We start from the raw sequence: 47,201 nt of genomic DNA, 5'->3' as shown, positions 1-47,201 counted from the left end.
CACCGCGAAGAAGATCGTCATCGACGAGAGCGGCGTCGTCCCGACCGTCTGATCATCGTTCGTCCGGGGCGCCCGAGCGCCCCGGACGGGTGTCCACGTGCGTCACGGCGCTCCTGTGGCTGGCGGACGCGCCAGGCTGTCCAGGGCTGCCGAAGTGAGCTGCCCTGAGTTTCGTAGTGTCCGGTGATCTTGTTTCAAGCGGACCGCGGGGTTCGCTCGTGGCCCGGCCAGAAGGCTTCCTCGTACTTGGCGAGCGGTACGAAGGGTCCTGAACCTTTGTGCGTGGACCGGCTCCCGCATACCGGAAGCATGCGGGCGGGTGCCACATGAGCGGGAGGTGCGGGACCGGACTCAGCTGACGGCGGCCTCGTTGAGCTTGCCCTCTTGTAGGAGACCTGGACGTAGTCGAACACCGCGACGCTGCTCGACCCATGGCCGAAGCCGACAGGCCCAGGTCGACGCCGTCGAGGTGGGACCACCGTCAGGCTGTGCGGGCGGAACTTGAACTCGACCTTGTCGTCTCCGGGGACGGTGCGGGCGAAGATGCCCGCAGAGCGGGCGGAACGGGTGCTGTGGACTTCGAGCTTTCCGACATCACGGGAGGAGCTGACCGGGCCCGCTGACCCAGATCCGGTTATGGCTGGGTTTCTGCCGTCCCTCCCAGTGTTCGCAGGGTTTCGAGAATGGTGCGGACGCCGAAACCGGTTGCTCCATGCGGGACCTCTCCGTACGGCGGCTCGTTGTTCCAGGCCGGCGCCGCGATGTCCAGATGGGCCCAGCGGGTGCCCGGGGACAGGAAGTCGGAGAGGTAGAGGGCGGCCTGGACGGTATCGCCATGCCGGTGCGAGCAGTTGACGCGGTCGGCGACGGCAGAGCGCAGATGGCGGCGCTCGTGGGCGAGCAGCGGCAGCCGCCACAGGGACTCCCCGGCCCGCCCGGCAGCCCGGCCCACGAGGTCCGCGATCGCATCGTTCGGGGAGAAGAGGGCGCCGACGCGGGTGCCGATGGCATGCACCGCCGCCGAGGTCAGGGTAGCCACGCCGAGTACGAGATCCGCCTGCCCCGGCCTGCTCGCCCGCAGCAGTACGTCGGCAAGCAGCACCCGTCCCTCGTTGTCCGTGTGGGTGATCTCGGTGGTCGTCCCGTCGAGGTGCCGCACCACGTCCCCCACGCGAAGAGCCCCGCCGTCGGGCATGTTCTCCGCCAGCGGCAGATGCGCCCGCACGCGGATCGGGAGCCCGAGGCGGGGTAACGCGACCAGCGCGCCAAGGACGGCGGCGGCCCCGCCCATGCCGGCCTTCATGGTGTGGAGTTCGTTCGAAGGCTTGAGCGAGAGTCCGCCGGAGTCGCAGGTGACCCCCTTGCCGACCAGGGCCACCGTGAGCGTGGGTGGTTGTGCGGGTTCGTGTATCAGCTCCACGTACCGCGCAGGTTCCGCCGAGCCCCGGCTCACGGCCGCAAGACCCGCCAGCCGCAGCTGTGCGAGGCCGGCCCTTCGTACACCTCACAGGACAGGCCGGCCTCCGCTGCCGCGGCCTCGATCCGGTGGGCGAAGGAGGCTGGAGTGAGCACTCCTGGTGGGGAGTTGACGAGGTCCCTGGCCAGACAGGTGCCCTCGGCCCCGGCCAGTGCCTCCAAGAGAGCTTCGGGTGCGCCGCCCGTCACACGCACCTCGACGGGCGGTGGCAGCGGCCGGGCCGAGCGGAAGGTGTCGTACCGGTACAGCGCGAGCCTGGCCCTCTCCGTCACGGCCCGGACCCGTTCGGCGGCCGGCATCGCCGTTCCCTCCGTCAGGGCGAGATCGAGGCGTACGGTCCGCGCCGGGCCCACGGCCCTTATCGCTGCGGCAGCGGCCTGCCGGAAGACCGCGGCCGTCGCCGAACCGGCCGGGCCAAGACCCACGTTCAGGAGCACGCTGCGCCCGTCCTCGGCCGGCTCGGCCACCACCTGGCCCTCCTTGGCCAGGAATCCTCGCCGCCGCGCGAAGGGGCTCGCTTCGGCGGCGCAGTGCCAGGGGCGTGCCACCACATCGGCCGGTTCGTGCGGTTCACCGGCGCGGACGACGGTCATGGCGGCGGCCTCGTCAGACCCGCTCGTACTGGGCGGCGGCGTCCCGGCGCAGCAGCCCCTCGTCGATCAGCGCGCGCCGCAGGCTGACCCAGTCGTCGAGCCAGCCGCCGCAGATGGCGTTCACCTTGGGCTCCGGGTAGGTGACGTCTTTCTCGAAGGAGTCCGCGACGACCGAAAGGACCCGGTTGCGCACCTGCGCGTTTCCGGGGATCGAGGTCAGTCGGCCCTTTCGGAAGTACGCGCCGGCCCCGTCCCCGCCGCCCCGACCGGTCAGCCGTACCTCCTCACGCATGGCGAGGCGGAAGGCGTCGTCAAGGAGCATGTACGTGCCCTGCGCAGGGTCGTGAAGGGCGACCTTTCCCTCCGCCAGCTTCTGCAGTGCCATCGCCGCGGCCGCCGGGCGCAGCCCGGTGCGCTCCGCGACCTGCTCCAGGGTCGTGGCGCCGAGCACCAGGGCCGCGTACGCCGCCCGCCGGTCGTTCTGGGCGAGCAGGCCGACCAGGTCGCGACAGGACGGCGGGCGCTCCTGCGACTCGGCCGGGCCGGAGGCGTCTGGGGTCTGGGACGGGTCGGGCGTGTTCGTGGGAGTCAACTGTGCGCTCTCAGTTTCTCGTTCGGGCCCGCGCACCGGATCAGGGCGGGCGGTCGACGGATCGGGAACGTGTCCCGGAACTCCCCACGACTATCGTGCGGAGCGGCTGCCGGGAAACGGCATATCGGTGACATGCGGACGGTTCAAGCCAGATCCCGGCCCGCCGGTGCCGCCGTCGAGCCCGGGCCGCCGCCGTCGGCCCGGTGCGGGCCCCAGGGACAGGGCCACCGCGCTGCGGGCCCGCCGTGGAGTGCCCTTGGCCGGCGGGGTGCGGTAGGCGGAGGGCACGGCCCTGGTGGCCAACGCGATCACCTTCGTGCCCTCGCTGTGGATCCACCGCCTGCGCTCCCGCACGGAGCGTGCGGCGAATCCACCGTCCTGCCGGGCCCACCAGCACGCCGCCGGGGCGTCGAAAAAGGGGACCCGCAAAAGGAGCCACCCGGCCGCATCGCCGTCGAGCCGGCGGACCACGGTCTCGGATGCTCCCGGGGAGGGCTGACCACAAAGATCCACCTGCCTGTCGGGCAGGGACAGAAGCCGCTCTCGATCGTGATCACGGCCGGTCAGCGGGGCGATTCCCCGCTGTTCGAGTCGGCCCTGGACACGATCCGGGGTGCCCCGACTCGGCCCTGGACGGCCTCGCAGGCGACCGTCCCGGCCCTGTTCCACCCGTGTGTCAAGGAGGACAAGAACAGCCCGTCGGCCACATCCGGATCGGGCTGTACCTCCCCTTGGCCCGCTCGCTCGCGACCGTCCACGACCAGCGACGGGCCCCGGATGCACAGATCAGGCGGCTTCGGACGGCCGGCGACCGGTGACAGCGGGGGCCGGCCTCCGACACGAGACCGGCACCCGTCATGGCAGTGATCCAGGGCAGGACCGCTCAGGCGCCGATCTTCCCGATCCCCACCCCGGCCCGGACGAGGGAGGGAACGTCGGCCGCCGGGTCCAGCGTGTACGAGTAGTACGTGCGCGGCTCGGTCACCGTTCCGTTGGTCTCGCACGTACCGGACCCGGTGAAGACGTTGCTGCGCTGCACCAGCCGGCCCGGCCCTGACGCGTCGTACCCGCTGGCGGAGTAACAGGGGTGCGGAACGCTTTCGAAGTAGTTGCCCTCGACCACCACGCCCGCGTTCATGGTCGATGCGACGCCGTATATGGCGTTGCCCTTGTAGTAGTTGTTGTAGATGTGCACCGGCTCGCCGAACCGCACCCGCGGATGCCGCTGACGTGAGCCGTCGAAGAAGTTGTGGTGGATGGAGACCTTCAGTTTGGCCGCGTCCTGGCTGCCGTTGCCGTCGGAGTGCCCGAGCAGCATGCTCTTGTCGGTCTTGTTGAACCAGTTCCACGAGACGGTGACGTACTGGGAGGCGCGGACGATGTCGATCGCCCCGTCGACCGGTGCGACGAACTCGTTGTGGTCGATCCAGATGTGGTGGGACTCCTGGCCGACGTTGACGGCGTCGTCCTCGGCGTTGGTGAACTTGAGGTTGCGCACGATGACGTTGTAGGAACGGTAGAAGTCCAGGCCGCCGCCGTTGATGACCGCCGAGGAACCGACCCCGATGATGGTCTTGTTCGGGCGTACCCCCTGCTTGCTGGTGATGTTGATGGTGCCCTGCACGCGGATGACGAGCGGGCCGGTCGTGTCGATGTAGTCCAGGAACTGCTGGGTGTTGGTGGCGGTCACGGTCGGCCCGCCGACTCCGCCGGTGGTGCCGTTCTGGCCGAGCGCGTTGACGGCCGCGAAGCCGGTGGGGGACGTCTCCGCCAGCGGTGCCGGGGTCTGCGCGGCGGCGCTGTCACTGCCGGCCGACACCGCCGTCCCGCCGAGCAGCAGAGCGAGCGCGAGAGCCGTAACGCCGCGTGCGGCACGTAACGGCCGCTTCGGCACGGGCAGTTTCAGGAGCGACGACCTCATGCGGTTCCTCCTCAGCTGAGTGAGTGGATCTTTTCGACGCCCGGGCCCGCTTGCACCGGGACGGGGCGGTCCGGGGCGAGGTGGGTACTTTGGCTGCCGTCCCGGGTGCGTACGGGTGAACGGCGAGCGGCTCGGCCACTGGGTGGGCGGACTCGCCAGTTCGCCTGACTCGTTGGCGGCTGTGCCTGATGCCCTTGGCGTCCCCGGTGGCGGCACCGGTCTGTGCTGGGCCGGGTGCATGTCGACACTCTCCTGTCAGGAGATGCGCCCCGCGCGGGCGGACGTGTTGAGGCGCGAGCGGAAAGATAGAAAGCGCTTTCCAATATGTCTTGGACGTTACTCAGATGTCCCGAGCATGTCAACGATGCCTCCGGGGTGAAGGAGTCCGTGGACGGATCGACCTCGTTGGCACTGGGCAGCCGGTGATCGGGGTGGCGATGCGCTCAGCGACGTGATGCGGTCGGTGAAGTCGGGGTCGGGCAGCGGCAGGTCGAGGTCGTCGTCGACGTATGCAAATCAACGGGCCCGCGTGGTGTGAAATCGTGCGCCTTCAGCCTGTACTCCGTCCGCAACCGGCAAGCCCCGGTGACGTCGAGCCGGGCGCTGCCCCGGGATCAGGTGGATCGGACGAAGGGCACCCTCATCCCGCAACGTACTGTTAGGCAGCCTCAGCTGCTTGAGCACGGGGAAGTGGAAGTGATGGAGAAGGGTGCATGCCGGGAGTCGTAGGTCGCCGCGTCGGCTGGCTGGTCGCCGCCCTTCTCCTGTTGTCGCTGGCCGTGTTGCTGAGCCTCGCCGTGGGCAGTCGTACGATCCCGCCCTCGGCGGTGTGGGACGCGCTGGCACACGGCGGCACCAGCGACGACGCCCAGGTCGTACGGGCGCTGCGGGTGCCGCGGACGGTGATCGGCGTACTCGTCGGCGTCGCACTGGCCGTCGCCGGCACGGTCCTGCAGGGCATCACCCGTAACCCCATCGCCGAGCCCGGCATCCTCGGCATCAGCCAGGGCGCCTCCCTGGGCGTCGTCTGCGCCATCGCCTTTCTCGGCGTGCACAGTCTGACCGGGTACGTCTGGTACGCCTTCGCCGGCGCCGGAGTCGCGGCGGTCTGCATCTACGCCGTCGCGGGCAGCGGGCGGGGCGGGGCGTCGCCGGTGAAGCTGGCGCTGGCCGGGGCGGCGATGAACGCGTTCCTCGCCTCCGTCGTCTCGGCGATCCTCACCACCAACGCGCGGGCGCTGGACGAGTTCCGGTTCTGGGACGTCGGCTCGATCAGCGGGCGGGACGCGTCGATCGCCGGTCAGGTCTGGCCGTTCCTGCTCGCCGGTCTGCTGCTGGTGCTGGCCATGGCCCGCGGCCTCGACGCGCTCGCCCTCGGCGACGACATCGCCCGGGGGCTCGGCCGCAACGTGGCCCTCCTGCGGGCGACCGGCGCCCTGGGCGCGACCGTCCTGACGGGCGCCGCGGTCGCCGCGGCCGGCCCCATCGCGTTCGTCGGGCTCGCCGTACCGCACATCGCCCGCGCCCTCGTCGGCCCCGGCCACCGGCTGCTGCTGCCGATGGCCGCGCTGCTCGGCCCGGTGATGGTGCTCTTCGCGGACGTCCTCGGCCGGGTCGTCGTACGGCCCTCGGAGGTACCGGCGGCTGTCATGACGGCGCTGGCGGGCGTGCCGTTCCTCATCGTGCTGGTGCGCCGGAAGGTGACAGCGGCATGACGTACGTCGACGACCGCGACGGACGCGACGATCCGCAACCCGAGCGGCCCGCCCCGGCCGGGACCGCCGCCTCCCCGGCGACCCTTACCTCCTCCTCAACCTCCGCCGTCCCGGGGCCGCGTGGCTCCGTCTCCGTCCGGCCCGCCGGGCATGTTGTCGTGCGGGGTGGGCGGGGGAGCAGTTTCCTGGTGCATCGGCGGGCCCTTGTCGTGGCCGTCGTGCTGACCGTGCTGCTCGCGGGTGCGGTCGTCGTGTCGCTGTGCGTCGGGGAGGCCTTCGTCTCGCCGGCCGAGGTCGTCCGCGTGCTGTTCGGGCTGCCCAGTCCCGATGAACTGGTCGTCGGGACGCTGCGGTTGCCGCGACTGGTGACGGGGCTGCTGGTGGGAGTCGCGTTCGGACTGTCCGGGGCGCTGATCCAGACCATGGCCCGCAACCCGCTCGCCAGCCCCGACGTCATCGGGGTGACGCACGGCGCGGGCGCGGCGACGGTGGCCGCGATGACCTTCGGTCTCACCTCGTACGCCGCCCTGCCGTACGTGTCTGTCGCGGGCGGGCTGCTGACCGCCCTGCTCGTCTATCTGCTCGCCTGGCGGGGCGGTCTCAGCGCCTCCCGGTTCGTCCTCGTCGGCATCGGTATCTCGGTGGCGCTCGGCTCCCTGACCCGGCTGCTGGTGACCAAGGGGGACTATCTGGTCGCCCAGCAGGCCAAGGTGTGGCTCACCGGGTCGCTCAACGGCCGGGGCTATGACCAGGCGGCGCCGCTCGCGACGGTCCTGCTGCTGCTCGTACCGTTCCTGCTGTGGGCGGCCCGCGCGCAGCGCAGTGCGGCGTTCGACGACGACACGGCCACCGCGCTCGGCATCCGGCTCGGCCGGGTACGGCTCGGGCTGAGCGTCCTCGGGGTCGTTCTCGCGTCCGTCGCGACCGGCGCCGCCGGCCCGGTCGACTTCGTGGCGCTGCTGGCCCCGCAGATCGCCCGGCGGCTGACCCGCACCCCGCATGTCCCGCTGGTGTGCTCCGCGTTGACGGGCGCGCTGATCGTGGTCGTCGCGGATGTGCTGGCCCGCAAGCTGCTCTCGCCGCTGGAACTGCCGGTCGGCGTCTTCACCGCCCTCGTGGGCGCCCCCTATCTGATGTGGCTGATCGTCCGCACCCGCGGCAACCGCTCCGGAGGAACCGCGTGACCGGCAACCGCCCCGCCGAACCCGACAGTCCCCGTAGGGAAACCGACAGTCCCGGTACCGAACCGGACAGTCCCAGTGCCGCGCGGGACAACGCCGCCGCACAGGACGGTGTCCCGGCCGTGCCGGTCACCGCATCCGCCGTGCGGGACGGCGCCCCCATCATCCAGGGCGACGGCACCCCCGCCGCACAGCACAGCCCCATCCCCGCACAGGACAACGCCCCCACCGCCCATGGCAACGGCACCCCCGCCCCCGCCAACCGCCTCGCCGCCCGCAAGCTCACCCTCGCCTACGAGGACCGTAGGGTCGTCGAGGAGTTGGACCTGGAGGTCCCGGACGGAAAGGTCACGGTGATCGTCGGGCCCAACGCCTGTGGCAAGTCGACGCTGTTGCGGGCGCTGGGCCGGCTGCTGAAGCCGCGTCGGGGCGCCGTGCTCCTGGACGGCACCGAACTGGCCCAGGTCCCCACCCGGCGGATCGCCCAGGTGATCGGGCTGCTGCCGCAGACTCCGGTGCCGCCGGAGGGGATCACGGTCGCGGACCTGATCTCGCGCGGGCGCCAGCCGCACCAGAAGTGGTGGCGGCAGTGGTCCGACTCCGACGAGGCGGCCGTCGCCCACGCGATGGAACGCACGGGAACCACCGACCTCGCCGACCGCCCGGTCGACGAACTGTCGGGCGGTCAGCGGCAGCGCGTGTGGATCGCGATGGCCCTCGCCCAGGACACCGACCTGCTGCTGCTCGACGAGCCGACGACCTACCTGGACATCGCCCATCAGGTCGAAGTCCTGGACCTCGTACGGCAGTTGAACCACGAACGCGGCCGGACGGTGGTCGCGGTGCTGCACGACCTCAACCAGGCCGCCCGCTACGCCGACCATCTGATCGCCATGAAGGCGGGCCGGATCGTGGCGCAGGGCCCGCCCGCCGACATCGTCACGGCCGACCTCGTCCAGGATGTCTTCGGGCTCGCCTCGGTCGTCGTACCGGATCCGGTGACGGGTGATCCGCTGGTGGTGCCGGGCCCTCCGGGTGTCAGGAACCACACCACCCCTGGCCTCCCGGCCCACAGGGAGCCCATAAAGTAAGGGGTACCTAAGTTCTACGACGGGAGCTCCCCCCATGTCCCTCCGCCGTCGCGGCACTTGCGCCGCAGCCCTCGCTCTCGCCTCCGCACTGGCCCTCACCGCGTGCGGCGGATCCTCCGACAGTGAGGGGTCGAAAGCCAAGGCCTCCGCCGGGGCCGCCGGGAAGAAGGACGTCGCCAAGGGCGGCAAGGACTTCGCGGACGCGGCGAAGAAGACCGCCGCGATGGGCACCGACGCCAAGGCGGGCGAGTGGCCGCGCACCATCGAGCACGCGATGGGCGAGACGGAGATCGAGTCGGAGCCGAAGCGGGTGGTCGTCCTTGACGTCGGCGAGCTCGACAACGTTGTTTCACTGGGGGTGAAGCCGGTCGGTCTCGCCCCGACCGAGGGCTCGCCCGAGCTGCCGTCGTATCTGAAGAAGGACGCGGGCAGCCCGAAGAACGTCGGCACGATCAACAGCCTCAACCTGGAGGCGATCGCCGCGCTCAAGCCCGACCTGATCCTCGGCAGCCAGCTGCGCGCAGCCGACAAGTACGACGAGCTGTCCAAGATCGCGCCGACGGTCTTCTCCGTCCGCCCCGGCTTCACCTGGAAGGAGAACTACCTCCTCAACGCCGCCGCCCTCGACAGGACGGCCGAGGCGAAGGAGAACCTGGCGGCGTACGAGGCGAAGGCCGACGCGCTGGGCACGAAGCTCGGCGCCGACAAGCCGACCGTCTCGATGGTCCGTTACATGCCCGACGGCGTCATCCGCCTTTACGCCAACGCCTCGTTCATCGGCACGATCCTCAAGGACGTCGGCGTCCCCCGCCCGAAGAACCAGGACATCGAGGACCTCGCCGCCGAGGTGAGCGCCGAGAACATCGACCAGGCCGACGCGGACTACATCTTCACCGGCGTGTACGGCGATCCGAAGGCCACCGACAAGTCCGCCACCCAGGGCAACCCGCTGTGGAAGAACCTCTCCGCCGTCAAGGCCGGTCACGCGTACGACGTCCCGGACGAGACCTGGTACCTCGGCCTCGGCGTGACCGCCGCCGACGAGGTCCTCGGCGACCTGGAGGACCACCTCGCCCCGTAGCACAGGGAATGGAGCAATCGCCTTCAGGGCGATGGGTCGTCGCCGTCCACAGTGGTGAGGGCGACCTCGAGCAGATGCAGGATCTCGGAGTTGAGGGACCGCCGGTCGGTCTCTGCTTGCGAGACCAGTCGGGCGTGAAGCTCATCGGGGATGCGGACGGTGACTTTGGCCATGACGCCATCGTGCCACTATGGTGGCGGCATGTCACGTTTCCGGATGTACCCGACGCGCGGGCAGGGAGAGCAGCTGCTCTTGCACTGCGCGCACGCCCGGTACGTCTGGAACCTCGCCGTCGAGCAGCACGCGCACTGGCGCAGGTGGCGCAAGTCCGCCCCCGGCTTTGCCGAGCAGTGCCGTCAGCTCACCGAAGCCCGACGCGACAACGAATGGCTCGGTGCCGGGAACGCTGACGTGCAGCAGCAGGCCCTGAAGGACTTCGCCAAGGCCAAGAACGCCCGCTTCACCTCGGGGTTCGGCGAGCCGGCCTGGCGCAGGAAGTTCCGGCCCGAGGGCTTGAGGGCCATCGGCACCGACCGCACACCCGAGTACAACGAGGACGGCACGCCGAAGCTGAACGCGAAGACCGGCAAGCAGGTCAAAGTGCCGGGCTGCGGCTGGGTCCGCTTCCGCCTCACCCGCCCGAAGCTGCCTGCGGCGAAGACGTTCAGGGTCACCTTCCGCAACGGGCAGTGGCACGCGGCGTTCGCCGTCATCCCCGACCCCATCGACGCGCCCGCCACGGGCGAGGTCATCGGCATCGACCGGGGCGTGAGCATCACGGCCGCCCTCTCCGACGGCCGCACCCTCAACTGCCCCCAGCTCACCACCAAAGAGCGCGCGCAGATCCGCAAGCACCAACACCGCGCCGCCCGCGCACCCAGGGGCAGCGACCGCAAGACCGCCGGGTACGCCAGGGCCGCCCGCCTCAAGGCCCGCGAAGCCGACCGGCGCAAGGACTGGTGCGAGAAGACCAGCACCATGCTCGCCCGCACGTACGACCTGGTGCGGTTCGAGAAGCTGAACATCAAGAACATGACCGCCAGGGCAAAGGCCAGGCCCGACCCCGACCAGCCCGGCCAGTACCTCACCAACGGCCGCGCGGCCAAAGCCGGACTGAACCGGGCGATCCTCGCCCAAGGGTGGGGCCTGCTGAGCCGGCGCACCGAGCACAAGGCCACCGGCCGGGTCGAAGACGTCCCCGCCCCGTACACGAGTCTGCGATGCAGTGCCTGCGGATGGTTCGACAAGAACTCACGCAAGAGCCAAGCCGAGTTCGTCTGCTCCTCCTGCGGCTTCACCTGCAACGCGGACACCAACGCCAGTATCAACGTCGCGGCAGGACAGGGCGGGATCCCCCGCCCCCGGCGAACAGCCGGTGCCGGAGGGACGACACCGCCCACACAGCGGTCGAACGTCCGTGAACCTCACCCCAACCCGGTCGGAATCCCCCTCTTTTAAGAGAGGGGGAGGATGTCAACTGCTTGGAGAAGACGCATGACGGATGCGAGCACCGGCAAAGTGGTCGTGAACAGGGTGATGTCCCTCGATGGGTTCATCGCCGGTCCCGGCCACACGATGGACTGGATCTTCGAGCACATGACGTCGGCGACGTTCCCGGAGGTCATGGCGGCCACGGGCGCCATGCTCATCGGCCGGGGCACGTACGAGGTCGGCAAGCGCATGTCCGACGAGAACCCCGACTACGACGGCGGGGCGCAGTTCGTCCTCACCCACCGCCCGCCCGACGAGCCGGACCCCAACGTCACCTTCCTCACCTGCGACATCGAGGAAGCCATGGCCACGGCACGCCGCGCCGCCGGCGACAAGAACCTGGAGATCCTCGGCGCCGACGTGGCCGCCCAGTGCCTGCAGCGCGGCCTCGTCGACGAGATCCTGGTGTACGTGCTGCCGGTGCTGCTCGGCGACGGCGTCCGCTTCGCGCCGCCGGGCCTCGACCGGATCGACCTGGAACCGTTCAGCAACGTCCAGTCGGGCGGGGTCACCATGCTGCGCTTCCACGTGCGCAAGTAGGCGCGGTCGCACCTACTGGCCTGCTGTCATGGCCCCCATCCGGTGGGGCAAGTTCCCCACTCTCGCTGAACGTCAACTGGCCCGGCGGTGGCTGCAGTTCATGGCGAACATCGGTCGGGTTTCCCACACGATCGACGCGTACGGGCGGGCGGTCGAGGAGCACCTGCGGTTCTGTGCAGGTGAAGGCACAGATCCCGTACTGGCCGGTGCGGACACGGTTGCCGCCTGGATCGGGGACATGCTCGACCGTCCCCGCCGGCGATCAGCGAAGGCGCCGCTGCATCCGGAGACGGGACTGGCGAACGCGACCGTCCAGCAACATGTGGCGGCCGTGCGGTCGGCCTGGCGCTGAGCGGTGCAGCTCCGTCATGGTCGCCTACGGGTGGGGCTACCGTGATCCCGGCGTGTAGCGCGCAGCCGTGCTGACATGCCCTGACTCTACGATTGCAGAGGCAGGGCTCTGAGGCTGTAGAGGGTGCTCGGACCGAACGGAAGTGGTGTTCCATGCCGAAACGTCACGCGGTGGTGGCCGGGGCCGGAATCGGCGGCCTCACCGCCGCCGTCGCATTGCACCGCCGCGGCTGGCGCGTCACCGTCTGCGAACGCGCCCCCGAACCCCCCGCCACCGGCGCCGGTATCGGTCTCGCCCCCAACGCCCTGCGCGCACTCGACAGCATCGGCGTCGACGCCGCCCGCGCCGCCGGCAGCGCCGTACCCACGACGATGGGCGTACGCCGCTCCGACGGCCAGTGGCTCACCCGGACCGACACCGCCGACATGGCAGCCCGCTACGGCATGCCCCCGATCGCCGTTCCGCGCCCGGCCTTCACCGCCGCCCTGGCTGCCTCCCTGCCGCCGGAGGCTCTCCGCTACGGCACCGCCGTGACCGCCGTCGACGACGCCGCGGGCCGCCCGATCATCCGTACGGCAGCCGGCCCAGACCTTCCCGCCGATCTGGTCGTCGCCGCCGACGGCATCCACAGCCCGCTGCGCCGCGCGTACTTCCCCGCCCACCCCGGCCTGCACTACATCGGCGAGACCGCCTGGCGGACCATCGTGGACGCCCCGGACCTCCGGATACCGGCCATGAGCGAGACCTGGGGGCGGGGCGAGCGGTTCGGCGTCACCCCGCTCTCCGACGGCCGGTTTTACCTCTACGCCACCGCGGTCCTCCCGGCCGGCACCCGGTCGGCCGACCCCCGCGCCGAACTCCGGCTCCGCTTCGGCTCGTGGCACGACCCGATTCCGGCCCTGCTGGACCGCGTCCGCCGCCTCGACCCTGCCGACGTCCTCCAGAACGACCTCTACGACCTGGCCGCTCCGCTTCCCACCCTGCACCACGGCCGGATCGCCTGGCTGGGCGACGCCGCCCACGCCATGGCTCCCAACCTCGGTCAGGGCGGCTGCCAGGCCATCGAGGACGCGGTGCTTCTCGCTCACCTGCTTCCCGCCGGAGACGGCGGAGACAGCACAGACTCCGTCCCGGCCGCCCTCGCCGCGTACACCGCCGCCCGCCGCGGGCGTACCGACGCCGTGCGCGTCCGCGCCCGCCGGGTCGGCCGCCTGGGCGCCCTGCGTAACCCGCTCGCGGTGGCGGCCCGCGACCTCGCTCTCCGTGCCACCCCTGCCCGCCTGGCCCTGCGCGGCATGGACGACCTCTTCAACGGCTTCCGCCTCCCCGGGTAGCAGGGACCGCGAGCCTCTGTCGTCAAGGTCCCGCTGGGCCGCGCGGCCCAGCACCGCTGCTCGCTTCGTTGTCGGACCGCCCAACTGCGTCCAGTACTCGAGCGGACCTCCGCCTTGCGACGCACGCACCGGACAACACGTGCCCTATCGGGAGACTGTGACGACAGGGCCTCCAGTTCAGAGCTTCCCGGCGCATTCGGTCCTGGTCATACTGCCGGGGTGACTGTGCCCCGCGATCCCGGCGCGCCGCCGGCTACGCCGCTGCGCGTGAGTACGTGCTGGACCATATTCGAGTTCGACGGCCAGGCTGTCGAACTGACGCGGAGGGCCTGGCTCCTGCCCTGGGGCCGCACGACGCGGTTCGCGTTGGACTCGCTGCTGATCCTGGACATCCCCCGGGGGCCGGTCACGGGACAACGCGCCGCGTATCAACAACGTCCTCGTCCTGCACGGTGAGGACGGCGGCCGAGAGTGGACACGACACATAGGTCTGGGGAGATCGGCACGCCTGCTCGGACGCTTCGTGTGGTTCACGTACTGCGTCGACGAGGCGCTCGCCGAACGTGCCCGACTCCTCCTTGCGGCCCGTGGCCCGTCCGCGCCGGGCGGCCCTGCCGCATGGGACGCCGAGTACACCGAGACGATCATCCGTCTGCTCTACGGCCGCCCACCCCGGTGGCATCGTGGTCGGCCGCCGTCCGCCGCCCCCTTGGACTCCCTCACCGCGACTCCTTGTGGACATCGGCCGTTGCGTGAACTGCTCGCGGACGGCCGGCTGAACGAATTCTGGGTGTTCGTGCGGAGCCCGCCCGCACCGGTGAACTGGGAACCGCGCGCGGAGTTCGTCCTGCGCTGGGGCCGCGAGCTCTACCACGCCGACTTCAGACCCAGCGTCGCTTGGGACCTGAACCACACCAGTGCTGACTGGGGCCGGATTCTCGGCAAACTGCGGCATCGGCTCCTCGTTGGGGCCGTCCGGCATGCCGTCGACCATCCCGACCTCGATGTCGAAGACCGCCCGCGCCCGCTGCGCCAGCTGTGGCGGTGGGCGGGATTCGACGAGTACACCGTCGCCCGACACGCCCATGATCGACTCAGTGCGACGGCCGGTCCGGTGTGACTTGCTGTAGAAGACGCCGAGTGAGAGTTCGCCGGACCACTGCTGCCGGTGTCCTTGCGGGGCCGGAGGCGGCTGGACGACCGCAGGGTGCTGAACGGGATCGTGTGGAAGTTCCGTACCGGGACGGCCTGGCGGGACGTGCCGGAGCGGTACGGCCCCTGGGCCGGCCTGCACACCCGCTTTCGCCGGTGGGCGCTGGACGGCACCTTCGAGCGGATGCTCCGGGCGGCCCGGGCGCACGCCGACGAGGCGGGGGACATCGACTGGCTGGTGTCGGTCGACTCGACCGTCGTCCGCGCCCACCAGCACGCCGCGGGGGCCCGAAAAAGGGGGGCCCGCAGTCCCGGCCTCGGACGCTCCCGAGGCGGTCTGACCAGCAAAATCCACCTGGCCTGCGACAGTGTGGGCCGCCCGCTCGCCTTCACGCTCGCGGGCGGCAACACCAACGACTGCACCCAGTTCACCGCCGTGGTGGAAGCCATCCGGGTGCCCCGTATCGGCCCGGGACGGCCCCGCACACGGCCCGCCCACGTGCTGTGCGACAAGGGCTACAGCTCCCGGGCCATCCGCACCTGGCGCAGGCGGCGGGGCATCGGCCACACCATTCCCGAGCGGTCCGACCAGGTCCGCAACCGGCTCCGACGCAGCAGCCGAGGCGGGCGCCCGCCGGCCTTCGACAAGCAGCTCTACAAGCGACGCAACGTCGTGGAACGGTGCTTCAACCGCAGGAGCAGTGGCGCGGCATCGCTACCCGCTACGACAAGCGCGGCTACGTCTTCCTCGGCACCGCAACCACTGCAGCCCTGATCATCTGGCTTCGAAGGTGAGTCCCGGCCTCACAAAGCGATCGGCCGATACTCCAGGGCCTGATCGACTACCTCATCAGCCGAAAGGTCCCGCTCCGGCGGCCAGAAGATCAAGCCACTGACGTGGCCGGGCGGGCATGCTAGGGCTCTGTCGAGCCTGCCCAGCCAACCGGCCACCTCGTCATCGAAGGCACAGCCCGCATCCATGATGCGCTGCACGAGCGCGACTGCCTCCGTGCGGCTCAACTCCACTGCACTCACCAGGCCCTTCCACCACAGCCACCGTAATGGCATCCGTGATCGCCCGGACAGGTCCTAGCCGGTCGCCGAGCTCGAGCATCGTGTTGGTGGTCGAGGCGACGTTCCAGACCTGCGGGGTCCGCCGGCCCTCGATGGAGTCGTGCGGGACGCCAAGGCAGACCATTGCGGATGCCTTGACGATGTCGATCACCGCGACCCTGGCGACCGTTCCGTCGTCGTGGTCTTCTCTCAACCCCTCCATGAGGCGCCCCCTGTTGTGCTGGTTCGGGCAGGGGCTGCCCGGGGAGCCTGAGGATCGGAGAAGCTGATGGGCGTGCTCACGGGCAGTGCGCTTACGGCGGCGACCCCTTTTGGATCGACCGGTTGAGCAGGGCGGTCCGGTACATGGCGAGGTAGTAATTCGTGTGGGTGTACATGGGATCGGTGCCGCCGTCCCGTGGCGACCGAGACGGCGTGGTGAACAGCGAGGGGTCCAGAACCATCCACCGGGTCAAGAAACAAGTACCTGCGGACGCACAGGGTGGGCGCGACGTGCCAGCCCCAGTACACGACGCAGTTGGGGTTGTTCTTCGTGTCGACGTGCAGGTTGCCGCTGATCCACACCTTGTTGGGAGACCGGAGATTATTGATCATCAGTCGGCACATCTCGTTGGCGCGGGCCATCGTGGCGTCGAGCTGGTCGAAGTTGTCCTGGGCCCTCGCCGCCGACGGGCAGCTCAGCCACCATCCGAGCCAGTCCCACCACCGCTTCCTACTTCGACGTACACCGGCCGGCGTTGCTCACGCGGCTGCTCCAGCACCGTCCGGTATCCCGTCGACCTCGGGTCCGCCGCGTCGAGGCGGGCCCGTCGCACGTCGAGCACGATGGTGGTGTCGCCGCCCTCCTCGGCGGGCTCCTCGATGATGATCGAGGTGGCGATGATCGCGTTCTCATCCCTCATCCCGGTCTCCTGACGGTGTTGAGGCGTTGAGGAGTACGGCGACACCTCCGACGATCCGACCCGTGTCGGCCCGTCGCTGTACGAGGTCGACTCGATGGCCGTGTCCTGGTTCCCATCCCTCCGGGAGTTCGACCTTCAGGCCGACGACGAGTGGTGAGAACGGGTCGGCGCCGAGCGGCACCGGCTCGTCGGGCAGCTCGGCCTGCCACGCGTCGGGGAACCGCCGCAGGACGGCATCGAGGTCGGCCGAGGCCAACACGGCGCGCGCGATGGGAGCGACCGGCGCCGAGGGTGCGACTCCGCCACAGTCGAACTGCGGCGCAGCCTCCCGCGCACGGGACCGCACCGGATCGTCGACGAGCGGACGGGGGTCCAGGCCCGCGTTCTTGAGCAGTTCGGCCGAGCGGTGGACCACTGCGACCTGTAGCCCGGGATCGGAACGCCGTACGTGCACGAGCTGCTCCCCGCCGAGCCGGTTGGTCAGTACGACCGGGACGACGACGTACTCTCCCGGTGCCAGGTCGACCACGGTGAGGCTCTTCTGCGCGAGATTCCCGGCCTGCCAGACATGGCCGCCGGCCGCGGGATCGTCGAAGCGGCTCAGCACCGAGGCGACCACACAGGTATGGGATCCGGGCGCCGGCACGGACGCCTTGGGCCAGCGGGCCTTGACGATGCGGCTCTCTCCCGGCGCCAGGTCGAACTCGGCCTTCACCGCTGTGGCCTCGAAGAAGTCGGCCGGGAAGACGAACTCCGTCCCCGCATACCCGGTCGCCCGGAACGTCACCACGAAGTGCGCCGCCGCACCGCCACCGGCCCGGTTGCGCACCCGCGCGTGGAACCAGTTGTCCTGGCCGTACTCCGGATTCTGGTGGGTGGTGCCACCGTCGTCGCCGGTGCGGACCCAGAGATCGGGGGAGTCCCAGAACACGCCCGCCCAGTTGTCCGCCCCGGGATCGGCGATATCGTCGCGCAGCCAGAGGGCGGGAGCCGGGAAGGGGTCGGGCAGGCCGTAGACGAACCGGTGGAAGGCGTGCACCACCCGGACGTCGCCGCTGCGCGCGACCAGATGCTCCTCCAACCGCTCGGTTGACAGTGGCAGCCCGCCCGCCTGGGACTCGTACAGGGACCGCATGTGGGTGTTGAGGGGCCCGGCGCCCGTCATTGCGGCCAGTCCCTTGAAGAGCGCGCTGCCCGAGACGTAGGAGGCGGTCGGAGTGTGGCGCTGCCAGGGGTCCCGCGAGCACAGGGCTACGGGCGGGGCAGTGAAGTCGAGGGGGACGGCGTCGTTCGCTCCGTCGTCGTGGAACGTGGTGAAGCCCTCGTCCCACCACCCGTCGGACTGGTCTGCGGGCTTGAGGCCGCGGGCGAACCAGCTGTGGAACGTCTCGTGGAGGAGGGCGCCGGCGGACGTGGTCGTCCCTCCTTCGTACTCCATGCCCCCGCTGCCGGTGAAGTACGCGACGTACCGGTCGTCATGGAGGTAGCCGCCATAGCCGATCTCGTTGTCGACGAGGAGGGTACGGATCGCGGCGATCTGAGCCGTGGGGTCGACGGCCGAGCCGGCCGGCCGCCACACCTCGATGGTGACCGTCTTGCCGGACACCGGCAGCATCACGGTTCCGGTGGTCCGCTCGACCGTGTCGGACGCCCGGATCTCCAGCAGGGGGGACACCGAGCTGAACCGGGCCGGGAACGCCACCGTCCAGTGGCGGGCGGCGAGTTCGGTGACGGAGCCGTTGGTGATCACCGAGTGTGGGACGGCCGTGTTGTCGATCCGGATGTCCAGGTCGATGGAGTACTGGTCGAACTGCAGGTTGGCCGGCAGCCAGGCCTCGAGGTAGCGGGCGCGGTTCAAGTCGGACAGTGCGAGCGCGAAGGTCAGCCGGGGACCCGGCGCCCACTCGATTCTCGGCAGGTAGGAGCCGCCGAGCTGGCTGTCCGGGACGGCCAGGGGGTACCGAACGCGCAGGGTGTGCACCGACCCCGCGCTCTGGCTCGCCTCGATGACGCGCAGATCGGTGAAGGGACCGGTGCCGAAGGCATGGTGGGCCAGCTTGGCCGCGGGGAACGGCGTACCGTCCAGCCATGCCTGGGAGACCGACTGACGCAGGTCGAAGAAGGGGTTCCCGGCCGTCGGCCCCACGGTGTAGGTGAGGGTCGCGTCGGCCGAGGCCGAAGCAGACGTACCGTCGAAGACGATCGACGCCGTGATGGAGCTGATGTCGACCGGGACGGCGAGCAGTCCGTCGACCGTCTTCGGAGGTGGAGCCACTTCCCAGTTGCCGGCCATGGTCCCCTCCCGGGTCAGCCGGAGCCGGAGTCCGGATGACCGAACTCGATGTCCAGGTTGATCTTCCGCACCGTGACCTTCGTGACGTCCGCTCCGTCGACGCCTAGGCGTTCGAGCAGACCGTGCGCCGGCGCGCCGTCGGCGCGTGCGCTCAGCCCGCTCAGCCCGCCGCCTTCCGCATCCGCTGTCAGGCCGGGATCGACGGTGTAGCGCATCCCGCCGATCTCCATCCCGTCGGCCAGCAGGGACACCTCGATCGTCTGGTCGCCGGCGGTCTGCAGCTCCTCGGCGGTGAACGACGCGCCCGGCACCAGCTGCAGCTTCAACCTCCGCTTCTCGCCCGGGTTCAGCCGGAATCCGTTCGCCGCGTCGTTGAGATCGAACGCCCACCCCTTGTTCGCGAGGACGGTCGGCATGGTGACCCTGAGCTCCATGAACGCGGGCCGGGTCCGGCTGTTGCCGGCGACGAAGACCGCGTCGGCCATCGACGAGATCAGGGCCTCCGGGCCCGCGCCGCCGGGCACGAGGGCGACGTTGCGCTGGCCGATGTTGTTGTCGTTCGGCACCAGCCGCCATTCCTCGATCGACTCCGAGCCGGTGAAGTGCACCACGTTGCTCGGGTCGCCCGCCGTGGAGGCGATCAGCAGCGCGCAGTCGTGGCCGTGGACGTTCTCGTTGGGCACCCACTCGAACGGACCGAACACGACGTCCGCCGCGTTGTTCGCCGCGACACCGGGCGCGGTCAGCCCCGCCGCCGGCGACATGGGCGTGAAGTCGCCCGGCCAGCTGAGCCCTGCTCCGGGCAGGCAGTGGTAGCCCTGGACGGTCACGGTCCCCGACGCCGAGGTACCGCGGTTCTTGACCTGCACGTAGAAGAAGTTCTTCGTGCCCGCGATGGCGTTCTGGTGTCCGGGCAGACCGTCGGGCGCGTTTCGGTTCCACATCGACTGATTCGCCCAGTGCACCGGCTGGAACTCGTACTCCCCGGCGCGGCCGTCGTCGATGTACACGTCGACGTCCGGCGGCTTGCCGCCGTACGATCCCTGCTTCTCGAACCCCCAGCGGATCACCTTGTTGTAGGCACCGCCGGACAGACCCTCGGACAGCCAGTTCTCCAGGTCCGCCCCCTGCAGCTCCTCGCACCACAGCTGGGCGCCGCGGCCGGGGACCCGGTTCATGGTGACGGGGTCCACGTTGTCGGGGTTGGTGCCGGGAGTGAGCTGTCCGATGGCGCGCAGGATCAGGTACGTCGCGGTGCGGGAGGCGAACAGCCGCCTTCCCAGGTCCGGGTGGTCGCCGCCTATCGCGCGGTAGATCCGGAAGTGGCAGGTGGCCAGGATCTCCTCACTCTTGTAGTTCTCGTCGTCCTCGGGTCCGCCCCAGAGCCACGTGCGGTCGAAGCGACGCGAAACCAAGGGCCGGAACGGTGCGTAGCGGAACCGCTCCGTTGTCCCCCGCAACGCGGACTCGGGGTCCATCTGCAGCGCGGCCAGGCCGTCTCCGGCGCTGTGGGCGAATCCGAACGTGCCCTGGTCCACGTGGTCTCCGAGAGATCCGTGACCACCCATCTCGTGCCAGTGCACCCACGGGTCGACCGCGCGGCCCAAGGGCTGGGCGGTGTTGGTGAGGTCGCACAGGGAGTAGCACATGTGGCCTGTGCCGCCGACGCCGTTGGGCGTCCAGTGCGCGTTGATGGCATCCGTGCCTGTGCCGCGGTGGTCGACCGGGATGGGGAATTCCGTCCCGTCGAAGTAGCTTGCGATCGGGAAGCCCAGGTCGGCGATCCTGCGGAACAACTGGGTCTGGTGGTAATAGGCGTTGACCGCCGCGAAGTCATTGGTCCGCGGCGCGAAGTTGAAGTCCGACCCCGACGGACGGGTGGGAGGGGCCTGGTTCGGAGCTTCGACGTCCTGGATGACCACGAACGTGCCCCGCAGTTTCTGGGACCCGTTGACCGGAGCGTCGAGATGGCGGAGGACCTCGCTCGAGTCGTGGTTGTGCAGGATCGCGTCGCTGTCGTCAGCGGTGACGGTCAGATCACCGGTGCCCACATTGGGGTCGACACGGAAGACCATGCCGTTGACGAAGCAGGTCTGGCACTCGACGTAGAGGACGGAGCCGGTCTCTACCTCGGAGAGGAGGAGCCAGACCAGATTGCCGTACCCGGGAACGTCGTGCCGGACGACCATCTCGGCGCACAGGTACGTGCGTCCGGGCTCGATCGACCCGTCGACCGGAGCGATGTCCGGGAACGGCGGTGTGGTGTCCTCCCCGGTCGGGGCCCCCACCTCGTCCGAGGGGCCCGGCAGGTCCTCGTCGGGGGGTGTCGGCTTGCCGGCGAAGCGAAGTTCCGGCTGGTAGCGGTAGGCGACGAACCGTCCGTTCATCAGACCGGTCTCGGCGCTCTCGCCGTTCCGCTTCTCAGCGGCCTTCCCGGTGAGACCGAGCGTGCGCCGGACGACGCGTGTCGCTTCCTTCACCTCGGCCGGGATCTCGGCCTCCGCCTCCGCCTCGGCGCGGTGCGCGACGCGGCCGAGGAATCCGGCGCCGTCCTGGAAGAGCTTGCGGTAGGAGTCGATCCGCTCCTCGCTCGGCAGCGTGCCTTCCAGGTCGGGTTGCGTGTTGTTCGTGACGCCGACGATCCGGTTCGGCCCGTGCTTCACCTTGACCGAGATTCCGCGACGGAACACCGGCACGTCGAAGTAGGTCTGCGTGAAGGCGACGGTCGTTGCGTCGAAGAGCCTCTTGTCGTTCTCGATCCGGTACTCGACGTCCTTCTCCTCGGGCGCCATGGCCGCTGCCCTCATGCGCAGGTTGCCGAGTTGCGGCCGCGCCAGCCCGAGCACGTCCGCGGCTTCCCTGAGGTAGGCGCTCGCAGCCTCGACGGGATCGTTCTCCTCGCTGGCCTGGAGCTCCTGGCTGTGCCGGATGTGCGTGACGTTGGCGCCGTCCTTGGTGATGTGGCCCTTGACCGAGCCGTCGTAGAAGGTGGGCATCGGAATCTTCCCGTCCAATGGGCCTGGAACCAGGCCGGGGACGCGTCCGGCGCCGCCTTGAACAACGGTTGATACGCCGTCAGCGTGGGATGTGAGCCCGGGTCCCGGGGGTGGACCGTCGCGTGGCAACGGGAACGGTCTGAGGCGACCGCGCCACTGCTTCCGCGAGGGGAATGCGTACAACGCGGGCAGGGAGTCAGGCTTCGATTTCGAGCCTACGCCGCGGCTTTCCCGGTGTCGATTCGGCAAGACACCCCGGGCCGCCTACCGTCGAGGTATGAGCGAGAGTGTCGTTGGGCACGAGCTCAACGCACCGGTGACGCATACGAATCCGGGGGCTCGTCCCGTGGCGGCGACGCGCTCGTGTGTCACTCGATCCGATCTGCGGTCCCGGAGGCAGGTCTCCTGGGACGAGCAGGGTGTCGGTGCGCTGTGGGGCCAGCCGAAGTCCTGCACGGTGACGGTCGCGGATCCGCCTTCATCGCTGGTGGTGTACTCGCCGGGGCCCGTGGAGGGCACGTAGCCGTCGGCGAGGATGTCGTCGGTGTCGTCCTCCCCCACGAAGGCGCACACCTCGGCGACGGGGTGGGGGGCGAACTTGTGTTCGGCACCGCCGAACAGCGGATAGCGGGGCTGGGTGGGGGTGTTGATGTCCCGGTCCGGGTGCTCTTACAGGGCGGTCTGCTGGCCCCACGGCGCTCTCACGACGACTTCACCTAGGGGCTCGGGCAGGTCGTTGTCGTCGCTCTCCGGGGGATGTGGAGCAGCGATCCGTCGGCGCCGGGCTGCCGGATGGGGCCGGCACGGGTGCGGCTTTTGTCCAGGGCAGGTCCAGGGAGTCGAGGACGGTCTGCTGTTCGGGGGTGAGTCTGTCCCACCGCGACTTGGTGTTCGAGACCCACACGCCCAGCTTCCCGTTCCACGCACTGTGTGAGGGCTGCCAGGCCTCGCTGGAACGCCTGTCCTGCCTCATGAAACGGGCCCCGGCCGCCCCGGCGAGGGGTGGCCGAGGCCGCCTGTGCGTGTTGCGTTTCAGGGGCGTCCGAGGGCGCGGAAGGTCCATCCGGCTTCGCGCCAGGTGGCCGGGTTGAGGGTGCCGAGGCTGCCGATGACCCGCGGCTGCCCGGCTCGGGTGGCGAGACGGTGGGGGTCGATGGGGGAGAACGGCGGCCGCTCGGTCAGGTGCAGCAGGAGGTCGGCGTCCTGGACGGCGGCGATCGGGTCGTCGATGTAGTCGAGTTCGGGGTGCGTCTTGCGGGCGTTGTCGAGGGCCCGGGGGTCGGTGACGGTAACGGTGGCGCCGAGTTCGTGGAGTTTGTGGGCGAGGGCGGGGGAGTCGCGGATGTCGTCGGTGTCGGGTTTGAAGGCGGCGCCCCAGACGCTGATCCGTCGTCAGCGGCGCGGTCCGCTCCACGAGTTGCAGCTGGACGGACGTGGCCGGCACGTCGCCGACGGCCACCAGAGTGCGGGCGGTGTCGGTCGCGGCGCGGATCCGGCGCTCTGGTGAGGGCAGCACGGCCGGCACCAGGTCGACGGCGTAGGCCAGGGCGCGGTCGATGTCGCCGAGCTCCGAGTGGATCCCGCCCCCCTCAATGCCCGGAGTACGTCTCTTTTCAGCCATGCCCCTATAACGCCCCGGCACGGAAAGGTACTTCCGTACAGGAGGACCCGTCTGACATCTTGCATCCACCACTCGTTTCGTACGGCCCGGCCGCTGCCCTCAGCACGGCCGGGCCGTCTTCGGAGGACGCTTTGATACCCCACATATCCGGCCGCTCCAGACGCACGCTGGTGCTGGCGGCCACGCTCGGCGCCGCCCTCGCGTTCGGCGCTCCGGGCGCCCTCGCGGGCACGCTCCCCGTCGTCCCCTCCACCGTGCCGGCCGCCAAGGCTCAGGCTCCGGCCGCCGTGCCGGCTTCCCAGAGTGCGACCTGGGTGGCCGGCACGCGTGCCTACCTCGTGATCACCGCCCCCGGTGACAGTTCGGCGGTCCGCTCCGCGATCGAGGCCAACGGCGGCACCGTCTTCTCGAACTTCGACGCCATCGGCGTGATCGTCGCCCACTCGGCGTCCAGCGGATTCGCCGCCACCATGCGCGGCGTCGCCGGCGTGCAGCAGGTCGGCGCCACGCGCACCTCGGACGTCCCGGCCGACGCCTACAACCCGGCGCTCCCGGCCAATCCGGCTCAGGCCTCGACCCCGGCCGGCGAACCGGTCCGGGCCGACATGAGCCAGATCAAGGCCGACCAGGCCTGGGCCGTGAACCCGGGCTCCGCCTCGGTCAAGGTCGGCATCCTGGACACCGGTGTGGACGACCAGCACCAGGACCTGGCGCCCAACTTCAACGCGGCCGACTCGGTCTCCTGCGCCTACGGCAAGCCCGACACCCGTGCCGGCGCCTGGCGGGACGTCGACACGCACGGCACCCACGTAGCGGGCACCGTCGCCGCGGCCAAGAACGGCAAGGGCGTCGTCGGCGTGGCTCCCGGGGTGACGATTTCCGCGGTCCGGGTCGCCGAGCCGGGCAACGCCTTCTTCTTCGCCGAGAACACCATCTGCGGCTTCGTCTGGGCCGGTGACCACGGCTTCAAGGTCACCAACAACAGCTATTACACGGACCCGTGGCAGTTCAACTGCCCGGACAACATCGACCAGGCCGCCATCATCGAGGGCGTCAAGCGCGCCCAGGAGTACGCCGAGGGCAAGGGCTCCCTCCAGATCGCCGCCGCGGGCAACGAGAACTACGATCTCGCCCACAAGACGACCGACTCCGCGAGCCCGAACGACTCGACGCCGGTCACCCGCACCATCACCAATGCCTGCCTCGACATCCCGACCGAGCTGCCGGGCGTGGTCACGGTCGCGGCCAACGGTACGGGCGTCACCAAGGCCTCGTTCTCCAACTACGGGCAGGGCGTCATCGACGTCGCGGCGCCGGGCAGCAGCGTGTACTCCACCGTCCCCGGCGGCGGCTACGGCAGCAAGAGCGGCACCTCGATGGCCGCCCCGCACGTGGCCGGGGTGGCGGCACTCATCGCCAGTGCCGACCCGGGCATCACCCCGGCGCAGATCCGCGCCAAGCTGGCCGCCCAGGCCAACGACATCGCCTGCCCCTCGGACAGCCGCTGCACGGGCACGACGGCCAGCAACTCGTTCTTCGGCGAGGGACAGGTCGACGCCCTCAAGGCCGTCGGGGCCACCCCGCCGCCCGGCAAGTACTTCGAGAACCTCGCGGACTTCGCCGTCACCGACAACGCGACCGTGGAGAGCCCGATCGCCGTCACTGGCGTGACCGGCAACGCCCCGGCCACCCTCAAGGTGGGTGTGGACATCAAGCACACCTACATCGGTGACCTGAAGGTCGACCTGGTGGCGCCGGACGGCACCGTCTACACGCTGCACAACCGCGCCGGCGGCAGCGCCGACAACATCGCCCAGACCTACACCGTGAACGCCTCCTCGGAGGTCGCGAACGGCACCTGGAAGCTGCGCGTCAACGACAACGCCGCCTCCGACACAGGCAAGATCGACGCCTGGAATCTGACCTTCTAGCGCAGGGCCCGGCAACGCCCGCGTACAGCACGCACTGCGCCGGCGACAGCTCCCCGCCCGCGGCCGCGGACAAGGCGGGCTGCGCTCTGTTCGGCCAGGGCTGCGAACTGCAGGGCGGCAGAGGGCATAGGGGCCTCGGCGGCGGTGTACGCCGCGGTCGGGGCCCGTATGCCGGAAGCGTCCAGGAAGGCCGCGGACGGCCTCCGGGCCGGTGTCCAGCTCACCGTGCGCCTCCCTGAGGAACTGCAGGGGGCCGTGTCCGCGCTGACCGTACGGGCAGCGGGGCCGCGGCTGCGCGTGCTGCGGCCCCGAGGAGCCCAGCGGCGGGGTCAACAAGCCGGTCTGGGTGGGGTGGTCGCGCACCGGCGCCACCGAAACGGATGTCGACCGCTGCTGGCAGTGCTTCCTTCGCCGCTTCGACATCGAGCACCCATTCCGCCTGTTCACGCAGACCCTCGGCTGGACCAAGCCCCGGCTTCGCAGCTCGGAAGCGGCCGACCGGTGGACCTGGATCGTGATCGCTGCCTATGCCCAGCTCCGGGTCGCTCGCCCGCTGGCCACCGACCTCCGCAGGCCCTGGGAGAAGCCGGCCGAGCCGAACAAGCTCACACCCGCCCGGGTTCGCAGAGGGTTCAGGAACCTGCACGCGAAGACCGGCTCCCCGGCTGGTGCACCAAAACCGTCCCACCCCGGCCCAGGCAGGCTGCCAGGCTCGAAGAACCGCCGCCCGGCCACCCGACACGACGTGGGCAAAGTCCTCGCCACCGGCGAGGTGTTCACCCGTCCCACCCACCACAAAGTCGGCACCAAGCCCCGGCGCGGCACCTGAAGGCCCTTGGGGAGGATCGGACCGGTGAGTAGCGGCTCCGTCAGGCGCTGGTGGGCGTGGTTGCCGATTGCTGGCGCAGCGCGGTGAAGTCGGCCTGCGCGGCCTCGACGGCTTCGGGATACGCCTGGGCCTTCTCGTGTTCCGCGAGGGCGCGGTAGATGCTGGCGACGGAGGGGCTGTGTCCCTTGCGTTTGCGGTGGGGATGATCAGGTCGGGCGGAATCCGCTCCACGGACTCGCCGAGCGCGCGGCGCCGGAGGACGCTGTGCAGCATGTCCTCGGTGAGTAGGCGTCACGCCCGACAGACTTCGGGCCCGCTCTGCCTCGCGAGGGCACATGCGGCAGGGGGCCTCACGCCACGTGCAGGTGCCGATTTCGGCGCGGGGGCTCCTCGTCCTTCGTGGCGGACGGTTCCGGCCCGGCCTGGAGGGGGCCCGTCTCGGCGGTGTCCTCGGGCTTGCGGTTCAACTTCGACCTGAGGCCGTTGAGCTTGCTCTTGATGTGCGGCGCGGCCTTCACAGCGACGGCACCGAGCGCGGCGGCGGCGACGGTGGCGGCGACGCCGATCACCACGCCGTTCGCGACGCCTTCCTGACGGCCTTCTTCCCTCGCCTCAGCCCTGATCTCGTCGAGTTCGGTGCCGGCCGGGTAGAGCACGGCGTGTCCAGCGAGCACGTTAGCGGCGTCCCGCAGGAGGGCGCTGATCCCCCCGGGACTGCTCGAATCCGAGAGGCTCGTCCCAGCCGGGCGTTCCACCACGAACACGTCTCGGATGGTCCCGGTCTCTTCGTCATAGGCCATGGGAGCACTGTATGGGGCATCGCCTTTGCCGGGACGGGGTATCCGGCAGGTGACCCTTGGCCGAGGTGTTCTTCTGCCGGCGGCGCTGCCGGACCACAATCTCGGACATGCGAGAAGAGGACCTCTACACCGAGCAGTACTTCGGCGACGAGCAGCAATCCGTCGCCGATGCGCCGCAGTGGGAGCAGCAGGCGTTGCCGACGACGAGGCTGAACGTGCAGTCCAGGAACCCGTACCTGGACTCCATGACGGCGAAGGTACTGCTGGGCGACTACTTCGACACCGGGCGTCTGCCGCCCGCGGAGGTCGTCGCGGCGGTACGGCACCAGTCGTGGAGGGACCTGGAGTACAAGGGGGGTTCACTCAACGTCGTCGGTGACCGGCTGTACGTCCTGTTCTTCCGGTCCATGTGCTCGAAGCTGTCGTACGTCAAGGTCGGCCGGACGAAGAAGGAGGACAAAGCGCAGGTCCGGAAGCGGATCATGGCGCATGAGGGCGAGGCCAAGATCGCCCAGGCGGTCCTTTTCGACGCGTGGATCTCCCGTCCCTGCGTGTCGGCCGTCGCGTGGGAGAAGGGCGTCAAGGCACACTTGAGTGCTGCGGCGGAGGAGGACATCATTCCGGTCGAGCAGGTGAAGGCGGAGTACTTCCGTGGCATCGCCTTCGGCGCTGCTGTCCGGGTGGCCCGGATGCAGGAAGACCGCAGCGGGGTTGTCTTCCTCGCACCGTGATGTCCGGTCCGGGGCGTCGTCCTGTGCTGCGTGTCCTCTTCACGTTCCACGGCCTCTGGACTGCGTCCGGCAGCCGGGGAGAGCGGAAGGGATGCAGCGCGGTCGGGCGGTGCGGGCCCCGTAGGGGCCTTGATCAGCAGAAACAGGGCCGGTCATCGAACCTGAATCAAGATCGGCCAGATGTCGCTACTGACCGTTCCGATCCCCCCCGAGGGCCCTGAAGCTCCGCCCGCCTGAACCGTCAGCAAGCCGACGAGGTTGGATGCCTCCATGGTGAGACGAAAGCGGGAGAAGCAGAGACGACCTCCCTTCGGCATGCCGAAGGGCATCGTCCTGCTCACGACGCCAGAAGGCTGGCGTCACAGTGTCCTCACCGCGGAAGGGGGGATGCTCTGCGGGCATCTCGCCGACGTTCCGGTCACCGCTGGCCCAGCCGAGGCACGGGCCGCCGCGGCGACCATGGTGATGGGACTCGCACACGACTTCCACAAAGTACGCGTCAACGTGACCTGGGATCCGCCCCGGGAACCCGGGTCCTGGACCGCGCAGGTCACCATTGCCTCGATCTCGCCGAACGCCTGTGGTTAAACAACAAGGTCAGTGCTTGTTTCATATTTCGGCGAGTGATCGGGCGTCATGGCCAGCGGTGACGGCGATGAGCCGGATCTTGCCGGTGGTCGGCCTGCTTCGCTGCTGACCCGGGGAGCACATCCAGCCGGATTCGTGGTGTCCCAAACGGTGCGGTGGATAGGTTGCTCTGATGAAGCTGCCTGCGTACTGGATGACGCGTCCCGCTCCGCCACCGGACCGCAGCACGTCGGCATCCTTCGACCGGCTGCTGGAGGAAGCGCTCGCGAACGGTCCCGATGAGCCCATCGACTACCGGCTCGAGGCGCCGAAATGGCAGTTCCTCTGCCATGCCGCAGACCGCGGCAGACTGCTGTTGCACGGCTCGGGCGACCCGGCGATCAGCCGCTTCGAGCCCCGGCAGCCGGATGACAGCAGCGAGTTCGGCAACCGGCGCGCGGTCTTCGCCGCCGGCGACGGGCTCTGGCCGATGTACTACGCGATCCTGCACCGGGACCGCCACCCGATGTCGTTGATCAACGGCTGCGCCCGCTTCGCCAACGGCAGCGAGCGGCTCGGCGAGCCGCACTACTACTTCTCCATCAGCGCGCAGGCGCTGAAGCAACAGCCCTGGCGCCCCGGCACGGTTTACCTGCTGCCCGCAGGCAGTTTCGAGCTGCAGCCGCGGATGCGGGTCGGCGATGTCTCGGTGCAGCTGGCCCAATGGGCAAGTCCCGTACCAGTGACCCCTGTCGCCAAACTGGCCGTGCAGCCGGAGGACTTCCCGTTCCTGGACCAGATCCGCGGTCATGACGATGAGCGGGTCTGGACCCGTGCCGCCGCGGACCCGGATGGCTTCCCCTGGCATGAGGAGGCGTGACGCATGCGTCACGGCGCTGCTGCGTACGTGGTTCTGAACCCTGATCGGCCACCGGAACGGTGCTCATTGTTTTCGGCCTGGACCTGGCTCTGTCCGAACGATCAGGGACCGAGACCGGAGGCGCATCAACGTCAACGCGACGATGTCCCATGGTGTAGTTGTCCCCACCGTCAGGGGGTGGCTTACCGGATGGGCAATGACATCGGTGCGCGGCGATCGTGTGTCACCGAGACGGCTTGATGGCCACACATGGCGAAGGGACACCTCATCGATGCGCATCCTCCGGATCGGGCCGCCCGGAGCTGGCAAGGGCACGCAGGCAGTGCGCCTTGCCGCGCATCTGTCGATCCAGCACATCTCCACCGGTGACCTTTTCCGAGAGCACATCGATCAGGGCACCGAGCTCGGGCAGAACGCCCACACGCACATACGCGCCGGCCTTCTGGCACCGGACGAGGTCACCATCGAAGTGATCAAAGAACGCCTTGCCCGCCCGGACACCGAGCGCGGATTCCTGCTGGACGGCTTCCCCCGCAATCTTGCCCAGGCGGAGGCACTGGACGGCATCCTGGCCGACTCGGAGTCGAGGCTGGATGCCGTGCTGGACCTGGAGATTCCCGAGACCCAGGTGGTCAGGCGGATCGCTGGACGACGGCTGTGCCGTCAGGACCGCGAACACATCTTTCACGTCCACTACAGCCCGCCTGAAGTGGCAGGAGCCTGCGACGTCTGCGGCGGTGAGCTGTACCAGCGAGATGACGACCGAGAGACAACCGTTCGTAAGCGACTGGAGGTCTATCGCAGTGAAACGGCGCCGGTCGTCGACCACTATCAAGCTCAGGGCCTGGTGACCACGATCTCGGCCCTCGGCCAGGTTCAGGAGGTCCTGGACCGCGCGCTGGTCGCGATCGGCGACGGGCAGGTCGATGCCTCCGGCGCGTCGAGTTGCTGACCGCTCCGCTGGGAAGGTGCGGGGCTGCCCCCCCTGGCTACCGCCGCCGAGGGTTGTAAGCCCGCCCGCCCGCTGGCTTGCCGACGGCGATGCGCACCACTGTGCGGGAATGCCCCGCACTGAGCCTCCGTCAACTTGAAGTCGCTGGTCAAAGGGCTGGTGTGCTGGTCTTCGGGGTGCTCACGCTGGTCGTGGGCGGCAGTCTGCGGAGAAGATCGTCTGACGGGGCGGTCGGTTCGCCGGTTCTTGCCCGCTGTGGCCGGACGGCCTTCTACGATCCTGTGCATGCTGGACCCCGAGCTGCTGGAACGGATCACCGCGCGCCGTGCGGACTTGGACGAACTCGAAGAACAGCTGGTCAAGCAGCTGATGGAGGTGCGGGCCGAGCGGGACGAACTCGCCGTCGCCGAAGGTGTCCTTGAGCGGGTGAGCGAGCAGCTCGCCGACGACCGCGCCTCGACCGCGCCAGTTCCTGGGCAGGTGGGCGGCCGAGCGGTGATGCTGATCCCGCACCGCGAGCCGGGCGTGGAGGAGACCATGCTTCCGCCGGACTACCAGCGCATCCCCGCTGCCGCGCGACAGGCCGCCGGACCGGTCATGACTCAGCAGGTCGGCGAGATGCTGGGAGGGGACGTGGGTGTGCGGTCCAAGCTGGAACCGCTGCGGGGGAAGCCGGTCAGACTGACTGACCGCGGCTGGCTGCGGACACTGCCCGACGGCCGGTTCACCACCCGCCTATGAGCAGTGACGCAGCCGCCTGGGTGGCTCTGCTCCACGAGAGCGGATTCTGACAGCGCCAGTGCGGGGCGTAGCTGCCGCGGGTGTTCGGTGACCGGGGATGCCAGGCGTCTAAGGTCGCGTCCATGACGAGAACCACGCCCCCGCGCCCTCTCGATGTCGAGGCGCTCTTCCCGGAACTGGCGGCCTTTCGGGGGACGACAACTCGGCTCCATCCGCGGCCGGGCAGACCAGACCATTCGGCCAGTTCCGTGGGCGGTCCTATGCTGTGGCCGGCGGACGAGCCGTGGCCGGTGTGCGGCGAGGCCCACGGCCGTGGGCGTGGTCGACGCCCGGCCGACATCCGCCGCTATCGGCAGGTTCTGGCTTCCGCGTGGGCCCGCGAGCAGGCTCCCGGCCCGACGGACGAGGAACGGGAGCTCCTGGGCGAGCTGCATCAGGAGCACCGGATCCCCGGGGCATCCGAGATCGACCCGCTGCCGATGATCGGCCTCGCGCAGCTGTACCGGCGGGATGTGCCTGACCTGCCGGCTGGACCGGGCGACTGCGATCTACTTCAAGTGTTCTGGTGTCCCTTCAACGCGCACGGCCCGGGCCGGTATGACCTGGAGCTGCACCTGCGCTGGCGGCGGTCGTGGGAGGTCGGCGAGGTGCTGACCGCGCCGCCGCAGCCGCTGGTCGTCGGGTCCGACGGCTTCGTGCCCGAGCCCTGTGTGCTGCACCCGGAGCAGGTGATCACCTACCCGTTTGCCGGCCTTCTGCCGGAAGAACTGTGCGCCCGGATCGACGCCTGGGAGGAAGCCCTTGACGAGGAAGCCGAACAGTCGGCGGACGAAAGCACGACAGAGCTGCTCGGCTACCAGTACGACCTGTCCATCCCGCCCGGCTGGCACGTGGGCGGCTTTGCTTCCTGGCACTCGACCGACCCGTATTCCATGGATTGTCTGACCTGCACGACACCGATGCACCTGCTGCTGACCATCGACAGCTCGGAATGGGACGGCGGCAGCGGCAGCTGGAAACCGCTGGAGGACCAGAACCAGCCCACTCACCGCTGCGCCACGCCCACGGAGATCACTGTGGGCCGCTGGGGTGAGCTCAACGTATTCGCCTGTCCCAAGGAGCCCGGGCATCCGCTCCGCTGGAGCATCCAGTAGCTTGTCGTGCCTCTGGGGCAGCGCGGCTAGCGTAACCGCGGCGCCCCTGGCGGCCGTTGGGATTGTGTGACGAATGCCAAAGAGCGCGCCACGCCGCAGCGGGCCTGATTCTCCCCGACGACGTCGGCATGGGCCCCGGCGCACTACGCCATCTACGTCGAAGCGCGGAAGCCCGACGGCAGGGACTACACCCTGCTGCGTCTCGGTCCGTACACCCAGGCCCGCCACGCCTCCCACGACGCCGACCGGCTCACCGCCGCACTGCACGGACAGGAGACCACCGTCGTGCCCGGGTTCAGGGTCACCGCGCGCCCGGCGCCGTTCGACGTCAGCGACCACACATTGTTCGCCGACCCGTACGAGGCCGACACCGTCGCGCTCCTGGCCGCCGCGGTCGAAGGAGCGATTGCCGTATGACCACTGCCCTGTACGAGATCGAGACCAGCGAGGGTGACGACGACACGGCGCACCCCGCCGAATGCCTCTGGACCCCGGGCGAGGACGCAGCCGACAACGGGTTCGTTGTCCACCACGGCCTCTACGTCACCGGCATCGCGGCTCCGAACGACGACGGCCCGCACCCGGACAGGTTCATCGTCCTCGGACACCAGCGGTGGGCCGACATCATCGGGGCCGCTGCCGCGTACATGGACCGCGTCCACAACCGGCGGGACCTGCAAAACAGGATGAATTGCAGCGGTTTCGAGGACCGACGAGTCACCGGCCGGCACGTCCTCGATCTCCTTGGGGTAGGAAGCCGCTACATATCAGCTGTTGTGAAGCTACGCCTTTGTCGGCGCTGAGCCCGATCGTCTTTCCGGCGAATCGGGGTGTGCCCGTTGCGTCATCGCCTTTTTGGTCCGGCGATCAGAACAGGCCGTTGTCGTGCGGCAGGGTGTCCGGGATGGGGACGACGATGTCCCAGTGCTCGACGATCTTGCCATCGGCGACACGGAACAGGTCCCAGTACGCAACCGGAACATCGAACTCGCCCTCGGAGACCACCAATACGAAGTCGCCCTCGGCGATCACCTGGTGAGTCGTTCCGTAGGCGATGCTCTTGCCCTGCTCGGCCCACGCCGCAAAGGCGGCGCCGAGCCCGTCAAGCCCGTCAGCGATCTCCGGGTGGTGCTGGTCGTACTGCTCGGTGGAGATGAAGTCGGTCAGCACGGAGAAGTCACCACCCTTGAGGATCTTCTCGACGAATTCGAGGACCAGGGCACGGTTGGCCTCAGTCTTGCCGAGGTCGCTGACCTCTGCCGGGCCGTCGACCTGCGAGCGGCCCGAGACGGTCCTGGCGATCTGGGGGGTGAGTGCGTCCCAGTGCTCGGCGAGCTTGCCGTCGGCGACGCGGAACAGGTCGAGGGCGACCAGCGGGCCGGGACCGAAGCCGTAGTAGACGCCGTGGACCGCGACCAGGTCGCCCTCGGCGATGACCCGGGCAACCTCGTGACGGACGTCGTCGGTGAGTGACCCGATCAGCCCACGCAGGCCTTCGGGGCCGTCGGGTGCGGCCGAGCTGTGCTGGCGGTAGTCGGCGGCCACCCACCGGTCGACGGCGGTGACGTCCTTGTCGCCGAAGAGCTCCTTGACTGCGGTGAGGACGATGGTCTTGTTGTCGCTCATGTTCGTCATTCCCTCGTGCTTGTGGCCTGGTGGGCGGCTTGTGGTTTCTGACATCAACAGTGGTCCCGCAGCCGGTCGGTGCTGCGGTAGGTTCTGGTCTCGTGATGGTGAATATCGGACAGCGCACCCGCGATGCCATCCCGAGGGTGGACTTCAACGCGCGCGTCGGCACTCCGGCCGGCGTCGAGGTGATGTCACTGGCCGAGTTCCGGCGGCGTGGGGGCGGCGGGTTCACGACGCCGCAGCGCCCCGATTTCCACCACCTCATCGCCACGGTCAGCGGGACGCTGAAGCAGGAGGTCGACTTCACCACGTACGACGCGGCCCCCGGGAGCTGGTTGTGGGTCCGTCCGGGGCAGGTCCACAGGTGGGGGGACCTGAGCGAGGTCGAGGGGCATCTCGTGCTCTTCGAGAGCGACTTCCTCGATCCGACCACGGTGGTCGCGGCGCGCTTGGAGACGCTGGGTGGCCCGGTGCTGTACGACGCCGTCGACGACCATGCCGTCGATCTGGCGATCGAGCACCTCTGTCACGAGTTCGGTGCCGTCGGCGCGAGTCCGCTCGACGTGCACATCGCCATCCTGCGGCACCTGCTGTCCGTGCTGGTGCTCCGGCTGGCCGACCGGCCGGGTGGGCTTGCCGGCACTACGGAAGACAGCGAGACCTTCCGTCGATTCCGCGAGGCGGTCGAGCGTGACTTCACCAAGACGCATCAGGTCGCTGACTACGCGAGAGCCCTGGGGTACTCCCCGCGCACGCTGAGGAGGGCAACCGCATCAGCGGTCGGTACCAACGCCAAGGAGTTCATCGACGAACGAGTCACGCTGGAAGCCAAGCGCCGCCTGGCCCACAGCGACGAGACCGCCGTCCGCATTGCCGCACACCTCGGCTTCAGCAGTGCCACCAACTTCAGCAAGTACTTCCAGTCCCGAACCGGACAGAGCCCGATCCAGTTCAGGAACGCGGCCCGACAGGTTTTACCTCCGCGAGGTGGGGCCTGACGCTGCGGACGGCACTCGGCGAGGCGCTGGTGGAGCAGGAGGTCGGTGGTCTCGAACCGTACGTCGGGTTCGAAGCCGACGTACGGCACAGGGCCATGGCCCAGTGCCGGGCGACCCGATGGACCACAAACTGCTGATCCGTCCCGAGTCCTTGGGAACCGGGGCCAGGCCGGCGACGGGTGCGACCAGTCGGCGCCGTCGGTGACGGTGGTGCTGGTAACGGTGAAGAGCGGCCCCATCGTCAGCCAGACCGTCGCCCGCATGGAGCGCATCGGTCTGCTGCCCACACTCACTCATTACGGAACGTCACAGATCACCGGCTCCGACACAGCTTCTGACCTTGGCTCTGTCGGGGATCTTGGAGTTTCCCGGTGCGACAGCATGGTCAACGGGCATGCTCGGGTAGTTCAGGCCGACGAAGCTGTCGAGGTGCCCGTTGTTCCTTCGCCCCCGTTCCGGTGAGCAGGTCCCGTCTCTGACTGCGCAGGTCGCGCGGGCGAGCAACCCGGGCGGCACGACGGCGATATGGGTGCGTGACCGGCTGGACGGGCTGTGGCATGACGAGGACTTCGCCGACTGGTACCCGCGGGACGGGCGTCCAGGTCTCGCGCCTGCGTAACTGGCTACCGTCTGTGTGCTGCAGTTCCTGCTCGGTCTGTCGGACCGGCAGGCCGCTGAGGCGGTCCGCTGCCGCATCGACTTCAAGTACGCGATGGCCATGGAGCTGGACGATCCCGGGTTCCATCACAGCGTGCTGGCCGATTTCCGAGACCGTCTCGCCGAGGGCGTCCGAGCCGACCGGCTCCTCGACCTCGCGCTCGCGCGCCTGAAGGAGGCCGGTCTCGTCCGCGAGCGCACCACCCAGCGCACCCATTCCACCCACGTCCTGGCCGCGGTGCGCGACCTGACCCGCTTGGAGCTGGTCACCGAGGCCGTCCGCGCCGCACTCGAAGAAGTCGCCGGCAGGTCCCCTCGCCTGCTCGACGAACTGGTCGACGAGGACTGGGGGCTCCGCTATGGCCGGCAGGTCCGCCTGGGCAAGAACCCCACCAAACCCAAGACCAGAATCCTCGCCACCGGAAACGACGCAGTACGGCTCCTGGAACACCTCCACCAACACGGAGCGGACCACCCGTCCGGTCCTCGTGTCCAGGCACTGCGCCAGATCATGGTGCAGAACTACCACCGTGACGCCGCAGGGCACCTGAGCTGGCGCACCGCCGAAACGGAAGGTGGGCCCGGACTGCCGCCATCGTCCCGGACCATCGTCTCCCCCTACGACACTTCGGCCCGCTACGCGCGACACGGACACATCATCAGCTGGAAGGGGTTCTCCGCGCATCTGACCGAGACCTGTGCCCCCGACGGCCCCAACGTGATCACGGACGTGGCCACCACGGCGGCCACCACCCACGACAGCCAGGTCCTGCCCGGCATCCACACCCGCCTGTCCCGCCGCGGGCTGCTGCCCGCCGAGCATCTGGTCGACGCCGGCTACACCTCCCTGCCCCACCTGGAACAAGCCGCCCGCGAACACCAGGTCACCGTCTCCGGGCCGCTGAAGAGCAACCCCACCCGCCAGCACCGCCGGAACGAGGGCTTCGCCCGGGACGACTTCCACATCGACTACGACAAGCAGCAGGTCACCTGCCCCCAGGGACAGGTCAGCGCGGGCTGGCACGGCCCCTACCCGACCTCCTCGCCCACCGCGGCACCTCTGATCGTGGCACGGTTCATCAAGAGCCAGTGCCGCCCCTGCCCGACCCGCACCCAATGCACCAGCACCGCCGACAACGCCCGCACCGTGGGTTTTCCCCCGCGAGAGCTCCGTACCTGCAACTTCGCGTCCGCACTGAACAACAGACGCCCGAGTGGAAGGCCCGCTACGCGGTCCGCTCCGGAGTGGAGAGCACGGTCAACGAGTTCGCTCACGGACACGGCATGCGACGCTGCCGCTACCGAGGACAGGGAAAGGCCCACATCCAGCACGTCCTGACGGCCATCGCCGTGAACATCGAGCGCCTCAGCGGACTGCCACCCACCGAGGAAAACCCCACGCCCCGTCGGCCGACTGCCTTCCAGGACTATTTAGACCAGCGTGAGATACCCCGGCCGAAGTCCTGGCGAAGCCTGGGCAGCTGACCCCGGCGACTCCAAGATCCCCGACAGAGTCAAGCTGAACCGTTTCGAGCGCAGGAACTACGGCGTGCCGTAGGGGAATTCCGCAGCGCCAGCAGCCCGTAGGACTCACCGAGCCCAGGTCGACGGACGCGGGTTGTCCTCGAAAGGTACTGAGGAGGGGGCCGGGGCCGGCCGCGCGGTGGCCAGGGCCAGCGGGGGAGAGGTGACCGTGGCCCCGGGCCGCTTTGATCCTGTCCCTGACAGGCTGTCCCGTTCCTTGAGTACCTGGTGTGGGGGGTGGTGGCCGGGCAGGCTAGTTTACTCGGGTGAGTCTCCTTGATGATGTGGCCGAGCGTGACGGCTGGCGCTGCTGGGTGTGTGACGAACCGGTCGACCCCGACGAGTCGGTGAACGACCCGCGGGGGCCCAGCGTCGACAGCCGGACCGCCGACCGCAAGGCCAAGGTCGCCGAGCGGCTCGCGCACCGTGGGTGCAACACCCGTAAGGGCGCGGTCAAGGTGGTCATCGCCTGGCCGGACCGCCTGTACGTGGTCGAACCCGCGCCGCTGATCACCGTTGCCGGGAGGCTGGAGCGCAAGGGGGGCCGCGAGATGGTGGGCCGTTGTCCGACCAGGCGGGACGCCCAAGAGGCGGCGGATTGGCTGGTGGACCGGTTCTCCCGGCTGATACCGGGGCTGCCGGTGACCGCCGACATCGAGGCGGGCGGAGGTCAGTTCCTCGTCATCCTGGCCACCGGCCGCCGCTGACCGCGGCGGCGGGACCGGAGCTCCGCTGGCTGATGGCTAGCCGATCTTCTTCCAGGGCTTGCAGCCGGTGGTCTGGAACGCCTTGTCACCTGCGACCTTGACGATGGCCGGTCCCTGGGCGTTGCCGTTGGCGATGATGGCGCTGCCCTCGCCGGTCGTGTCGCTCAAGCGCGCCCAGTAGCAGCCGTACGTGGTCCTCGCTGCGGTAGGTGCCGGCCTGGAAATGTTTGCCCACCAGGAAGGTTCCATCGCCGGGAATCCCTCCCTTGGGCACGGCCTCCTGCTGCGGCGGCACTGGCGCCGGGGGAAGCGGCACCCGCCTGTACGTCTGCGCCCGTCTCGGTGGCGGTCACGGTCACCGTTGCGGAAGGAGAGTCCTTGCCCCCTCCAGATCCGACGATGCCGATCAGGACTCCCATCAGCAGTCCGCCGAGAGCAACCGTGGTGTGAGTGAACCATCCGCGGAGGGATGAGGCACCGACGGCAGGGGACGGCGTGTGATCCGATGTCGGTCCCGGAGGCGGACCTACGGGTCTGTTTCCGCTCATGTCCACAGAGTGCGCCTGCCGTCACACGGTGTCGCGATTGCCTCGTGGGCCGCGCGATAGACGGCCGGGTGCTGGCCTGCGCCGAGCAACCCCGGCGACCTCCACACCATCCTCGAAAAGGGATTGACGCGCTGGCCCGGGAGAACGACGTCAGGGTGGCCATGGAGATGCATCCGCACAGCCTGGTGTTCTCACCGGTCACCCTGATGCGGCTCGTCGACGCGACGGGCGCGACGAACGTCGGCAATGGACCCCTCCCACGTCCTGTGGCGGGGCATGGACGTCATCGCCTCCACCGAGTGGCTCGGCCCGCGGTCTTCCACGCCGCCGCCAAGGACGCGACGCTCTGCCCGGGCGTCGACATCCGCGGGCCCGTCGTTCACCCGCGTGCCGACCGACGCTCCGGGCAGGGGCAAACGTACGGCTTGTGGTGCAACGCCTGGCCGGAGAACCCGGCTTGGAAGTTCGTTGCGGTCGGCCTAGGCAACGACGTCCCCTTCTGGACCGAGTTCCTGCGCACCCTCGCCGAGATCGACCCCGGCATGGCCGTCAAGCACGAGGACGCCGCCTGCTCGCAGACAGAGGGGCTCTCGCCCTGGCCGCCAAGACCTGCACAGCGCCGCGGCGGCCCTCTGAACGCCCGCTGATGGGACCTCCCGCGCCGATCGACGGGCGCCGGGATCCTGCGTCATCGGTGCTGCAGTCGGGCCTGGCGCGGGACGGTGCCGAACCTGCCAGTGTGGAAGTCGCGGAACGCCTGGTCTATCTCGGCCCGGGTGTTCATGACCATGGGCCCGCCCATCGCGACGGGCTGTCGGATGGGTGGCCCGCTGAAGGTCAGGACCTCGCTGGTGGCGTCACCGTCACCGGTCCGCAAGCCGATGACGGACAGGTCCGCGTCCGGCAGGGGATCGGACCATGCTGTCTGCCCCTCGGTCACGGTGCGGCCGGCGATGCTCACCGCGCCGGCGAGCACGGTGAAGAACGCTCGGTCCTGGCCGGGCAGGACGTGATCGAGGCTCCGGCCGGGCTGCATGGTGATCACCGATCCGGATATCGGCCAGTGGGTGAGCGCCGGGCCGGCCAGGTCGCCGGTGGCGCCGGAGATGAGGTCGATGTGGGCGCCGTCGTGGGCGATGGTCGGCCGGCCGGTGGCGAGCAGGTCCTGGTAGCGGCTGTCGACCATCTTCTTGTCGGCCGGCAGGTTGACCCACAACTGCAGTATGTGGGCGCGTTCATTGCGGAAGGCGAGCTCGCGATGGATGATCCCGTGACCGGCGGTCATCCACTGAACGTCTCCAGCGGTCAGGGTGCCGCTGTTTCCGAGGCTGTCGCCATGCTCCAGTACCCCGTCCCGTACCAGCGTCACCGTCTCCAGGCCCCGGTGCGGGTGCCACTCGAAGCCGGGCTCCGAGAACTGGTCCTCGACCAGCACGAGGAACGGGTCGGTCAGTGCCGGGTCCTGCGGAGAGAACATGAGGCTCTTGTCGTCGACCTGAGCGTCCGGGCCGAGATGGATCCTGTCATCGATCCGGGCGACGGTTCGGCGTGTGGTCTGCTGCTGTGCCTGCATCATGTGCCTCCGCACGACCCTGTGGCATTGACGTACTGATCAAGTCAAGCATCTCGTAGATGATGCGTCAACATTCATTGGCGCGGGCGCGGGCGCGCGCGGCTCGATGCCGACTTCGGCGACGTACGTCTGCAGACGACACCGTCGCCCGCCGGTCGCCCGCCCAGCTCGGGGCCCGCGCCTACACATCACGATGTGGTCATCGGCGAGGGCGGCGGCGACAAACACACCCTGGCCCATGCCATGTCATCCAGCAGCGAAGCGGCCCGGTCGTGGGTACCGACACCGGTGACGGACTGCGGGTCAGACCCTGGCGACGCCTTCGAGCGGGTCGCCGAGGCCATCGCCGCCCGGGTGATGTCAGGGCTCGCCCCCGTGCAGCGGAGTGCCAACGCCGGGGAGGGAGCGGCGCATGCTTCTGAACAGGGCCGGACGGGCGAGGATTCCGGTCGGCGGCGGCAGGTCCAGCGCGTCGCCTACACCCGAACGCCGTTCCGCAGGGTCGGTCTACCCCGTGGTGGACTCCTCGGGCCGGACGACGTCCATCGAGATGGTCAGCGATGGCTCGCTGACCGGCTCGCCCCCGGCCGCCGACCCGCCGGCTACGCCTACATCCGCCAGCTCGGTCTTACGAACTTCTGGATCCGTTTCCATCTCATCAATCACGTTCGCCGAGCGCATCAACAGCGACAGGCAGCTGGACACCCTGGCCAATCCGATCGCCACCGGAGAATCACCACCTGACGGGCGGCCGCCCGCACAGAAAGGCGGCGGCACTCACGAGGAAGGGAGCCTTCGTTGGAGAGTCTGTGGCGGGTGCGGCCTAAGGGGCGCGCGAGTACTGACCCTCCCGCGCCCCCAGGTTCTCCGACTCCCACGACTACGACGAGGAAAACGACACCCGCAGGGGGAGTCGATCACTCCGATCGCGACGGCGCCTGCTGCAGCGCCGTTCCGAAGACCCGGTACCCCCTGTCTGCGTTCGACCGGGTGATCGCCGTCAACGTCCTCGGCGTCTTCAACTCGATGCGCGCCGAGATCCCCGCCAGCAGGGAATGACAAAAGCGGCCGCACTCGAATACGCGTCCCAGGGCGTCCGTATCCGCGTACGTCACGTCCAAGCACGCGGTCGTCGGGCTCACGCGGGGCGCGGCCAGCGACTACGCGGCCCAGGGCGCCTTCTCCCGCGCCGCGGCCGGGGCAGTCTCGAACAGCCCCACTTCGGCACCGCCTGAGGCTGCTCCACTTCCCTCTCCATCGACTGGAACCCGAAGGACACGACACCTACGAAGAGCGGGTCAAAGAGCTGGTCGACGCCAAGGCCAAGAAGATCGTCAGCGAGGAAGCCCGCCCGAGGCCACCAACGTCCTCGACCTCACGGAAGCGAGCGCACCGGCATCCTGCGCCGCGGCACCCGGCGCACCGGCCGCTTCGAGTACCGCGCCGTCCTGCCCAGTGAGATCAACGCCGAAGGCGTCGAAGCGACGCTGAGCGAAGGGGGTGCTGAGCGTCAAGGCGCCCAAGGGCGAAGCCGCCAAGCCGCGCCACATCGAGATCACAGACGGACAGGAAAGCGACACCTCCTCCACCCAGGGCAGCCAGGAGACTGGCGCTTCGTCAGCCGAGGGCTAGGGCCTGTCCGATGGGTCAGGTAACCCACCTGTCGACCGGTCGTTCTGTCCAGTGTGGGGCGGGGTGATCTTTCTGATGACGAGTGGTCTCGACTCGAACGAAGTCTGCCCAAGAACGTTGGGCGGGGCGGACGTTGGCAGGGTCATCGGCGCGTGATCAACGGGATTCTGTTCCGGCAGCGCACCGGCCTGCCGTGGCGAGATCTTCCGACCCGCTTCGGGAAGTGGAAGACGGTGTATGACCGCCATCGCAGGTGGTCCGCGGACGGCACGTGGGAGCGTGTCCTGCGGACGGTCCAGGCCGACGCCGACCTCGAGGGGCGGATCGACTGGAGTGTGGTGAGCGTGGATTCGATGGTCTGCCGCGCCCATCAGCATGCTGCCGGGGCTCATCACCGCCCCGGGTACTGGGGCGCCGGCGCCGTCCGGCCGAGCATCGCCTTGACGAGGCGCTCGGCCGGTCACGGGGTGGTCTCACGACGAACGCTACCTGCGTCGACGCCAGATCAAGCACACCATCCCCGAGCCGAAGAATCAGAGGGTCAACCGCCAACGGCGCGGTAGCCACGGCGGGCGGCCGACCGGCCTCGACAGCACTACCTACAAAAGGAGGAACGCAGTCGAGCGTTGCTTCAACGTGCTCAAGGCTTCCAGAGCCGTGGCGACTCGCTACGACAAGAGGGCCTATGTCTTCCACGGCACGGTCACTCTGGCGGCGATTCGGTTGTGGCTCCGCTACTGATGTCAGCCACCGCAGCGGATGCCCCGGTGGTTGCCTCAGTCGTCGGCGGCGACGATGAGCGTGATCCGCCCAGCTGAGCGGTCGATGAGGACGAACTCGTGGAAGTAGTCGTGCACGCGTCCCCAGTCATGAATCGCCTCATCACCGAGCTCGCTGAGGTGGTAGATGCCATCGGCTGCGGCCAGGCGGGCGAACGCCTCCCGCTGCAGATCTGCCTCCAGCTCGGTGGGCACGTCCCAGAGCGGATCCACCCACTCCCGCAGGATCTGCACGGCCTTCTCCTGGCTGATGGACTCGTACAGGTCGGGAGTGATCAACCGCAGCCAATACGGACCGTGCCGGGGCCCGTCCGGCAGCACTCCACCACCTGCATAGTCGTCCCGGAACTGCTCATGCCCAATCAGTGCGGCAAGCAGCCCTCTATCGGCCACTGACTCCGCAGAGAAGCGGAGCTGCTTGATGTCAACCCACCGAAACCCGTGCTCCTTCGGATCCGGGACGTAGCGTCGAAAGTTGATGAAGGCGCTTTCCTCGGGAGCGAGCGCGTTGTCCATGGCGCCAGCCTAGAAGGCAGGCAAGACCCTGCCGACTCACCGGACAGGCCCTAGTGTGGTGGGGCTGATCTTCGTGCATCTGCCGGGGCGCAAGTCGCCGGTCCGGCCGGGCGACTTGAAGCAGCCTACGCCTGGCGGAAGTCCAGCTGCAGCAGCGGCGAATGCGTCGAGGTCGCCGCCTGCCCCACACCATCCGCATCCGCGACTCCACGGACCCCGCCGAGCCGCGTCTCACCCTGTCCCCGCCACCTGGTCCGCCTTCCTCAGCGGCCCGCCGACTCCCGGAACCGTCCCGGCGACATACCCACCGTCGTCTTGAACGCCCGGTTGAAATCGGACGCCCGGGGAAAGCCCCAGCGGGCACCGATCGCGTGGACCGGGACGTCCCGGAGCGCCGGGTCGGCGAAGTCGCGGCGGCAGCGGGCAAGGCGCTGTTCGCGGATGAACGCGGCTGCCGTGGTGCCGTGCTCCTGGAAGATGCGCTGCACGTATCGCAAGGAGATGCCGTGTGCCGCGGCGATGGCGGCGGGCGAGAGGGCCGGGTCGCCGAGGTATCGGTCGACGAAGGTCGCGATGCGCAGGTACAGGATGCGCCGCCGGGATTCGGACGGCAGTTCCGGGTCCTGGTAGGCGCGGCGGCCCAGGATCACCGTGGTGAGGTCGAGGGCCGTCTGTCCCAGCTGTATCAGCTCCGGCGGCGAGCAGTGGGCGTACTCGTCCGCGATGCCGGTGAGAAGCTGGGAGAGTAGTCGGCCGCACCCGGTCCGGGCCGGGAACGGGACGGCCAGCAGCTGCGTCACCCGCTGCGGAGCAAGACGCAGCGACCGCTTCGGGAACCGCAGCACGAGGGCGCCCGGCACGGCTGGCGGAGGCAGGGAACTGTCGAACAGGACCATCTCCCGGGGCTCCCCGGCACCCGCCCGGGCGTGCGCCCGCTCGGCGCGTCGCCGTCCGGAGAGGGGACAGACCAGCTGGTACAACTCCGGATTGCTCTGCCGGACGAGCTGTGGTGCTCGCTCCGACCGGCACAGTTCACATGTCAGTTCCAGCAGCTCCGCGACACCCAGCGGTATGCACGCGAATACAGGCAGCATCGCACTCATTCCCCCCAGGCGGTACATCTTCCTGCGAACCACCGAGAAATGACCAGTGCGCTCTCGGCCAACCACTGTGCGCTTCCGGCTCATGACGCGCCCTGACCCCGCCAGCGAGGGTGATGCCGCACCGTCCCAGACAACAAAGGGGAAACAGATGCGCATACGCAAGAAGCTGGCTGCCGTGTCCGGTCTGACCGCGATGGCGGCGTCGGCGGCACTCCTGCTGGGGGCGACCCCGGCCTCGGCGGGACCGAACTGTGCCTCCGGCTACCACTGCGTCTTCTACTTGGGCATCAACGACTCGGCCCGGCACTCGTACTTCGACAGCGACAGCAACTTCACCAACGACACGTTCAACCAGCTCACCGGCCGGTCCGGCGGCGGACTGAACGTCAACGACCAAACGGTCTCCGCGAGCAACTCCAGCACCGGCGGGTACGAGAGCCACTACCACTACAACGCCGGCACCAGCTACTCGACCTTCCTGTTCTGTGTGAACCCCGGCTCCTCCGTCAACTACCTGCCGAGTGGCCAGCAGAACCGGGCGAGTGCCCTCCAACTGCGCGGCACGACCTCGATCTCCTGTTACTGAGCGATCACGCGCCAGGGGCTGGGAGGCGGCGGTCACAGCTCCGCCTCCCGGTTCGCTGCCCCTGCGCACACCAGCCACGGTCATGGATTACGGAGGAAGGGCCTGCCATGTCACCGATCAGACCTCGCCGGAACATGGGCATCGTCCTGCTGGTGCTCCTACCGCTCGCGCTCGTGGCAACCGCCGCCTGGGCGCTGAGCGGACGCACTTCGGCTTCGCCGGAGCCGTCTGCCCGGCCCGAGACGGCGCCGTGGGCCCGGCTCCCCCTTTACGGCCTGCTCCGCGCGCCGACCGACAGCGCCCGGCGCGCGCACCGAGCGGAACAGCGACTGGTGGTCACCTGCATGGCCGCCCAGGGGTTCCGCTACACCCCGGCTTTCGCCGCCGTCGACTCCGGTACGAGCCCGGCGCTCTTCGGCGTCGAGACCCTCGACCCGTCGGGCGGCGCCACCGGGGCGCCCGAGCCGCAGCCGTCCGAGCAGCGCGGCGGCAAGGGCTTCGACCGTGCGCTCTACGGCGACCCCGACCTCAGGATCTCCGCCCGGAACAAGGTGCTACAGGTCACCCGGCCCGCGACGGGGTGCCTCGCCGAGGCCCAGACCCGGCTGCAGGGCGAGGCCGGGCGAAAGCAGGACCTCACCCTTCGGATGCAACTCGACCAAGGCGAACGGGACGCGTTGCAGGCGCTGGAGAAGGACCCGGCCTTCCGCACCCTCACCACACGTTGGCGGGCCTGCATGAAGCGTGCCGGAGTCACCGCCGACGACCCCCGCGAGCTCATCGGAGACCTGCCGCGCGGCACCGACCCCGCGACCAGTCCCGCGATCCGCACCGACGTGAAGTGCAAGGAGAGCACCGGCTATCTGAAGGCCGCTTACGGCCGGCTCGCCGCGATGCAGCAGCAGTGGGTGGACGCGAACCGGAAGTCCGTGGCCGAGTGGAAAGCCCTCCGGCTCTACGAGGACGGAGTGGCGAGAGAGATACTGAAGACCGACGCCTCCTGAAACAACCGCAGCAGGCGGTGGCCGTCGAGGACGTGGCGGATGGTGTTGATGCGGTGCTGGTCACGGCGCGGACCCGGGACGATCCGGTGTCCTGCCCGATGTGCGGGACACCGACGGCGAAGGTGCACGCGTACCACGGCCGGACGGTGGCGGTCCGTGCTGTTCGATGAGGTCGCAGGTGCAGGTGCCGCCGTCGTGCACCGACTTGTCGCACTCGTCATGGTGGTCCTGCTGCGGCAGCGGCCTCACCGGGACGGGACGTGCGGTGACTGCGGCGGGCCGGGCCGGGCCGGGCCGGGGAGGGCTGGTCGGCGGTGCGGAGCTCGGTGTCGACGACGGTGGAGGCGATTTCGTCCTTGCGCCATTTCTCAGGGTTGTACGGCACCAGGCCGCCCGGGTAGGCCATGCGCAGCAGTTAGGCCTTGGTGTGGTTGCGCATCAGCTCGTTCATGCGCTGCATCCGCCCCGTGCCCCGCGCAAGGACGTCTTCGGTGACGCCGCACAGACCTGCCAGGAGCTGCCGTCCGGCTGCGTTCAGCAGTACCTCGGCGTCGGCCCGCGCGCCCCCGCCGTCGTGCCCGGGCGGATAGTTGCGCCAGCGCCAGCACGACTGCAACACCTTCGCTTCCATCCCGTAGCGGCTCGCGATGCGGCAGATCAGCGGCGAGGTCGTCTCCCCCTGTAGGGGTGCGGTCCGCAGCAGTCGGGGGCGATGGGTCACTCCACCACGGTCTAGTGTTCGCCGTCCCGGCGGGTGCTTTGGCAACGATGCCCAGCGGAATCCAAGCGAGCCGGTTTCCCGAGAACGGCTGTGGAGAGCTGATGCCTTTTCGCATGCTTCCCCTCGGCTTCTTCGCCAAACCGGGGGTCAACCCGAGGACACCGGCAGCTCGTTTCAGTCCCAGCGCACGGAGCTCTCTCTCCTGGTCCCCACAGCGGCCGCGGCTGTCCTGTCGCAAATGATCCGGTCCATGGCCATGTCGGTGACCTGCGACGACCAGAGGAACTGAGACGTTGAAACGTCGAGAATCCCGGTTGACTTGGCCGCCATGTGCAGGGATCACTGTTGTCGTCTCAGTTGATCTGGTCCGCCTCCACTGCTTTCAATGGCTGGTCAATTGATCTCTGCGCTGCCGCAGACGAAGGCGGTGTCCTGGAGATGGGTCGGCGTGAGGCGGACCTGCGTGAGGTGCTCGGCGAGGGCGAAGGCGGCCGGGACTGCGAGGTCGGTGTCGAGGTCGTCCGTCGTGGTGGGCTCTTCTGGGAACTCGAAGCCGAGGCGGCGGATGACATCCAGGAACTCGTCCGGGTGGGATCCATAGCGGTGACCGGCGTCACGGAGGTCGAACTGAAGGCGCTGGTCGGTGTTCTCGGTACAGAGGAACGAGCCGTCATTGTTGGCGTTGCTGTTGTCGTACATGAGGGTCCACGGGCCGATCGTGGTCATGCCGAACAGTGTCCGCGTGCCGCTGAACGGGGCGTATGAGTCATAGGCAGCTTCGACCAGTGCCGGGATTCCGGTGTGCGCGGGTTCGGCTCGGCCACCGAGCCGGCGGAGCAGATCCGCTGGTGAGACTTCGTGAACGAGGGTGATGCAGTAAGCCTCTGCGAGGTCTGGGAACGTTCCTCGAACCACAGGTAGTCGGTGGTGTGAGCAGTCATGGCCGTGATCCTCGCTCATACCTCTGGCAACGCATGAGTTTCCGTAGTCACCGTGTACGGATGACGAAATCCCGCTACCTGTCGATCCTGGACGAGACATCGCTGCGGATGCCTGGGAAGACCTCAACTGCCCAGGCAGCGGAGGTACAGGACACCAGACCGTTTGAGACCACGAGCGAAACGGACCAGATCACTTGAGAGCGTTGTGGCCAATCGGATTGCGTTCGAGCGGTAGCCGGGGGCGGTTCGGACGCTCGTGCGGTGCGGGTGGCGGGCATTAAAGAACGGGCCC

At 69.2% G+C, this 47,201-nt stretch carries 46 protein-coding genes and 4 pseudogenes; 29 read left to right on the top strand and 21 right to left on the bottom strand.

Annotated features, from left to right (window positions below; all coding sequences use genetic code 11):
* Positions 1-634: 634 nt before the first annotated feature.
* The 4 genes from ACH4TV_RS46650 to ACH4TV_RS46635 form a co-directional block, all read right to left on the bottom strand.
* Positions 635-1,453 carry a leucyl aminopeptidase family protein gene (locus ACH4TV_RS46650; protein ID WP_398407556.1) on the bottom strand — a complete coding sequence of 273 codons (819 nt, stop codon included), beginning with the start codon at positions 1,451-1,453 and terminating at the stop codon, positions 635-637.
* Positions 1,450-2,070: a M17 family peptidase N-terminal domain-containing protein gene (locus tag ACH4TV_RS46645; protein WP_398407555.1), complete on the bottom strand. Its 621-nt coding sequence runs from the start codon at positions 2,068-2,070 to the stop codon at positions 1,450-1,452. The genes ACH4TV_RS46650 and ACH4TV_RS46645 overlap by 4 nt, the downstream gene beginning before the upstream one ends.
* Before the next feature lie 13 nt (positions 2,071-2,083).
* Positions 2,084-2,662 carry a DUF2087 domain-containing protein gene (locus tag ACH4TV_RS46640; protein WP_398407554.1) on the bottom strand — a complete coding sequence of 193 codons (579 nt, stop codon included), beginning with the start codon at positions 2,660-2,662 and terminating at the stop codon, positions 2,084-2,086.
* Positions 2,663-3,545: 883 nt separating this feature from the next.
* Entirely contained in the window at positions 3,546-4,583 is a 1,038-nt protein-coding gene (locus ACH4TV_RS46635) for a polysaccharide lyase family 1 protein (RefSeq protein ID WP_398407553.1), read from the bottom strand.
* A gap of 713 nt (positions 4,584-5,296) precedes the next feature.
* Here ACH4TV_RS46635 and ACH4TV_RS46630 point away from each other — a divergent pair.
* The 4 genes from ACH4TV_RS46630 (at position 5,297) to ACH4TV_RS46615 (ending at position 9,651) form a co-directional block, all read left to right on the top strand.
* Positions 5,297-6,298, top strand: coding sequence for a FecCD family ABC transporter permease (locus tag ACH4TV_RS46630; RefSeq protein ID WP_398407552.1), 1,002 nt, complete (start codon positions 5,297-5,299; stop codon positions 6,296-6,298).
* Positions 6,295-7,482 carry a FecCD family ABC transporter permease gene (locus ACH4TV_RS46625; RefSeq protein WP_398407551.1) on the top strand — a complete coding sequence of 396 codons (1,188 nt, stop codon included), beginning with the start codon at positions 6,295-6,297 and terminating at the stop codon, positions 7,480-7,482. The genes ACH4TV_RS46630 and ACH4TV_RS46625 overlap by 4 nt, the downstream gene beginning before the upstream one ends.
* 200 nt (positions 7,483-7,682) lie before the next feature.
* Positions 7,683-8,570 (top strand): ABC transporter ATP-binding protein, encoded by an 888-nt coding sequence (locus tag ACH4TV_RS46620; protein WP_398407559.1) that lies wholly within the window; start codon positions 7,683-7,685, stop codon positions 8,568-8,570.
* Positions 8,571-8,604: 34 nt separating this feature from the next.
* Positions 8,605-9,651, top strand: a complete 1,047-nt coding sequence (locus tag ACH4TV_RS46615; RefSeq protein WP_398407550.1) for an ABC transporter substrate-binding protein — start codon at positions 8,605-8,607, stop codon at positions 9,649-9,651.
* 23 nt (positions 9,652-9,674) lie between these two features.
* Here the strand turns inward: ACH4TV_RS46615 and ACH4TV_RS46610 are convergent, their stop codons facing one another.
* Positions 9,675-9,824: an Arc family DNA-binding protein gene (locus ACH4TV_RS46610; protein ID WP_398407549.1), complete on the bottom strand. Its 150-nt coding sequence runs from the start codon at positions 9,822-9,824 to the stop codon at positions 9,675-9,677.
* A gap of 28 nt (positions 9,825-9,852) precedes the next feature.
* On the opposite strand from ACH4TV_RS46610, the gene ACH4TV_RS46605 reads away from it, so the two are divergent.
* The 6 genes and pseudogenes from ACH4TV_RS46605 to ACH4TV_RS46580 all read left to right on the top strand — a co-directional run bounded on the left by ACH4TV_RS46605 (position 9,853) and on the right by ACH4TV_RS46580 (position 15,315).
* Positions 9,853-11,109: an RNA-guided endonuclease InsQ/TnpB family protein gene (locus ACH4TV_RS46605; protein WP_398407548.1), complete on the top strand. Its 1,257-nt coding sequence runs from the start codon at positions 9,853-9,855 to the stop codon at positions 11,107-11,109.
* Positions 11,110-11,145: 36 nt separating this feature from the next.
* On the top strand, positions 11,146-11,682 hold the full coding sequence (locus ACH4TV_RS46600; protein ID WP_398407547.1) for a dihydrofolate reductase family protein: 537 nt from the start codon (positions 11,146-11,148) through the stop codon (positions 11,680-11,682).
* A 28-nt stretch (positions 11,683-11,710) separates the two neighbouring features.
* Positions 11,711-12,034 (top strand): hypothetical protein, encoded by a 324-nt coding sequence (locus ACH4TV_RS46595; RefSeq protein ID WP_398407546.1) that lies wholly within the window; start codon positions 11,711-11,713, stop codon positions 12,032-12,034.
* Positions 12,035-12,186: 152 nt separating this feature from the next.
* Positions 12,187-13,368, top strand: coding sequence for an FAD-dependent oxidoreductase (locus tag ACH4TV_RS46590; protein WP_398407545.1), 1,182 nt, complete (start codon positions 12,187-12,189; stop codon positions 13,366-13,368).
* A gap of 748 nt (positions 13,369-14,116) precedes the next feature.
* Complete coding sequence (locus ACH4TV_RS46585; protein ID WP_398407544.1) at positions 14,117-14,488, top strand: hypothetical protein; 372 nt, start codon at positions 14,117-14,119, stop codon at positions 14,486-14,488.
* Positions 14,489-14,527: 39 nt separating this feature from the next.
* Positions 14,528-15,315: pseudogene (locus tag ACH4TV_RS46580) on the top strand (IS5 family transposase).
* A gap of 9 nt (positions 15,316-15,324) precedes the next feature.
* Here the strand turns inward: ACH4TV_RS46580 and ACH4TV_RS46575 are convergent.
* The 6 genes from ACH4TV_RS46575 to ACH4TV_RS46550 form a co-directional block, all read right to left on the bottom strand.
* Positions 15,325-15,555, bottom strand: coding sequence for an e9imm peptide (locus ACH4TV_RS46575; RefSeq protein ID WP_398407543.1), 231 nt, complete (start codon positions 15,553-15,555; stop codon positions 15,325-15,327).
* 228 nt (positions 15,556-15,783) lie between these two features.
* A complete protein-coding gene (locus ACH4TV_RS46570; RefSeq protein ID WP_398407542.1) occupies positions 15,784-16,218 on the bottom strand; it encodes a protein-glutamine glutaminase family protein in 435 nt (144 codons plus the stop codon).
* A 53-nt stretch (positions 16,219-16,271) separates the two neighbouring features.
* On the bottom strand, positions 16,272-16,496 hold the full coding sequence (locus tag ACH4TV_RS46565) for a hypothetical protein (RefSeq protein WP_398407541.1): 225 nt from the start codon (positions 16,494-16,496) through the stop codon (positions 16,272-16,274).
* Positions 16,486-18,789 carry a hypothetical protein gene (locus ACH4TV_RS46560; protein WP_398407540.1) on the bottom strand — a complete coding sequence of 768 codons (2,304 nt, stop codon included), beginning with the start codon at positions 18,787-18,789 and terminating at the stop codon, positions 16,486-16,488. The genes ACH4TV_RS46565 and ACH4TV_RS46560 overlap by 11 nt, the downstream gene beginning before the upstream one ends.
* A gap of 14 nt (positions 18,790-18,803) precedes the next feature.
* Positions 18,804-21,785, bottom strand: a complete 2,982-nt coding sequence (locus tag ACH4TV_RS46555) for a hypothetical protein (protein WP_398407539.1) — start codon at positions 21,783-21,785, stop codon at positions 18,804-18,806.
* A 1,032-nt stretch (positions 21,786-22,817) separates the two neighbouring features.
* Positions 22,818-23,129: a UDP binding domain-containing protein gene (locus ACH4TV_RS46550; protein ID WP_398407558.1), complete on the bottom strand. Its 312-nt coding sequence runs from the start codon at positions 23,127-23,129 to the stop codon at positions 22,818-22,820.
* Between ACH4TV_RS46550 and ACH4TV_RS46545 the strand changes: the two genes are divergently transcribed.
* The 3 genes and pseudogenes from ACH4TV_RS46545 to ACH4TV_RS46535 form a co-directional block, all read left to right on the top strand.
* On the top strand, positions 23,128-23,292 hold the full coding sequence (locus ACH4TV_RS46545) for a hypothetical protein (protein WP_398407538.1): 165 nt from the start codon (positions 23,128-23,130) through the stop codon (positions 23,290-23,292). The genes ACH4TV_RS46550 and ACH4TV_RS46545 overlap by 2 nt on opposite strands.
* Positions 23,293-23,576: 284 nt before the next feature.
* Positions 23,577-25,337, top strand: a complete 1,761-nt coding sequence (locus ACH4TV_RS46540; protein ID WP_398407557.1) for a S8 family peptidase — start codon at positions 23,577-23,579, stop codon at positions 25,335-25,337.
* A gap of 316 nt (positions 25,338-25,653) precedes the next feature.
* Positions 25,654-26,166 (top strand): annotated as a pseudogene (locus tag ACH4TV_RS46535) (transposase); the annotation flags it as partial.
* A 350-nt stretch (positions 26,167-26,516) separates the two neighbouring features.
* On the opposite strand, the gene ACH4TV_RS46530 reads toward ACH4TV_RS46535, so the two are convergent.
* Positions 26,517-26,966: a hypothetical protein gene (locus ACH4TV_RS46530; protein WP_398407537.1), complete on the bottom strand. Its 450-nt coding sequence runs from the start codon at positions 26,964-26,966 to the stop codon at positions 26,517-26,519.
* 107 nt (positions 26,967-27,073) lie between these two features.
* Between ACH4TV_RS46530 and ACH4TV_RS46525 the strand changes: the two genes are divergently transcribed.
* From ACH4TV_RS46525 to ACH4TV_RS46490, 8 genes are all read left to right on the top strand, one after another.
* Entirely contained in the window at positions 27,074-27,697 is a 624-nt protein-coding gene (locus tag ACH4TV_RS46525) for a hypothetical protein (protein WP_398407536.1), read from the top strand.
* A gap of 270 nt (positions 27,698-27,967) precedes the next feature.
* The gene (locus ACH4TV_RS46520; RefSeq protein ID WP_398407535.1) at positions 27,968-28,285 is read left to right on the top strand and encodes a hypothetical protein; all 318 of its coding nucleotides are present in this window, start codon (positions 27,968-27,970) and stop codon (positions 28,283-28,285) included.
* Positions 28,286-28,457: 172 nt separating this feature from the next.
* Positions 28,458-29,144 (top strand): hypothetical protein, encoded by a 687-nt coding sequence (locus ACH4TV_RS46515; RefSeq protein ID WP_398407534.1) that lies wholly within the window; start codon positions 28,458-28,460, stop codon positions 29,142-29,144.
* Between the two features lie 271 nt (positions 29,145-29,415).
* Entirely contained in the window at positions 29,416-30,096 is a 681-nt protein-coding gene (locus ACH4TV_RS46510) for an adenylate kinase (RefSeq protein ID WP_398407533.1), read from the top strand.
* A 285-nt stretch (positions 30,097-30,381) separates the two neighbouring features.
* Positions 30,382-30,837 (top strand): hypothetical protein, encoded by a 456-nt coding sequence (locus tag ACH4TV_RS46505; RefSeq protein ID WP_398407532.1) that lies wholly within the window; start codon positions 30,382-30,384, stop codon positions 30,835-30,837.
* A gap of 122 nt (positions 30,838-30,959) precedes the next feature.
* A complete protein-coding gene (locus ACH4TV_RS46500) occupies positions 30,960-31,991 on the top strand; it encodes a hypothetical protein (protein WP_398407531.1) in 1,032 nt (343 codons plus the stop codon).
* A gap of 285 nt (positions 31,992-32,276) precedes the next feature.
* A complete protein-coding gene (locus tag ACH4TV_RS46495) occupies positions 32,277-32,408 on the top strand; it encodes a hypothetical protein (RefSeq protein WP_398407530.1) in 132 nt (43 codons plus the stop codon).
* Positions 32,405-32,794, top strand: coding sequence for a hypothetical protein (locus ACH4TV_RS46490; RefSeq protein WP_398407529.1), 390 nt, complete (start codon positions 32,405-32,407; stop codon positions 32,792-32,794). The genes ACH4TV_RS46495 and ACH4TV_RS46490 overlap by 4 nt, the downstream gene beginning before the upstream one ends.
* A gap of 64 nt (positions 32,795-32,858) precedes the next feature.
* Here the strand turns inward: ACH4TV_RS46490 and ACH4TV_RS46485 are convergent, their stop codons facing one another.
* Positions 32,859-33,617 (bottom strand): nuclear transport factor 2 family protein, encoded by a 759-nt coding sequence (locus ACH4TV_RS46485; protein WP_398407528.1) that lies wholly within the window; start codon positions 33,615-33,617, stop codon positions 32,859-32,861.
* A gap of 104 nt (positions 33,618-33,721) precedes the next feature.
* On the opposite strand from ACH4TV_RS46485, the gene ACH4TV_RS46480 reads away from it, so the two are divergent.
* The 4 genes and pseudogenes from ACH4TV_RS46480 (at position 33,722) to ACH4TV_RS46465 (ending at position 37,506) form a co-directional block, all read left to right on the top strand.
* A complete protein-coding gene (locus ACH4TV_RS46480; protein WP_398407527.1) occupies positions 33,722-34,618 on the top strand; it encodes a helix-turn-helix domain-containing protein in 897 nt (298 codons plus the stop codon).
* 634 nt (positions 34,619-35,252) lie between these two features.
* Positions 35,253-35,366: pseudogene (locus ACH4TV_RS46475) on the top strand (transposase); the annotation flags it as partial.
* A gap of 1,025 nt (positions 35,367-36,391) precedes the next feature.
* On the top strand, positions 36,392-36,760 hold the full coding sequence (locus tag ACH4TV_RS46470) for a transposase (protein ID WP_398407526.1): 369 nt from the start codon (positions 36,392-36,394) through the stop codon (positions 36,758-36,760).
* Between the two features lie 305 nt (positions 36,761-37,065).
* Positions 37,066-37,506 carry a hypothetical protein gene (locus ACH4TV_RS46465; RefSeq protein WP_398407525.1) on the top strand — a complete coding sequence of 147 codons (441 nt, stop codon included), beginning with the start codon at positions 37,066-37,068 and terminating at the stop codon, positions 37,504-37,506.
* Between the two features lie 36 nt (positions 37,507-37,542).
* Here the strand turns inward: ACH4TV_RS46465 and ACH4TV_RS46460 are convergent, their stop codons facing one another.
* The gene (locus ACH4TV_RS46460) at positions 37,543-37,674 is read right to left on the bottom strand and encodes a hypothetical protein (RefSeq protein WP_398407524.1); all 132 of its coding nucleotides are present in this window, start codon (positions 37,672-37,674) and stop codon (positions 37,543-37,545) included.
* 679 nt (positions 37,675-38,353) lie between these two features.
* On the opposite strand from ACH4TV_RS46460, the gene ACH4TV_RS46455 reads away from it, so the two are divergent.
* A complete protein-coding gene (locus ACH4TV_RS46455) occupies positions 38,354-38,701 on the top strand; it encodes a hypothetical protein (RefSeq protein ID WP_398407523.1) in 348 nt (115 codons plus the stop codon).
* Positions 38,702-38,742: 41 nt separating this feature from the next.
* Here ACH4TV_RS46455 and ACH4TV_RS46450 read toward each other — a convergent pair whose 3' ends face one another.
* Positions 38,743-39,630, bottom strand: a complete 888-nt coding sequence (locus ACH4TV_RS46450) for a pirin family protein (RefSeq protein ID WP_398407522.1) — start codon at positions 39,628-39,630, stop codon at positions 38,743-38,745.
* A gap of 504 nt (positions 39,631-40,134) precedes the next feature.
* The gene (locus tag ACH4TV_RS46445; RefSeq protein ID WP_398407521.1) at positions 40,135-40,353 is read right to left on the bottom strand and encodes a hypothetical protein; all 219 of its coding nucleotides are present in this window, start codon (positions 40,351-40,353) and stop codon (positions 40,135-40,137) included.
* A gap of 959 nt (positions 40,354-41,312) precedes the next feature.
* On the opposite strand from ACH4TV_RS46445, the pseudogene ACH4TV_RS46440 reads away from it, so the two are divergent.
* Positions 41,313-42,000: pseudogene (locus tag ACH4TV_RS46440) on the top strand (IS5 family transposase).
* Between the two features lie 35 nt (positions 42,001-42,035).
* Here the strand turns inward: ACH4TV_RS46440 and ACH4TV_RS46435 are convergent.
* Positions 42,036-42,554, bottom strand: a complete 519-nt coding sequence (locus ACH4TV_RS46435; protein WP_398407520.1) for a hypothetical protein — start codon at positions 42,552-42,554, stop codon at positions 42,036-42,038.
* A 263-nt stretch (positions 42,555-42,817) separates the two neighbouring features.
* A complete protein-coding gene (locus tag ACH4TV_RS46430; protein WP_398407519.1) occupies positions 42,818-43,648 on the bottom strand; it encodes a helix-turn-helix domain-containing protein in 831 nt (276 codons plus the stop codon).
* A 157-nt stretch (positions 43,649-43,805) separates the two neighbouring features.
* On the opposite strand from ACH4TV_RS46430, the gene ACH4TV_RS46425 reads away from it, so the two are divergent.
* Entirely contained in the window at positions 43,806-44,243 is a 438-nt protein-coding gene (locus tag ACH4TV_RS46425) for a hypothetical protein (RefSeq protein ID WP_398407518.1), read from the top strand.
* Between the two features lie 107 nt (positions 44,244-44,350).
* On the top strand, positions 44,351-45,247 hold the full coding sequence (locus tag ACH4TV_RS46420; RefSeq protein WP_398407517.1) for a hypothetical protein: 897 nt from the start codon (positions 44,351-44,353) through the stop codon (positions 45,245-45,247).
* Between the two features lie 217 nt (positions 45,248-45,464).
* Here ACH4TV_RS46420 and ACH4TV_RS46415 read toward each other — a convergent pair whose 3' ends face one another.
* The 3 genes from ACH4TV_RS46415 to ACH4TV_RS46405 form a co-directional block, all read right to left on the bottom strand.
* Positions 45,465-45,653: a hypothetical protein gene (locus tag ACH4TV_RS46415; protein WP_398407516.1), complete on the bottom strand. Its 189-nt coding sequence runs from the start codon at positions 45,651-45,653 to the stop codon at positions 45,465-45,467.
* Positions 45,654-45,662: 9 nt separating this feature from the next.
* Positions 45,663-45,968 (bottom strand): hypothetical protein, encoded by a 306-nt coding sequence (locus ACH4TV_RS46410; RefSeq protein WP_398407515.1) that lies wholly within the window; start codon positions 45,966-45,968, stop codon positions 45,663-45,665.
* Positions 45,969-46,361: 393 nt separating this feature from the next.
* On the bottom strand, positions 46,362-46,928 hold the full coding sequence (locus tag ACH4TV_RS46405) for a DUF6461 domain-containing protein (RefSeq protein ID WP_398407514.1): 567 nt from the start codon (positions 46,926-46,928) through the stop codon (positions 46,362-46,364).
* Positions 46,929-47,201: the final 273 nt, after the last annotated feature.

Origin of the sequence: Streptomyces sp. NPDC020898, from assembly GCF_044333925.1 — a bacterium.
Lineage (GTDB): Bacteria > Actinomycetota > Actinomycetes > Streptomycetales > Streptomycetaceae > Streptomyces.
This window is presented reverse-complemented; position numbering and strand designations above follow the sequence as displayed.

Coding starts and splice junctions, on each gene's coding strand:
- ACH4TV_RS46450 (WP_398407522.1), bottom strand. CDS start 39,630: ATGATGCAGGCACAGCAGCAGACCACACGCCGAACCGTCGCCCGGATC.
- ACH4TV_RS46515 (WP_398407534.1), top strand. CDS start 28,458: ATGAAGCTGCCTGCGTACTGGATGACGCGTCCCGCTCCGCCACCGGAC.
- ACH4TV_RS46530 (WP_398407537.1), bottom strand. CDS start 26,966: ATGGCCTATGACGAAGAGACCGGGACCATCCGAGACGTGTTCGTGGTG.
- ACH4TV_RS46490 (WP_398407529.1), top strand. CDS start 32,405: ATGACCACTGCCCTGTACGAGATCGAGACCAGCGAGGGTGACGACGAC.
- ACH4TV_RS46610 (WP_398407549.1), bottom strand. CDS start 9,824: ATGGCCAAAGTCACCGTCCGCATCCCCGATGAGCTTCACGCCCGACTG.
- ACH4TV_RS46510 (WP_398407533.1), top strand. CDS start 29,416: ATGCGCATCCTCCGGATCGGGCCGCCCGGAGCTGGCAAGGGCACGCAG.
- ACH4TV_RS46415 (WP_398407516.1), bottom strand. CDS start 45,653: ATGGCCTACCCGGGCGGCCTGGTGCCGTACAACCCTGAGAAATGGCGC.
- ACH4TV_RS46605 (WP_398407548.1), top strand. CDS start 9,853: ATGTCACGTTTCCGGATGTACCCGACGCGCGGGCAGGGAGAGCAGCTG.
- ACH4TV_RS46505 (WP_398407532.1), top strand. CDS start 30,382: ATGCTGGACCCCGAGCTGCTGGAACGGATCACCGCGCGCCGTGCGGAC.
- ACH4TV_RS46470 (WP_398407526.1), top strand. CDS start 36,392: ATGCACCAGCACCGCCGACAACGCCCGCACCGTGGGTTTTCCCCCGCG.
- ACH4TV_RS46645 (WP_398407555.1), bottom strand. CDS start 2,070: ATGACCGTCGTCCGCGCCGGTGAACCGCACGAACCGGCCGATGTGGTG.
- ACH4TV_RS46600 (WP_398407547.1), top strand. CDS start 11,146: ATGACGGATGCGAGCACCGGCAAAGTGGTCGTGAACAGGGTGATGTCC.
- ACH4TV_RS46520 (WP_398407535.1), top strand. CDS start 27,968: ATGGTGAGACGAAAGCGGGAGAAGCAGAGACGACCTCCCTTCGGCATG.
- ACH4TV_RS46435 (WP_398407520.1), bottom strand. CDS start 42,554: ATGGACAACGCGCTCGCTCCCGAGGAAAGCGCCTTCATCAACTTTCGA.
- ACH4TV_RS46595 (WP_398407546.1), top strand. CDS start 11,711: ATGGCCCCCATCCGGTGGGGCAAGTTCCCCACTCTCGCTGAACGTCAA.
- ACH4TV_RS46420 (WP_398407517.1), top strand. CDS start 44,351: ATGTCACCGATCAGACCTCGCCGGAACATGGGCATCGTCCTGCTGGTG.
- ACH4TV_RS46590 (WP_398407545.1), top strand. CDS start 12,187: ATGCCGAAACGTCACGCGGTGGTGGCCGGGGCCGGAATCGGCGGCCTC.
- ACH4TV_RS46630 (WP_398407552.1), top strand. CDS start 5,297: ATGCCGGGAGTCGTAGGTCGCCGCGTCGGCTGGCTGGTCGCCGCCCTT.
- ACH4TV_RS46625 (WP_398407551.1), top strand. CDS start 6,295: ATGACGTACGTCGACGACCGCGACGGACGCGACGATCCGCAACCCGAG.
- ACH4TV_RS46525 (WP_398407536.1), top strand. CDS start 27,074: ATGCGAGAAGAGGACCTCTACACCGAGCAGTACTTCGGCGACGAGCAG.
- ACH4TV_RS46405 (WP_398407514.1), bottom strand. CDS start 46,928: ATGAGCGAGGATCACGGCCATGACTGCTCACACCACCGACTACCTGTG.
- ACH4TV_RS46500 (WP_398407531.1), top strand. CDS start 30,960: ATGACGAGAACCACGCCCCCGCGCCCTCTCGATGTCGAGGCGCTCTTC.
- ACH4TV_RS46430 (WP_398407519.1), bottom strand. CDS start 43,648: ATGCTGCCTGTATTCGCGTGCATACCGCTGGGTGTCGCGGAGCTGCTG.
- ACH4TV_RS46570 (WP_398407542.1), bottom strand. CDS start 16,218: ATGGCCCGCGCCAACGAGATGTGCCGACTGATGATCAATAATCTCCGG.
- ACH4TV_RS46615 (WP_398407550.1), top strand. CDS start 8,605: ATGTCCCTCCGCCGTCGCGGCACTTGCGCCGCAGCCCTCGCTCTCGCC.
- ACH4TV_RS46555 (WP_398407539.1), bottom strand. CDS start 21,785: ATGCCCACCTTCTACGACGGCTCGGTCAAGGGCCACATCACCAAGGAC.
- ACH4TV_RS46485 (WP_398407528.1), bottom strand. CDS start 33,617: ATGAGCGACAACAAGACCATCGTCCTCACCGCAGTCAAGGAGCTCTTC.
- ACH4TV_RS46425 (WP_398407518.1), top strand. CDS start 43,806: ATGCGCATACGCAAGAAGCTGGCTGCCGTGTCCGGTCTGACCGCGATG.
- ACH4TV_RS46480 (WP_398407527.1), top strand. CDS start 33,722: ATGGTGAATATCGGACAGCGCACCCGCGATGCCATCCCGAGGGTGGAC.
- ACH4TV_RS46565 (WP_398407541.1), bottom strand. CDS start 16,496: ATGAGGGATGAGAACGCGATCATCGCCACCTCGATCATCATCGAGGAG.
- ACH4TV_RS46635 (WP_398407553.1), bottom strand. CDS start 4,583: ATGAGGTCGTCGCTCCTGAAACTGCCCGTGCCGAAGCGGCCGTTACGT.
- ACH4TV_RS46560 (WP_398407540.1), bottom strand. CDS start 18,789: ATGGCCGGCAACTGGGAAGTGGCTCCACCTCCGAAGACGGTCGACGGA.
- ACH4TV_RS46545 (WP_398407538.1), top strand. CDS start 23,128: ATGTCGTCGGTGTCGGGTTTGAAGGCGGCGCCCCAGACGCTGATCCGT.